Annotated in this window: 29 protein-coding genes, 1 tRNA gene and 3 pseudogenes (2 of these 33 running past the window's edge); 25 read left to right on the top strand and 8 right to left on the bottom strand. The window is 75.9% G+C overall.

Features of this window, described 5'->3' with window-relative positions; all coding sequences use genetic code 11:
- From AC07GB_RS15410 to AC07GB_RS15365, 10 genes and pseudogenes are all read left to right on the top strand, one after another.
- A protein-coding gene (locus tag AC07GB_RS15410; protein WP_478845481.1) for a type I polyketide synthase crosses the window boundary here: on the top strand, window positions 1-3,017 show its 3' portion. Its footprint begins 2,803 nt before the window's first position; only the last 3,017 of its 5,820 coding nucleotides appear in the window; the start codon falls outside the window, past its left edge; the stop codon is at window positions 3,015-3,017.
- Window positions 3,018-3,074: 57 nt separating this feature from the next.
- Window positions 3,075-5,168, top strand: a complete 2,094-nt coding sequence (pabB, locus tag AC07GB_RS15405) for an aminodeoxychorismate synthase component I (protein ID WP_478845479.1) — start codon at window positions 3,075-3,077, stop codon at window positions 5,166-5,168.
- On the top strand, window positions 5,165-6,067 hold the full coding sequence (locus AC07GB_RS15400; RefSeq protein WP_478845477.1) for an aminotransferase class IV: 903 nt from the start codon (window positions 5,165-5,167) through the stop codon (window positions 6,065-6,067). Before pabB ends, AC07GB_RS15400 begins: the two co-directional genes overlap by 4 nt.
- A 124-nt stretch (window positions 6,068-6,191) precedes the next feature.
- Window positions 6,192-7,421 carry a cytochrome P450 gene (locus AC07GB_RS15395; RefSeq protein ID WP_478845475.1) on the top strand — a complete coding sequence of 410 codons (1,230 nt, stop codon included), beginning with the start codon at window positions 6,192-6,194 and terminating at the stop codon, window positions 7,419-7,421.
- A 195-nt stretch (window positions 7,422-7,616) separates the two neighbouring features.
- Window positions 7,617-18,401, top strand: a complete 10,785-nt coding sequence (locus AC07GB_RS15390; protein ID WP_478845670.1) for a type I polyketide synthase — start codon at window positions 7,617-7,619, stop codon at window positions 18,399-18,401.
- Window positions 18,388-18,444, top strand: a pseudogene (locus tag AC07GB_RS15385) (hypothetical protein); the annotation flags it as partial. The gene AC07GB_RS15390 and the pseudogene AC07GB_RS15385, both read left to right, overlap by 14 nt.
- A pseudogene (locus tag AC07GB_RS15380) lies at window positions 18,427-24,963 on the top strand (type I polyketide synthase); the annotation flags it as partial. The pseudogenes AC07GB_RS15385 and AC07GB_RS15380, both read left to right, overlap by 18 nt.
- Before the next feature lie 116 nt (window positions 24,964-25,079).
- Window positions 25,080-31,745: pseudogene (locus tag AC07GB_RS15375) on the top strand (type I polyketide synthase); the annotation flags it as partial.
- A 68-nt stretch (window positions 31,746-31,813) separates the two neighbouring features.
- Window positions 31,814-32,515: a class I SAM-dependent methyltransferase gene (locus tag AC07GB_RS15370; protein ID WP_478845473.1), complete on the top strand. Its 702-nt coding sequence runs from the start codon at window positions 31,814-31,816 to the stop codon at window positions 32,513-32,515.
- Window positions 32,516-32,678: 163 nt separating this feature from the next.
- Window positions 32,679-33,878, top strand: a complete 1,200-nt coding sequence (locus AC07GB_RS15365; protein WP_478845471.1) for a thiolase family protein — start codon at window positions 32,679-32,681, stop codon at window positions 33,876-33,878.
- 400 nt (window positions 33,879-34,278) lie between these two features.
- Here AC07GB_RS15365 and AC07GB_RS15360 read toward each other — a convergent pair whose 3' ends face one another.
- The 3 genes from AC07GB_RS15360 to AC07GB_RS15350 form a co-directional block, all read right to left on the bottom strand.
- Complete coding sequence (locus tag AC07GB_RS15360) at window positions 34,279-36,357, bottom strand: MDR family MFS transporter (RefSeq protein ID WP_478845469.1); 2,079 nt, start codon at window positions 36,355-36,357, stop codon at window positions 34,279-34,281.
- A 66-nt stretch (window positions 36,358-36,423) separates the two neighbouring features.
- A complete protein-coding gene (cobF, locus tag AC07GB_RS15355) occupies window positions 36,424-37,200 on the bottom strand; it encodes a precorrin-6A synthase (deacetylating) (protein WP_478845467.1) in 777 nt (258 codons plus the stop codon).
- Between the two features lie 12 nt (window positions 37,201-37,212).
- On the bottom strand, window positions 37,213-37,743 hold the full coding sequence (locus tag AC07GB_RS15350) for a DUF309 domain-containing protein (protein WP_478845465.1): 531 nt from the start codon (window positions 37,741-37,743) through the stop codon (window positions 37,213-37,215).
- 136 nt (window positions 37,744-37,879) lie between these two features.
- Between AC07GB_RS15350 and AC07GB_RS15345 the strand changes: the two genes are divergently transcribed.
- From AC07GB_RS15345 to AC07GB_RS15315, 7 genes are all read left to right on the top strand, one after another.
- A tRNA-Pro gene (locus AC07GB_RS15345) sits at window positions 37,880-37,953 on the top strand.
- 142 nt (window positions 37,954-38,095) lie between these two features.
- On the top strand, window positions 38,096-39,199 hold the full coding sequence (locus AC07GB_RS15340) for a substrate-binding domain-containing protein (protein ID WP_478845463.1): 1,104 nt from the start codon (window positions 38,096-38,098) through the stop codon (window positions 39,197-39,199).
- Between the two features lie 252 nt (window positions 39,200-39,451).
- Window positions 39,452-40,783: an ABC transporter substrate-binding protein gene (locus AC07GB_RS15335; RefSeq protein ID WP_478845461.1), complete on the top strand. Its 1,332-nt coding sequence runs from the start codon at window positions 39,452-39,454 to the stop codon at window positions 40,781-40,783.
- Between the two features lie 31 nt (window positions 40,784-40,814).
- The gene (locus AC07GB_RS15330) at window positions 40,815-41,822 is read left to right on the top strand and encodes a carbohydrate ABC transporter permease (RefSeq protein WP_478845459.1); all 1,008 of its coding nucleotides are present in this window, start codon (window positions 40,815-40,817) and stop codon (window positions 41,820-41,822) included.
- A complete protein-coding gene (locus tag AC07GB_RS15325) occupies window positions 41,819-42,682 on the top strand; it encodes a carbohydrate ABC transporter permease (protein ID WP_478845457.1) in 864 nt (287 codons plus the stop codon). The genes AC07GB_RS15330 and AC07GB_RS15325 overlap by 4 nt, the downstream gene beginning before the upstream one ends.
- A gap of 23 nt (window positions 42,683-42,705) precedes the next feature.
- The gene (locus tag AC07GB_RS15320; RefSeq protein ID WP_478845668.1) at window positions 42,706-43,686 is read left to right on the top strand and encodes a hydroxyacid dehydrogenase; all 981 of its coding nucleotides are present in this window, start codon (window positions 42,706-42,708) and stop codon (window positions 43,684-43,686) included.
- Window positions 43,683-45,563, top strand: coding sequence for a DUF2264 domain-containing protein (locus AC07GB_RS15315; RefSeq protein ID WP_478845455.1), 1,881 nt, complete (start codon window positions 43,683-43,685; stop codon window positions 45,561-45,563). Before AC07GB_RS15320 ends, AC07GB_RS15315 begins: the two co-directional genes overlap by 4 nt.
- Before the next feature lie 20 nt (window positions 45,564-45,583).
- Here the strand turns inward: AC07GB_RS15315 and AC07GB_RS15310 are convergent, their stop codons facing one another.
- Complete coding sequence (locus tag AC07GB_RS15310; RefSeq protein WP_478845453.1) at window positions 45,584-46,465, bottom strand: alpha/beta fold hydrolase; 882 nt, start codon at window positions 46,463-46,465, stop codon at window positions 45,584-45,586.
- 495 nt (window positions 46,466-46,960) lie between these two features.
- On the opposite strand from AC07GB_RS15310, the gene AC07GB_RS15305 reads away from it, so the two are divergent.
- Genes AC07GB_RS15305 through AC07GB_RS15280 form a run of 6 tightly spaced genes read left to right on the top strand, consistent with a single transcriptional unit; the run spans window position 46,961 to window position 51,302 of the window.
- The gene (locus AC07GB_RS15305; protein WP_478845451.1) at window positions 46,961-47,542 is read left to right on the top strand and encodes a type 2 periplasmic-binding domain-containing protein; all 582 of its coding nucleotides are present in this window, start codon (window positions 46,961-46,963) and stop codon (window positions 47,540-47,542) included.
- Window positions 47,539-48,837 (top strand): DUF6421 family protein, encoded by a 1,299-nt coding sequence (locus AC07GB_RS15300; protein WP_478845449.1) that lies wholly within the window; start codon window positions 47,539-47,541, stop codon window positions 48,835-48,837. Before AC07GB_RS15305 ends, AC07GB_RS15300 begins: the two co-directional genes overlap by 4 nt.
- A 35-nt stretch (window positions 48,838-48,872) precedes the next feature.
- Window positions 48,873-49,307 carry a nuclear transport factor 2 family protein gene (locus tag AC07GB_RS15295; protein ID WP_478845447.1) on the top strand — a complete coding sequence of 145 codons (435 nt, stop codon included), beginning with the start codon at window positions 48,873-48,875 and terminating at the stop codon, window positions 49,305-49,307.
- Entirely contained in the window at window positions 49,304-50,245 is a 942-nt protein-coding gene (locus AC07GB_RS15290; protein ID WP_478845445.1) for a branched-chain amino acid transaminase, read from the top strand. The genes AC07GB_RS15295 and AC07GB_RS15290 overlap by 4 nt, the downstream gene beginning before the upstream one ends.
- On the top strand, window positions 50,242-50,988 hold the full coding sequence (locus AC07GB_RS15285; protein WP_478845443.1) for an AzlC family ABC transporter permease: 747 nt from the start codon (window positions 50,242-50,244) through the stop codon (window positions 50,986-50,988). Before AC07GB_RS15290 ends, AC07GB_RS15285 begins: the two co-directional genes overlap by 4 nt.
- Window positions 50,985-51,302: an AzlD domain-containing protein gene (locus AC07GB_RS15280; protein WP_478845441.1), complete on the top strand. Its 318-nt coding sequence runs from the start codon at window positions 50,985-50,987 to the stop codon at window positions 51,300-51,302. Before AC07GB_RS15285 ends, AC07GB_RS15280 begins: the two co-directional genes overlap by 4 nt.
- Before the next feature lie 29 nt (window positions 51,303-51,331).
- Here the strand turns inward: AC07GB_RS15280 and AC07GB_RS15275 are convergent, their stop codons facing one another.
- From AC07GB_RS15275 to AC07GB_RS15265, 3 genes are all read right to left on the bottom strand, one after another.
- A complete protein-coding gene (locus tag AC07GB_RS15275; RefSeq protein WP_478845439.1) occupies window positions 51,332-54,622 on the bottom strand; it encodes an AfsR/SARP family transcriptional regulator in 3,291 nt (1,096 codons plus the stop codon).
- A 96-nt stretch (window positions 54,623-54,718) separates the two neighbouring features.
- The gene (locus AC07GB_RS15270) at window positions 54,719-55,066 is read right to left on the bottom strand and encodes a nuclear transport factor 2 family protein (RefSeq protein ID WP_478845437.1); all 348 of its coding nucleotides are present in this window, start codon (window positions 55,064-55,066) and stop codon (window positions 54,719-54,721) included.
- Between the two features lie 109 nt (window positions 55,067-55,175).
- Window positions 55,176-55,601 carry a nuclear transport factor 2 family protein gene (locus tag AC07GB_RS15265; RefSeq protein WP_478845435.1) on the bottom strand — a complete coding sequence of 142 codons (426 nt, stop codon included), beginning with the start codon at window positions 55,599-55,601 and terminating at the stop codon, window positions 55,176-55,178.
- Window positions 55,602-56,023: 422 nt separating this feature from the next.
- Between AC07GB_RS15265 and AC07GB_RS15260 the strand changes: the two genes are divergently transcribed.
- Together AC07GB_RS15260 and AC07GB_RS15255 are read left to right on the top strand one after the other, a co-directional pair.
- A complete protein-coding gene (locus AC07GB_RS15260) occupies window positions 56,024-56,572 on the top strand; it encodes a heme-binding beta-barrel domain-containing protein (protein ID WP_478845433.1) in 549 nt (182 codons plus the stop codon).
- Between the two features lie 285 nt (window positions 56,573-56,857).
- Window positions 56,858-57,343 (top strand): phospholipase, encoded by a 486-nt coding sequence (locus AC07GB_RS15255; protein WP_478845431.1) that lies wholly within the window; start codon window positions 56,858-56,860, stop codon window positions 57,341-57,343.
- Window positions 57,344-57,399: 56 nt separating this feature from the next.
- On the opposite strand, the gene AC07GB_RS15250 is transcribed toward AC07GB_RS15255, so the two are convergent.
- Window positions 57,400-57,671: the 3' portion of an alpha/beta hydrolase family protein gene (locus AC07GB_RS15250; RefSeq protein WP_478845429.1), read on the bottom strand. The gene runs 871 nt beyond the window's last position; only the last 272 of its 1,143 coding nucleotides appear in the window; the start codon falls outside the window, past its right edge — the gene reads right to left on this strand; it ends in the stop codon at window positions 57,400-57,402.

Here is a 57,671-nt window from a genome sequence, read left to right as displayed (position 1 = left end):
ACGCGGGACACACCACGTACGTCGAGATGAGCCCGCACCCCGTGCTCACCATCGGCATCCAGGAGACCGCCGACGAGGCCGGCGCCCACGAGGCCCTGACCGTCGAGTCGCTGCGGCGCAACGAAGGCGGCCTCGCCCGGTTCCTGACCGCGGTCGCCGAGGCGCACGCGCACGGGGTCGCCGTCGACTGGACGGAGGCCTTCCGGCACACCGCGCCGCGCCTGACCGACGTACCGACGTACGCCTTCCAGCGGCGCCGCTACTGGCTGGAGGACGCGGCCCCGCCCGCCGCGGACGTGGCGGCGGCCGGGCTCGACGGCGTCGACCACCCGCTGCTCGGCGCCGCAGTGCCGCTCGCGGACGGCAGCGGCGGCACGCTCTTCACCGGGAGCGTGTCCGCGCGCACGCACCCGTGGCTCGCCGACCACGCCGTCGCGGACGTCGTCGTCGTACCGGGCACGGCGCTCGTGGAGGCCGCCCTGCACGCCGGCGCGCAGACGGGCTGCGACGCCCTGGAGGAACTGGTCCTCGAAGCCCCGCTGATCCTGCCCGAACAGGGCACCGTACGCGTCCAGTTGAGCCTCTCCGGGCCCGACGGGGCCGGGCGGCGCGCCGTCACCCTGCACTCCCGGGCCCACGACGCCGCCGCCGACGAACCCTGGACGCGGCACGCCGGCGGCACCCTGACGCGCGCCGCCCGCCCGGCCGCCGCGCCGCCCGCCCCCTGGCCGCCCGCGGGGGCCGAAGAGGCCGAACTCGGCGACTGCTACCGCGAGCTGGCCAAGACGGGGCTCCACTACGGCCCCGCCCTCCAGGGCCTGCGCCGCTGCTGGCGCCTCGACGACGAGCTGTACGTGGAGGCCGAACTCCCCGAGGCCGCCGGCGGCACCGACCGCTACGGCCTGCACCCCGCCCTGTTCGACGCCGCGCTGCACGCGGCGGCCCTGCCCGGCGGGCCCCTCGGCAGCGCCGCGACGCGGCTGCCGTTCTCCTGGACCGGTGTCACCCTGCACGCCACCGGCGCCACCCGGCTGCGGGCCCGCGTCCGGCGCACCGGCCCGGACACGCTGACCCTGACCGCCACCGACCCCGCCGGGCGCCCGGTCGTGAGCGTCGACGCCCTCGGGATGCGCCCGGTGACCGCCGAGGCCCTGCGCCGGGCCGCGGCCCTCTCCGACGCCACGCTGCTGCGCCTGGAGTGGCGGCCGGGGCCGCTGCCCGCGCCGCGCGATCCCGTCGCCACGCGCTGGGCCTGGATCGGGCCCTGCGACGCCGCCGTGGACGAGGCCCTCGCCGCGCGGGGCATCGCCCGCACCACCCACCCCGACGTCGCGGCCCTGCGCGCCGAGCCCGCCGCGGACGGCACCCCGCCCGACGTCCCCGACGTCATCGTTCTCGCGGAGCCCGCGACACCCCCGGGCACCGACCTGGCCACGGCCGCGCACCGGGCCGTCCACCGCGTCCTGGCCGCCGTGCGGGACTGGGCGGCCGACGACGCGCTCGCCCGCACGCGCCTGGTCGTGCTCACCCGGCACGCGGTCGCGGCCACCTCCGACGCGCCGCCCGACCCCGCCCTGGCCGCCGTCTGGGGCCTGGTACGGTCGGCGCAGTCGGAACACCCGGGCCGCGTCGCCCTGGTGGACCTCGACGGCACGGCCGCCTCCCTGGCCGCGCTGCCCGCCGCCGTGGACAGCGCCGAGCCCCAGCTCGCCGTGCGCGACGGCGCCCTGCTCACCCCGCGCCTCGCCCGCGTGCCCGCCCCTGCGCGCCCCGGCGAAGGACCGGCCTGGCGCGCCGACGGCACCGTCCTGGTCACGGGCGGCCTCGGGACGCTCGGCCGGCTCCTGCTCCGGCACCTGGTGGTCACGCACGGCGTGCGCCGCCTGACGGTGGTGGCGCGCTCCGGCGCGGCGGGCGCGGACGAGTTCCTGCGGGAGATGCGCGCCGCGGGCGCCGAGTTCCATGTGGTGACCGGCGACGCGGGGGACCGCGACGTCCTCGCGGGCGCCCTCGCCTCGATCCCCGACGACGCCCCGCTGAGGGCCGTCGTGCACCTGGCGGGCGTCCTGGACGACGGCGTCCTCGCCGCGCAGACGCCGGAGCGCGTCGACCGCGTGCTGCGGCCCAAGGCGGACGCGGCCTGGCACCTGCACGAGCTGACGGCCGGGTCCGGCGTGCCGCTGGTGGCGTTCTCGTCCGTGTCCAGCGCCCTCGGCCCGGCCGGGCAGGCCGGATACGCGGCGGCGAACGCCTTCGTGGACGCCCTGATCGCCCGGCGCCACGCCACGGGCGCGCCGGGACTCGCCCTCGGCTGGGGCCTGTGGGCCGCGCGCTCCGGCCTCACCGGCGACCTCACGGACACCGACGTACGCCGCATCGCCCGCTCCGGCGTCAAGCCGCTCTCCGGCGACCAGGGCCTGGCCCTGTTCGACCTGGCCCGCGCCACCGGCGAACCTGTCGTGTTCCCGCTGCGCCTGGACCCGGACGCGCTGGGCGGCGACACCGCCGACGAGGTGTCACCCCTGCTGCGCGGGCTCGCCCGCACCCCGGTGCGGCGCGCCACCGCCGACGCCGGGGACGCGCCCGGCGAGGACTCCCCGGCCGACCGGCTCGCCGGCCTCACCCCGCCCGAACAGGACGCGTTCCTGCTCGACCTCGTCCGCGGGCACGTCGCGGCCGTCCTCGGCTACGACGACCCGAGGACCGTCGGCGAGCGCCGCCCCTTCACCGACATCGGCTTCGACTCGCTGCGCGCGCTCCAGCTGCGCAACCGGCTCGGCGGCGCCACCGGCCTGCGCCTGCCCGCCACGCTCGTCTTCGACTACCCCACGCCGCTGGCGCTCGGGCAGCACCTGCGCACGCTGCTCGTACCGGACGCGGGGGACGAGCAGGCGCCCCCGCCGCGGCCCGCCCCCGGCAGCGGGCGCCCTGCCGCCGACGAGGCGGCCCTGGCCCAGCTCGGCTCGGCCACCAGGGAAGAGGTCTTCGACCTCATCGACGACATGCTCGCCGAGTAGGCCCCGGCGCCCCGCCCGCCACGATCCGGTCCCGCTGGAACCGGGGAAGGAAGCCCGATGCGCGCGCTGTTGATCGACAACTACGACTCCTACACCTACAACCTGTTCCAGCTCCTCGCCCAGGTGTACGGCAAGGAACCGACGGTCCTGGTCAACGACGACCCGGCGTGGGCGAGGCTCGACCCGGCGGCGTTCGACTGCGTCGTGATCTCACCGGGGCCCGGCCGCCCCCAGCGCCCCACCGACCTCGGCTGCTGCCAGGAGATCCTGGACCGCTGGGCGGACGTGCCGGTGCTCGGGGTGTGCCTGGGGCACCAGGCGATCGCCCACCACTACGGCGGCCGCGTCGAGCCCGGCACGCCCCGGCACGGCCATCTGACCCGGGTCCGGCACGGCGGCGAGGACCTGTTCGACGGCCTGCCCCAGCAGTTCACCGCGGTGCGCTACCACTCGCTGCGGGTCGTCGAGCCGCTGCCCGACGCGCTGCGGGCCACGGCCTGGGCGGAGGACGGCACCGTGATGGCGCTGCGCCACCGCGCCCTGCCGCGCTGGGGCCTCCAGTTCCACCCGGAGTCCGTCGCGAGCGAGTGGGGCGCCCAGCTCCTGCGCAACTTCGCGGAACTCATAGGCGGCCACTACGCCGCGGCCCCTCTGGAGCGCGCCCGCTGGTCCCCGCCCCTGGGCGGCGCCCCCAGCACCCAGCTGGAAGCCGTGGTCGAGGTCGTGGACCGGGCCGTCGACACCGAGGCGCTGTTCACCTCCCGGTACGCGGACAGCGCGTACGCCTTCTGGCTCGACAGCAGCGCGCCCGGCGTCGGTGCCGCCCGGTTCTCCTTCCTCGGCGACGACACGGGCCCGCTCGCCGAGACCCTCACCTACCGCACCGGCGACACCTCCGTGACGGTCCGCGACGCCACCGGCGAACGCGCCGAGCCCGGCACCATATTCGAGGTGCTCCAAGGCCGGCTGCGCACCCGCGGCCTCACCGCGCCGGACCTGCCCTTCGACCTCAACGGCGGCTACGTCGGCTACTTCGGCTACGAACTCAAGGGCGAGTGCGGCAGCCCGAACGTCCACAGCGCCGAGACCCCCGACGCCGCGTGGCTGTTCGCCGACCGCCTCGTCGCCGTGGACCACCTGGAGGACAGGACCTACGTCCTGGCCCTGAGCACCCCCGAGGCCGCCGCCCTCGACGCCGCCCGCGCCTGGGCGGCGCACACGGCGGGGGAGGTGCGGGCGCTGCCCGGCGCCGCGCCCGCCCCCGCCCCGGCCCCGGTGTCCGTGGTGCCGTCGGACCGGGCCGTCCTCAGCCGCGACCGCGCCGCGTACGTCGACGACATCGAGGACTGCCTCGACCAGCTGCGCGGCGGCGAGAGCTACGAGATCTGCCTGACCAACCGGGTCCGCCTGCCGCCCCTGAAGGACCCGCTCGCCTACCACGTGAAGCTCCGCGGCCTCAACCCCGCGCCCTACGCCGCCTATCTGCGCCTCGGCGACGTCAGCGTCGTCTGCTCCTCGCCCGAGCGGTTCCTGCGCGTCGAGCGCGACGGCACGGTGGAGAGCAAGCCCATCAAGGGCACGGCCCCCCGGGGCGCGGACCCGGCGAGCGACGAGGCGCTGCGCCGCTCCCTCGCCGCGTCGGCGAAGACCAGGGCCGAGAACCTCATGATCGTCGACCTGCTCCGCAACGACCTCGGCCGGGTCTGCGAGGTGGGCTCCGTCGGCGTCCCCGCGTACATGGTCACCGAGTCGTACGCGACGGTGCACCAGCTCGTCACGACCGTCCGCGGCCGCCTGCGGCGCGACGTGGACCCCGTCGCCTGCGTCCGGGCATGCTTCCCCGGCGGTTCGATGACCGGGGCCCCGAAGCTGCGGACCATGGCCATCATCGACCGCCTCGAACAGGAGGCCCGCGGCATCTACTCCGGCACCATCGGCTACTTCGGGCTCTGCGGCGGCGCCGACCTCAACATCGTGATCCGCACGGCGGTGACCTCGCACACCGGCACGGTCATCGGCGCGGGCGGCGCGATCGTCCTCGACTCGGACCCGCACGACGAGTTCGACGAGGTGCTCCTCAAGGGCCACGCCCTGGTGCGCGCGCACGCCCAGCTCGACGCGGCGGGCGACCCCGAGCGGAGCACCCCGTGACGGCCCCGCGCACCCCCGCCCCGGCCGCCGCGCACCGCGCCCCCGCGACCGTCACCCGCCTCGACGGGAGCCCGGCGACCCCCGGCGACCTGGCGGGCCTCGCCCTCTACAACTACGGCCACTTCACCACCCTGCGCGTCGAACGGGGCGGCGTCCGCGGGCTCGGCCTGCACCTGCGCCGCCTCGCCGACGACTGCCACACGCTCTTCGGCACGGACCCGGACACGGTCACCGGCCTCACCGACGGCGTCCGTGCCGCGCTGCGCCGCGTCGCCCGCGCCCACGAGGCACCCGTGACGGTCCGCGTGACCGTGTGCGCGCCGGACACGACCCTCGAAGGCCCCGGCACGGCCACCCCGACCGCGCTGCTCAGCACCCGGCCCGCGACCACCGCCCAGGCACCGCCGCTGCGGCTCGCGACCGCAACGTACGTACGGGACCTGCCGGAGGTGAAGCACACCGGACTGTTCGGCACGCTGCGCCTTCGCGCGGACGTCCGGCGGCGCGGCTTCGACGACGCCCTGCTGCTCGACCACGAAGGCCACGTCCTGGAGGGCACCACCTGGAACATCTGCTTCTGGGACGGGGCCCGGCTGCTGTGGCCCCGGGGGCGGTGCCTGCCCGGCGTGACCGCGCGCCTGCTGCGGGACGCGGCAGCGGCGGCCGGCGTGCCCGTCGTGGACGAGCCCGTCGCCCTGGCCGGACTCGGCTCGCTGCGCGCCGCGTTCGCGACCAACGCGGCCTTCGGGGTGCGGCCCGTCGCCTCCGTCGACGAGGTGACCTTCGCCACGGGCGCCCTGGAGGGCCCGGCCGCCCCGGACACCTCCGATCACGTGGTCGCCGACCTGACCGCCACGCTCACCGCCCTGTACGCCGACGTGCCCGCCGAACCCCTGTGACGCGCGCTTCTTCCAAGATCCAAGGTCGCTTCAAGAAGGCACCAAGAGCCCCTGAACACAATGCGGTGCGGCAGCGCGCCCGAGCACGCGCCTTGCTCCCCGAACCCCGAGAAGAGGACCGAGCATGACGACCGTCGAAGAGACCGAGACCGCCTGGGAGAACCTGCCGTTCCTGGACATCACCGACCCGGGGTTCGTGTGGGACTCCGCCGAGGTCGCCGAGGCCAGGGAGCGGTCCTGGATCGCGGGCACCCCCCTCGGCCTGCTCGTGCTGCGCTACGCCGAGGCCCACAGCCTGTCCCGTGACCCGCGCCTGGTCTCCGGCTTCCGTGAGGTCGTGGACCTCGTCGGGCCCGCCGAAGGGCTGGTGCGCGAGTTCATGCGCGACTTCATGCAGAGCCTGGAGGGGCCCGACCACCGCCGCCTGCGCGGCCTGGTCACGCACGGGTTCACCTCCCGCCGCATCAACGCCCTCAAGCCGTTCATCCGCGCCACCGCCGAGCGCCTCGCCGAGGACCTCGTGGCCGCCGGGGGCGCGTGCGAGTTCGTGGCCGCCTACGCCGACCCGCTGCCCGCCGCCGTGGTGTGCGAGATGCTCGGCTTCCCGCCGGAGGACCACGCCGTCGTCGGCCGCTGGTGCAAGAACACCAACCTGGTCCTCGCGCTCGGCCCCGACCAGAGCCGCGTCGGTGAGGTCGAGGAGGGCCTCGCGGGCATGTACGGCTACTTCGAGAAGGTCGTACAGAAGCTCAAGGAGAACCCCGGCGACGACCTGTTCTCCGACATCCTGCGCGCCCAGAAGGAGGACGACGCGCTCGACGACCGCGAGCTGCGCACCCTCATCGCGACCCTGCTGGTCGCCGGCTACCAGACCACGAGCCACCAGCTCGGCCACGCCATGGTGGCGTTCTCCCGGCACCCCGAGCAGTGGGCGCTGCTGCGCGAGCGGCCCGAACTAGCGCCCCAGGCCGTCGAGGAGGTGCTGCGCTGGTGCCCGACCACCACCGTGGTCGCCACCAAGGCGGCGGCCGAGACCTTCACCTTCAACGACCTGCTCATCCCGGCCGGGACCCCGGTGTGGCTGTGCGCGCACTCCGCGCAGCGCGACCCCCTGGTGTTCGAGGACGGCGACCGCTTCGACATCACGGTCGAGCGCAAGCAGGGCACCCTGGCCTTCGGCGGCGGCACGCACTTCTGCCTGGGCGCGGCCCTCGCCCGCCTCGAAATGGCCGAAGCGCTCGTGGCGCTGACGGCCCGCCTCGACGCGCCCCAGGTCACCGGGCCGATCACCTGGCGGCCCTCGACCGGCGTGTCCGGGCCCGACGCCCTGCCGCTGCGCTTCGGCGGGGCGTGAGGGGAGGGGCCCCGCGACGCACCACGCCGGGCCCCCGCCCACGAGGTCCGACATCTTCCCGGGAAGGGCAGCACGTTCGACATGACCGATGACGACAGGACGCTCGACTACCTCAAGCGCCTCACCGCCGAGCTGGGCCAGACCCGGGAGCGGCTGCGGGCCGTCCGCGAGGCGGGCCGGGAGCCGATCGCCGTCGTGTCGATGGCCTGCCGCTTCCCCGGCGGCGTGACCTCCCCCGAGGAGCTGTGGCGCCTCGTCGGCTCGGGCACGGACGGCGTCTCCACGCTGCCCACCGACCGGGGCTGGGACACCGAGGGCCTCTACGACCCCGACCCGGACCGGCCGGGCACCACCTACGCGCGCGAGGGCGGCTTCCTCGCCGACGTCACGTCCTTCGACGCGGGCCTGTTCGAGATCAGCCCGCGCGAGGCCCTCCTGATGGACCCGCAGCAGCGGCTGCTGCTCGAAGTCTCCTGGGAGGCCTTCGAGCGCGCCGGGCTCACGCCCGACGCGCTGCGCGGCAGCCGCACCGGGGTCTTCACCGGGATGATGGGCCAGGACTACACCGACCGGAAGCCCGGCACGCTCACCCGGTACGAGGGGCAGCTGGAGACCGGGCGCGCGGCGAGCGTGGCGTCCGGCCGCGTCGCCTACACCTTCGGCCTGGAAGGCCCGGCCGTCACCCTGGACACGGCCTGCTCCTCCTCGCTCGTGGCGCTGCACCTGGCGGTGCAGGCGCTGCGGAACACGGAGTGCGACCTCGCCCTGGCCGGGGGCGTCACGGTGATGTCGAGCCCGGCCACGCTCCTGGAGTTCAGCCGCCAGCGGGTGCTCGCCCCTGACGGCCGGTGCAAGGCCTTCGCCTCCGGCGCCGACGGCACGGGCCTCGCCGAGGGCGTCGGCGTCCTCCTGGTGGAGCGCCTGTCGGACGCGCGGCGGCACGGCCACCCCGTGCTCGCCGTCGTCACCGGCAGCGCCGTCAACCAGGACGGCGCGTCGAACGGACTCACCGCGCCCAACGGCCCGTCCCAGCAGCGGGTCATCCGCGCCGCCCTGGCGGCCGCAGGGCTCACCGGGGCCGACGTCGACGCGGTGGAGGCCCACGGCACCGGCACCACCCTCGGCGACCCCATCGAGGCACAGGCACTCCTCGCCACATACGGCCAACAGCGCGACGAGGAACGGCCGTTGTGGCTGGGGTCCCTGAAGTCGAACATCGGCCACTCCCAGGCCGCCGCGGGCGTCGCGGGCGTCATCAAGACGGTCATGGCGCTGCGCGCGAAGACGCTGCCGCGGACCCTGCACGCCGACGAGCCGAGCCCGCACGTGGACTGGTCCCTGGGCGCCGTACGCCTCCTGACCGAGGCCAGGCCGTGGCCCGGGGGCGACCGGCCGCGGCGGGCGGGCGTGTCCTCGTTCGGCATCAGCGGCACGAACGCCCACGTCATCGTCGAAGAGGCCGAAGCGGCCGAAGAGGCCGCGGACGAGCCCGCACCGGACGCACCGGACACACCGGACGCACCGGATGCAACGGGCGCACCGGACGCCGGGGACGGCGAAGACGCCGGGAGCCCCGCCCCGCCCCCCGTCCCCTGGGTGCTCTCCGCCCGGACCCCCGACGCGCTGCGCGCCCAGGCGGCCCGGCTGCGCGACCACGTGGCGGCCCGCCCCGGCCTGCGCCCGCTCGACGTGGCCTACTCGCTGGCGACCACGCGCGCGGCCCTCGCCCACCGGGCCGTCGTGGTGGGCCGCCGCACCGGGGAACTGCTGCGCGGCGTCACCGCCCTCGCCGCGGGGGAGCCCGGCGCGGACCTGACCGAGTCCGTGGCGCGCGACCTCGGCAAGGCCGTCTTCGTCTTTCCCGGCCAGGGCTCGCAGTGGCCGGGCATGGCCGTGGAGCTGATGGACACCTCCGCCGTCTTCCGCGAGCGGATGCTCGACTGCGCGACCGCGCTGGAACCGTACGTCGACTGGTCGCTGCGCGAGATGGTGTCCGGCACGCCCGACGCCGAGGTCTCCGCCCGCGTCGACGTGGTCCAACCGGTCCTGTGGGCCGTCCTCGTGTCCCTGGCCGAGCTGTGGCGCTCCCACGGCGTGGAGCCCGCCGCCGTGGTGGGGCACTCCCAGGGCGAGATCGCGGCGGCCTGCGTGGCAGGCGCGCTCTCGCTCGACGACGGCGCCCGCGTCGTGGCCCTGCGCTCCCGGCTCATCGCCCGCAAGCTCGCCGGGGCGGGCGGCATGGTCTCGGTCGCGGCCTCGGCCGCCGACGCCCGGGCCCGCCTGGAGCGGTGGGGCGACCGCGTCGCCCTCGCCGCCGTCAACGGCCCCACGTCCGTGGTCGTCTCCGGCGACCCTGCGGCACTCGACGAGCTGATGGCCGACTGCGAGCGCGACGGCGTCCGCACCCGGCGCGTCGCGGTGGACTACGCGTCGCACTCCCCGCAGGTCGAGCTGTTGCGCGCGGACCTGCTCGCCGACCTCGCGACGCTGCGCCCGCGCGCGGGGAAGCTCCCCCTGTACTCCACCGTCACCGGCGACGTCCTGGCGGGCGACGAGCTGACCGCCGACCACTGGTTCCGCAATCTGCGCGGGACCGTGCGGCTCTCCGACGCCGTCGAGCGCCTCGCCGCCACCGGGCACGGGGCGTTCATCGAGTGCAGCCCCCACCCCGTCCTCGCCCTCGGCCTCACCGAGACGCTCGGCGACCTCGGCCAGGACGCCCTCGTCACGGGCACCCTCCAGCGGGACGACGGCGGCCTCGGCCGCTTCCTGCGCTCCCTCGGCGCCGTGCACGCCGGCGGGCGCTCGCCCGACTGGGAGCACCTCTTCGCCGGGACCGGCGCCCGCCGCGTGGACCTGCCGACGTACGCCTTCGACCGGCAGCGCCTCTGGCTCGACGCCGCCCCCGCGACCGGGGACGTCACGGCCGTCGGACTGAGCCCGCTCGCCCACCCGTGGTGGGGCGCGGCCACCGAACTGCCCGACTCCGGCGCCACCTTGCTCACCGGGCGCCTCTCCCGCGACACCGCGCCCTGGCTCGGCGACCACGCGGTCGGCGAGACCGTGCTGCTGCCCGGCACGGCGTTCCTGGAACTGGCCGTCCGCGCCGCCGAGCAGACCGGCTGCGACCGAGTGGCGGAACTGACCCTGCACGCGCCGCTGGTGCTCCCGCGGCGCGGCGGGATCCAGCTGCGCGCCGTCGTCGGCCCCGCCGACGCCCGCGGCGGCCGAGCGCTCACCCTGCACGCACGCCCCGAAGACACCCCGGACGCGCCGTGGACCTGCCACGCCGGCGGCTCCCTCGCCCCCGCCGAACGGCGCGGTGACCGGGCCCCGGAGGCCTGGCCGCCGCCCGGCGCCGCACCCGTGGCGGTCGAGCGGGCCTACGCCGACCTCGCGGACCTCTCCCTGCACTACGGCCCGGCGTTCCAGGGCCTGCGGGCCGCCTGGCGCCTCGGGGACGAGCTGTTCGCCGAGGTCGCGCTCGCCGACGACGCGGACCCGGAGGGCTTCGCGGTCCACCCGGCGCTGCTCGACGCCGCGCTGCACGCGGTGGCCCTCGACGACACCGGGGCACGCGCGGACACGGGCCCGCGCCTGCCGTTCTCCTGGTCCGGGGTCGAGGTCCACGCGGTCGCCGCCACCCGGCTTCGCGTGCGGATCAGCCGGCTGGGCCCGGACGCCGTCGCCCTGGAGGCGGCCGACGTCACCGGCGCCCCCGTCGTGTCCGTGGCGGAACTGGCCGTACGGCCCGTGCCCCTGGACGAGCTGCGCCCGGCCGCGGGGGACCCGGCGGACGCGCTGTTCGCCGTGGGCTGGACCCCGGCACCGGCCACCGCGTCGGCGCCGCCCGGGTCGTGGGCGGTCCTCGACGGCCTCGACGCGCTCGCCCCGGCCCTGGAAGCCACCGGCGCGGCCGTGCTCAGGGCGGCGGACCTCACGGCCGTGACCGGCTCGGACGGCATCCCGGACGTGGTGCTCGCCCCGCTGCGGCCCCGCACCGGCGACCTGCCCACGGCCACCCGGGAGACCGTCGGCGCGACCCTGACGCTCCTTCAGGAGTGGCTCGGCGACGACCGGTTCGCCTCCGCCCGGCTTGTCCTGGTGAGCAGGGGAGCCGTCGCCGCGTCCGACGACGAGGCGGCCGACCCCGCCCTCGCGGCGGCCTGGGGCCTGGCGCGCTCGGCGCAGGCCGAGCACCCGGACCGGCTCGTCCTCGTCGACTGGGACGGCCGGGAGCCGTCGGCCGAGGCGCTGCCCGCCGCCCTGTGCGGCGACGAGCCGCACCTGGCCCTGCGGGCGGGGGAGGCGTTCGTCCCCAGGCTCCGCAGGGTGCCCGCGGACCCGCCCGGCCCCGAGGCGCCCGGCGGCTTCGACGGCCACGGCACGGTCCTGGTCACCGGCGCATCGGGCGTACTGGGCCGGGTCCTGGCGCAGCACCTCGTCGCCGCGCACGGCGTACGGCATCTGCTCCTGGTGAGCCGCCGCGGCGCCGCCGCGCCCGAGGCCGCCGAACTGACCGCGCGGCTCACGGAGTCGGGCGCCTGTGTGCGCTGGGCCGCCTGCGACCTCGCCGACCGCGCGGCCCTCGCCGCCGTCCTCGCCGGCGTACCGGACGACCAACCCCTGCGCGGCGTCGTCCACGCGGGCGGCGTACTCGACGACGGCGTGGTCTCGTCCCTGACGGCGCCGCGGCTCGACACCGTGTTCCGGCCCAAGGTCGACGCGGTGGTCCACCTGCACGAACTGACCGAGGACGCGGACCTGTCGGCGTTCGTCGTGTGCTCGTCGGCGGCCGGTACGTTCGCCACCGCGGGCCAGGGCGGCTACGCGGCCGCCAACGCCTTCCTCGACGCGTTCGCCCGCGCGCGGCGGGCGAAGGGCCTACCCGCGCTCTCCCTCGCCTGGGGCCTGTGGGAGCGGACCAGCGCCATGACGGCCCGCATGTCGGACACCGACCGCGACCGGATGCGCCGCTCCGGCGTCACGGGCCTGACCGCCGAGGACGGCGTCGCCCTGTTCGACGCGGGCCTCGCCGCCCAGCTCCCCGTCGTCGTCCCCACCCGCCTCGACCTGTCCGCCGTCCGCGCCCGGGCCGCCACCGACGGCGTGCCCGCGCTGCTGCGCGGCCTGGTGCGGCCACCGGCCCGGCGCGCCGCCACCGGCACCGGCGACGACTCCGCCCTGGCGCGCGACCTCGCCACGCTCGCGCCGGGGGACCGGGCCGCGAAGGTCGTCGACGCCGTCCGCGCCCAGGTCGCGGCCGTCCTCGGCTACGCGGGCCCCGCCGCCGTCGAGCCGGGGCTCGCCTTCAAGGAACTGGGCTTCGACTCGCTCACCGCGGTCGAGCTGCGCAACCGCCTCAGCCGGGTGACGGGCCTGCGCCTGCCCGCCACGCTCGTCTTCGACCGGCCGACCCCGCAGGCCCTCGCCGAGCACCTCCTCGACCGGCTGAGCGGGCGACAGGCGCCGGTACGGACACCGGCGCGCGGCCCGGCCGCGGCCGGGGCCGACGAGCCGATCGCCGTCGTCGGCATGGCCTGCCGGTTCCCGGGGGGCGTCGCATCGCCGGAGGACCTGTGGCACCTCCTGGACCGGGGCGGCGACGCCATCTCCGCCTTCCCCACCGACCGCGGCTGGGACCCCGGCTCCACCCCGCACACCGCGGAGGGCGGATTCCTGCGCGACGCAGCGGGCTTCGACCCCGAGTTCTTCGGCATCAGCCCGCGCGAGGCGGTGGCGATGGACCCGCAGCAGCGCCTCCTCCTGGAGGTCTCCTGGGAGGCCCTGGAGCGCGCGGGGCTCGACCCCGCCGCCCTCAAGGGCAGCCGCACCGGCGTGTTCGCGGGCCTGATGTACCACGACTACACGAGCAGGCACGCGGGCGTCCCGGACGACGCGGGCGGCTACCTCGGCACGGGCGGGTCCGGCAGCGTCGCCACCGGCCGGATCGCGTACACCTTCGGCTTCGAGGGCCCGGCCGTCACGGTGGACACGGCCTGCTCGTCGTCCCTCGTGGCGCTGCACCTGGCCGTGCAGGCGGTGCGCGGCGGCGACTGCGACCGCGCCCTCGCGGGCGGGGTCACCGTGATGTGCACACCGCACGCCTTCACCGAGTTCAGCAGGCAGGGCGCGCTCGCCGCCGACGCCCGCTGCAAGCCGTTCGCGGCCGCCGCCGACGGCACGGTGTGGGGCGAGGGCGCCGGTGTCCTCCTCGTCGAGCGCCTGTCGGACGCGGTCCGCGCCGGGCGCCGCGTCCTCGCGGTGGTCCGCGGCTCCGCCGTCAACCAGGACGGCGCGAGCAACGGCCTGACCGCGCCGAACGGCCCCTCCCAGGAGCGCGTGATCCGCCAGGCCCTGGCCGCCGCCCGGCTCGCGCCCGCCGACGTGGACGCCGTCGAGGCGCACGGCACCGGCACCACCCTCGGCGACCCGATCGAGGCCCAGGCGCTCCTCGCGACGTACGGCCAACAGCGGCCCGAGGACCGGCCGCTGTGGCTCGGGTCTGTCAAGTCGAACCTGGGGCACCCGCAGGCGGCCGCGGGCGTCGCCGGGGTCATCAAGATGGTCATGGCGCTGCGGCGGGGCGTGCTGCCCCGCACCCTGCACGTGGACGCGCCGTCCCCGCACGTCGACTGGTCGTCGGGCGCCGTGGAACTCCTCGCCGATGCCCGCCCCTGGCCCGACGCGGGCCGCCCGCGCCGGGCCGGGGTCTCCTCGTTCGGCATCAGCGGCACCAACGCGCACGTCGTACTGGAGCAGGCACCCCCGGAGGCGGACGGCGACGGCGGACCCGCCGCGCCTCCCGCGGGCCCCGTCCCGCTGGCCGTGTCCGCCCGCAGCGAGCCCGCGCTGCGCGCCCAGGCGGCCCGGCTGCGCGAGCGCCTCGCCGCCGATCCCGCGCTCGACGCCGTCGACGTGGCGCACTCCCTGCTGACGACCCGGGCCGCCCACGCCCACCGGGCCGTCGTCCTCGGCGGCGACCGGGACGCACTCCTCGCGGGCCTCGCCGCCGTGGCGGAGGGCCGCGAGACGCCCGGCGCCGTCGAGGGGCACGCCGGTGACCCGGGCAGGACGGTGTTCGTCTTCCCCGGCCAGGGCGCGCAGTGGCCGGGCATGGCCGCAGCACTGTGGGAGAGCGCGCCGGTCTTCCGCGAGCGCCTGACCGCGTGCGCCGACGCGCTCGCCCCGTACACCGACTGGTCCCTCGTGGACGTCGTACGCGGCACGCCGTCCGGGGTCGACCCGGACCGCGTCGACGTGGTCCAGCCCGCGCTGTGGGCGGTCATGGTGTCCCTCGCCGCGCTGTGGCGCTCCTACGGCGTGGAACCCGCCGCCGTGGTGGGCCACTCCCAGGGCGAGATCGCCGCCGCCTGCGTCGCGGGCGGCCTCTGTCTCGACGACGGGGCGCGCGTGGTCGCCCTGCGCAGCCGCGCCCTGACCGCCGTCGCCGGGCGCGGCGGCATGGTCTCCCTCGCCCTGTCCGCCGCCGAGGCCGAGAAGCTCGTCGCCGCGGGCGACGGCCGCCTCGCGCTCGCGGCGGTCAACGGCCCCGCGTCGGTGGTGGTCTCCGGCGACACGGCCGCCGTGGACGACCTCCTCGCCCACTGCGCGGAGACCGGAGCCTGGGCACGCCGGATCCCCGTGGACTACGCCTCGCACTCGCCCCACGTCGAGGCGGTGCGCGAGCGGATCGCCCGCGACCTGGCCGGGCTTCGCCCGCGCACGGGCGACGTCGCCTTCTTCTCCACGGTGACCGGGGACTTCCACGACACCGCCGGGCTCGACGGCGCCTACTGGTACCGCAATCTGCGCGAGCCGGTGCGGTTCGAGCCGGCCGTGCGGGAGCTGTTCGCCCGCGGCCACGGCGCCTTCGTCGAGACGAGCCCCCACCCCATGCTCACCGTGGGCGTGGCCGAGACCCTGGCGGAGCAGCCCGGGCGGACGGGCGTGGCCGTGGGCTCCCTGCGGCGCGAACAGGGCGGCCTCGAGCGCTTCTCGGCCTCCGTCGCCGAGGCGTACACCCGCGGCGTCGCCGTCGACTGGGCGGCCGCGTGGGCGGGCCGCGCGCCGCGTGCCGTGGACCTGCCGACGTACGCGTTCCAGCGGCGCCGGTTCTGGCTGGACACGCCCGCGGGCTCCGGCGACGTCACTGCGGCGGGCCTGGGCAGCGCCGAGCACCCGTTGCTCGGCGCCCGCGTCGAACTCGCGGGCTCGGCGGAGACCGTCCTCACCGCGCGCTGGTCCCTGGACACCCACCCGTGGCTCGCCGACCACGCCCTCGGCGACACCGTGGTCGTGCCGGGCACCGCCTTCCTCGAACTGGCCGCCCTGGCCGGGTCGGGGACCGGCTGCCCGCACATCGCCGAACTCCTCCAGGAGGCCCCGTTGGTCCTCGGCGAACGCGGCGCGGCACGGATCCAGGTCAGGGTCGAGGCCCCCGACGACGACGGCACGCGGGCCCTCGGCGTGTACGCGCGCCCCGAGGACGCGCCTGCGGACGCCCCCTGGACGCGCCACGCCCGCGGCGTGCTCACCGAGGAGACCGCCGAGGCCACGGCCGCCCTCGACGGCGCCTGGCCGCCCCCGGGAGCCGTGCCCGTCGACCTCACGGAGTTCTACGACCGGATGGACGACGTCGGCCTCTCGTACGGGCCCGCGTTCCGCGGCCTGCACACCGCCTGGCGCCTGGGCGACGAGATCCTCGCCGAGGCGGCCCTGCCCGCCGACGACCACGCCGGGGCGGACCGCTACCGCGCCCATCCGGCGCTCCTCGACGCGGGCCTCCACGCCTGCCTGCTGCGCACCCCGGACACCGGCGCGGCCATGCCGTTCGCCTGGAACGACGTGGACGTGCACGGGCCGTGCGGACCCGCCGTGCGCGTACGCGTCTCGCCCGGCGCGGCCCAGGACGTGTCCGTCCTGGTGACGGACGCCGAGGGCACGCCCGCGGTGACCGTGCGGTCCCTGGCCGCGCGCCCCGTCCCGGCCGAGCAGCTGCGGGCCGCGGGCGGCGCGGGCGACTCGCTGTACCGGCTTGCGTGGGTGGAGGCGCCCGCCCCTGCGCCCGCCGCACCCGGCACGTGGGCCGTGCTCGGCGACGAGGCCCTACATCTACCGGCCGGAGGCGGGCAGTTCGCGGACCTGGCCGCGTACCGCACGGCGATCGAAGCCGGCGCGTCCGTCCCCGACGTGGTGCTCGCGCCCCTGGGCGCGGACGCCGGGCCGGACGACGCCACCCGGGCCCGCGCCCTGACCTGCCGGGCCCTCGACCTGCTGCGCGGCTGGCTCGCCGAGGACACGGCAGGGGAGCGGGCCGTCGCCGAAGGCCCGTCCGGCGCGCGGGCCGAGCGGGGCTCCGCGGCCCGGCTCGTCCTCGTCACGCGCGGAGCCCAGGCCGCGCCCGACGACGCGGGCCCGGTGGACCCCGCCGCCGCGGCCGTCTGGGGCCTGGTGCGCGCGGCCCAGGCGGAGCACCCCGGCCGGTTCGTGCTCCTGGACCTGGACGACGACCCCGCGTCCACCGCCGCCCTCGCCGCCGCCGTGGCCACGGATGAGCCCCAACTGGCGCTGCGCGCGGGCCATGTCCTCGTACCCCGGATCGAACGCGCCCCCGCCGCGCACGGCGGCGACGCCCCCTGGGGCGCCGGCGGCACCGTGCTCGTGACCGGCGCGTCCGGCACCCTGGGCCGCGCCGTCGCCCGGCACCTCGTCACCGCGCACGGCGTGCGGCACCTGCTCCTGGTGAGCCGTCGCGGCGGCGATGCCGACGGGGCCGTGCCGCTCACCGCCGAACTGGCCGCCCACGGCGCCCAGGTGACCTGGGCGGCCTGCGACGTCGCCGACCGGGACGCGCTCGCCGCGGTACTCGGCGCGGGGCCCGCGACGCACCCCCTGACCGCCGTCGTGCACGCGGCGGGCGTCCTGGACGACGGCGTGCTCCCGGCGCTGACCCCGGAGCGCGTCGACCGGGTGTTCCGGCCCAAGGCGGACGCCGCGCTCCACCTCGACGAGCTGACCCGGGCGGCGGGGCCCGCCGCGCTCGTCCTGTTCTCCTCCGCCGCCGCCACTCTGGGCAGCGCGGGCCAGGGCAACTACGCGGCGGCCAACGCCTTCCTCGACGCCCTCGTCCTGCGCCGCCGCCACCAGGGCCTGCCCGCCTGGTCGCTCGGCTGGGGCCTGTGGGCCGACACCAGCGCCATGACGGCCGGGCTCGACCGGGCCGACCGGGCCCGGATGGCGCGCTCGGGCCTGCGGGAGCTGACCACCGACGAGGGCCTGGCCCTCCTCGACGCGGCCCTGGCAGGACCCGACCCGCTGCCGCTGCCCATGCGGCTCGACACGGCCGTGCTGCGGGCCCGCGGCGAGGCCCTGCCGCAGGTCCTGCGCGGCCTCGTCCGGGCCCGGCGCGGCGCGCCCCGGGCCGCGGGGGCCGCGGCACTGCGCCGCCGCCTGGCCGCGCTGCCCCCGGCGGAGCGCGACCTGCACCTGCTCGACCTGGTGCGGGCGGAGACCGCCACCGTACTCGGCCACCCGTCGCCGGATGCGGTGGGGCGCGACCGCGCCTTCAAGGACCTCGGCTTCGACTCGCTGACCGCCGTGGAGCTGCGCAACCGGCTCACCGCCGCGACCGGCCTGCGCCTGCCCGCCACGCTCGTCTTCGACCACCCCACGCCCGCCGCGCTCGCCGCCCGCCTCGCCGCGGACCTCGCGCCGCGGGACGAGGCCGACGACGCCCGGCGCGACACCGAGGCCACGGTGCGCGCGGCCCTCACGGCGATCCCCCTGCCCCGGCTCCGGGACGCGGGCCTCCTCGAAGCGCTCCTGGAACTCGCGGGCCGCCCGGCCGCACAGGAGCCACCACCGCCGGACGGGGACGAGCCCGGCTCGATCGACCACCTGGACCCGGAGGGGCTGCTCGCCATGGCCCTCGACAACGGAGCGCACGCGGACACGGAGGACCACGATGCCCCCTGGTGACGAGAGGTTCGTCGAGGCGCTGCGGGCCTCCCTCAAAGAGGTCGAGACGCTGCGCGCCCGGAACCGCGAACTGACCGCGGCGGCCCGGGAGCCCATCGCCGTCGTGGCGATGGGCTGCCGCTACCCGGGCGGCGTCCGGTCCCCCGAGGACCTGTGGCGCCTGGTGGAGAGCGGCACCGACGCGATGTCGCCCTTCCCCGCCGACCGGGGCTGGGACCCCGACGCGCTGTACGACCCCGACCCCGACCGGCCGGGCCGTACGTACACCCTCGAAGGCGGCTTCGTCGACGGCGCGGGGGACTTCGACGCCGACCTGTTCGGGATCAGCCCGCGCGAGGCCGCAGCCATGGACCCGCAGCAGCGCCTCCTCCTGGAGACCGCGTGGGAGACCTTCGAGCGGGCGGGCGTGAACCCGGCGGCGCTGCGCGGCGAGCCCGTCGGGACCTTCGTCGGCTCGGTCCTCATGACCGTCGGCAACGCCGCCCCCGCGACCGAGGGCAGCGAGGGGCACCAGGTCACGGGCGGCGCCGCCAGCGTCCTGTCCGGGCGCCTGGCGTACACCTTCGGCCTCGAAGGCCCCGCGATGACCGTGGACACCGCGTGCTCGGCCTCGCTCGCGGCCGTCCACCTGGCTGCGCAGTCGCTGCGCCAGCGCGAGTGCCACCTGGCCCTGGCCGGGGGCGCCGCCGTGATGACAACGCCGGGCATCTTCGTGGAGTTCAGCAGGCAGCGGGGGCTCGCGCCCGACGGCCGGTGCAAGGCGTTCGCGGCGGCGGCCGACGGGACCGGCTGGGGCGAGGGTGTGGGCCTCGTCCTGCTGGAGCGGTTGTCGGACGCGCGGCGCAACGGTCACCCGGTCCTGGCTGTCGTACGCGGTTCCGCCGTGAACCAGGACGGCGCCTCCAACGGCCTGACCGCGCCCAACGGCCCCTCCCAGCAACGCGTCATCCGGGCCGCCCTCGCCAACGCCCGCCTCTCGGCCGACTTCGTGGACGCCGTGGAGGCGCACGGCACCGGCACCACCCTCGGCGACCCCATCGAGGCCCAGTCCCTCATCGCCACCTACGGGCAGGAGCGCGAGGACGGGCGGCCCCTGTGGCTGGGGTCCGTCAAGTCGAACCTGGGCCACACCCAGGGCGCGGCGGGCATCGCCGGGCTGATCAAGACGGTCATGGCCCTGCGGCACGGCGTCCTGCCCAGGACCCTGCACGTCGACGAGCCGACCCCGCACGTCGACTGGTCGTCGGGCACGGTACGGCTGCTCACCGAGAACCGCCCCTGGCCCGAGACCGGGCGCCCGCGCCGCGCGGGCGTCTCCTCCTTCGGCATCAGCGGCACCAACGCGCACGTCATCCTGGAACAGGCACCCGACGACGCCGCCGCACCGGAGCCCACGCCGACCGAGTCCCCCGAGGCCACCGCGGCCACGGCCCCCGGCGGACGCGTACCGCTGGTGGTCTCGGCCCGGGGCGAGCAGGCCCTGCGCGACCAGGCCGGGCGCCTCGCCGCGCACGTCCGCGACCGGCCCGGCATCCGGCCCGCGGACGCCGGCCTGACCCTGGCGACCGCCCGCGCCGCCCTCGACCAGCGGGCCGTGGTGTGGGCAGCCGACCACGACGAACTGCTCGCCGGGCTCACCGCGCTGGCCGGCGACCGGCCCGCCCCGGGCCTGGTCCGGGGCACCGCCGCCGACGGCGGCCTCGCGTTCCTCTTCGCCGGGCAGGGCAGCCAGCGCCCGGGCATGGGCCGCGAACTGGCCGCCGCTTTCCCGGAGTTCGCCCAGGCGCTCGACACCGTGGCCGAGCACCTGGACCCGCACCTCGAACGGCCGCTGCGGGACGTCCTGTGGGCCGCCGCCGACGCACCGACGGCCGCGCTCCTCGCCCAGACCGCGTACACCCAGCCCGCCCTCTTTGCGTACGAGGTGGCGCTCCACCGGCTGCTCACGCACTGGGGGCTCACCCCCGGCCTGCTGCTCGGCCACTCCGTCGGCGAGCTGGCCGCCGCGCACGTCGCGGGCGTCCTCTCCCTGGAGGACGCCTGCGCCCTCGTCGCCGCGCGCGGCCGGCTGATGCAGGACGTGCCCGGCACCGGCGCGATGGTCGCGGTCCGGGCCACCGAGGCGGAGATCGAGCCGTGGCTCGCCGACCACGCCGACGACGTCGCCCTCGCCGCCGTCAACGGGCCGTCGTCGGTCGTCGTGTCCGGCGCCGAGAGCGCCGTGCTCGCCATCGCCGGGCACTTCGCGGACGAGGGCCGCAGAACGCGGCGGCTGCGCGTCAGCCACGCCTTCCACTCGCCCCAGATGGCCGCGATGCTCGACGAGTTCGGCCGCATCGCGCGGAAGCTGACCTACCACCCGCCGGCCGTCCCGATCGTCTCGGACGTCACCGGCGACCTCGCGGGCGCCGACCAGCTCTGCTCGCCCGCGTACTGGGTGCGCCACGCCCAGGCCACCGTGCGCTTCCACGACGGGATGCGCCGGCTCGTGGCGGCCGGCGTCCGCACCTTCGTGGAGGTGGGCCCCTCCGGGACGCTCACCGCCATGGCCCAGGACTGCCTCGCCGGAGAACCGGAGGGGGCCGGCGCCGTGGTGGTCCCGGCGGCGCGCTCCGGCAGGCCCGAGGCCGACACCGCGCTCACGGCGCTCTCCACGGCCTTCGTCCACGGCGCCGGTGCCGACTGGACCCGGTTCCTCACCGGGGCCCGCGCGGTGGACCTGCCGACCTACCCCTTCCAGCGCCGAAGCTTCCCCTGGACCGGGTCCCGCGCCGGCGCAGACGTGCGGGCCGCCGGGCTCGCCGGATTCGAACACCCGCTGCTCGGCGCCTCCTTGGAGCTGGCCGACGCCCAAGGCCTCGTCCTGACCGGCACGCTGTCCCGGCGCACGGAGCCCTGGCTCGCGGACCACGTCATGCTGGGCTCCGTGCTCGTCCCGGGCACCGCCGTCGTGGAGATGGCCCTCCGCGCCGGCGCCGAGGCCGGCTGCCACCGCCTGGCGGAGCTGACGCAGGAGGCCCCGCTGGTCCTGCCCGAGCGGGGCGCCGTCCACCTCCAGGTGCGCGTCGGCGCGGAGGGCGAGCGGGGCAGGCGCGCGCTCGGCGTGTACTCACGGGCCGAGGACGCCGCGCCGGACGAACCCTGGGTGTGCCACGCGCGCGGCGACCTCGCCCCCGACGCCGCCCCCGTGCCGCCCGGGACGGGACCGGCCTGGCCGCCCGCCGGGGCCGAACCCGTCGCGCTCGACGGCTTCTACGACGGCCTGGCCGACGCGGGCTTCGCGTACGGCCCCGCCTTCCGCGGCCTCGCGCGGGCCTGGCGGAAGGACGAAGACCTGTACGCGGAGATCGCGCTCCCCGTCGGCCCGCGGTCCGCCACGGGCGGGTACGGCCTCCACCCGGCCCGGCTCGACGCCGCCCTCCACGCGGCGCTCCTCGGCGACGGCGCGGCGGGGCACGAGGGCCGCGTCCGGGTGCCGTTCTCCTGGCGGGAGGTGTCCTTCCACGGCCCCGGCACCCCGACCCTGCGGGCGCGCCTGACCCCCGCCGGCGCGGACGCGGTGAGCCTGTCCCTGTGGGACGAGCGGGGTGCTCCGGTGGCGTCGGTCGGCGCGCTGGTCACCCGGACCGTCTCCGCCGAGCAGCTGCGCGCGACCCGCACCCACGACACCCTCTTCCACGTCGACTGGCTGGAGGCGCCCGCCGCCACGGCCGAACCGGCCCCGCACTGCGTCGTCCTGGGCGACGCCCGCCTCGCCGCGGACCTCGGCGTGCCCGTCCACGCCGGCGCCGACGCGCTGCTCGCCGCGCTCGACTCCGGCGCGCCGGCCCCGGACCTGGTGCTCCTGCCGGGCCACGGCCGGACCGCCGGTGCCGGTGAGGACCCCGCGGGCGCCGCCCGCGCCCTCGCCTCGTCCGTCCTCGCCGTGCTCCGCACATGGACGGCCGAACCCCGCCTCGCGTCCGCCCGCCTCGCCGTGGTGACCCGCGGCGCCGTGGCGGCCGCACCCGACGAGCGGATCACCGACCTGGCCGCCGCCGCGCTCGGGGGCCTGCTGCGCTCCGCGCGGTCGGAGCACCCGGGACGGTTCGCCCTCGCGGACTTGGACGCGGACCCCGCGTCGGCCGCCGCGCTGCGCGCCGCGCTCGCCGGGGACGAGCCCCACATCGCCCTCCGGGCGGGCAGGACCCTGGTGCCGCGCCTCGCGCGCGGCCTGCCGGCCGGCGCCCTCGTGCCCCCGGCCGGCGTACGGGAGTGGCGCGTCGACCTCACCGACGGCGGCGCGGCCGACGGCCTGGCCCTCGCCCCGAGCCCGGAGGCCGCGGCCCCCCTCGCGCCCGGCCAGGTGCGGGTCGCGGTGCGCGCGGCCGGGCTCAACTTCCGCGACGTCGTCATGGCCCTGGGCATGGTCGCCGACCAGCGGGCCCTGGGCGGCGAGATCGCGGGCGTCGTCAGCGAAGCGGGCCCCGGCGTCACGGGCCTCGCCCCCGGCGACGCGGTGTTCGGCCTCGCCACCGGCTGCCTCGGGCCCGTGGCGGTCGCCGACCACCGCCTGCTCGCCCGGATGCCCCGCGGCTGGTCCTTCACCGAGGCCGCGTCCGTGCCCGTCGCCTTCCTCACCGCGTACGAGGGCCTGGTGGACCTGGCCGACGTACGGCCGGGGGAGAAGGTGCTCGTGCACGCCGCGGCGGGCGGCGTCGGCATGGCCGCCGTGCAACTCGCCCGGCACCTCGGGGCCGAGGTGTACGCCACGGCGAGCCCCGCCAAATGGGACGCCGTACGCGCCCTCGGCGTCGACGACGCCCACCTGGCCTCGTCCCGCACCGACGCGTTCGAGGCACGCTTCGCCGCGACGAGCGGCGGCGGCGTGGACGTCGTCCTGAACTCCCTGGCGCGCGACCTCCTCGACGCGTCGCTGCGCCTGGTGCGGCCCGGCGGCCGGTTCGTCGAGATGGGCAAGACCGACGTCCGCGACCCCGCCGAGGTGGCGGACCGCCACGCGGGCGTCACCTACCGCGCGTTCGACCTGATGGACGCCGGGATCGAGCGGGTCGGCGCGATGCTCGCCGAGGTCGTGGAGCTGTTCGAGGACGGCAGCCTGCGCCGTCCCCCGGTGACCACCTGGGACGTACGGCAGGCGCCCGCGGCCTTCCGCTTCCTCGCCCAGGCCCGGCACGTGGGCAAGATCGTCCTCACCGTGCCCGCCGCGTGGGACCCCGAGGGCACCGTCCTGGTCACCGGCGCGTCCGGCGCGCTCGGCGGCGAGGTGGCCCGCCACCTGGTCCGCGCCCACGGCGTACGGCACCTGCTGCTCGCCAGCCGCAAGGGAGCCGAGGCGGACGGCATGGCGGACCTCGTGGCCGAGCTGACCGGCCTGGCCGCTGCGGGCGCGACGACCGTGCGGGCCGTCGCGTGCGACGTGGCCGACCGGGACGCGGTGGCGCGGCTGCTCGCCACGGTGCCGGAGGCGCATCCGCTGACCGCCGTGGTGCACGCCGCCGGGGTGGTGGACGACGGCGTCCTGGAGTCGCTGACGCCCGAGCGGATGGGCACGGTGTTCGCGCCCAAGGCCGACGGCGCCTGGCACCTGCACGAGCTGACGCGCGACGAGGACCTGGCCGCGTTCGTCGTGTTCTCCTCCGCGGCGGCCACCGTCGGCGCCCGCGGCCAGGCCAACTACGCCGCCGCCAACGCCTTCCTCGACGCCCTCGCCCGGCACCGCCACGACATGGGCCTGCCGGGGACCTCCCTGGCCTGGGGCCCCTGGGCCGGCGGCGGCATGGCGGCGGCGCTGGGGCAGGCGGACCGCGACCGCGTGGGCCGCTCCGGCGTCGGCGCCCTGTCCGCCGAGGACGGCCTCGCGCTGCTCGACCTGGCGCTCGCCGCAGGGCCCGCGGACCTCGTGCCGGTGCGCCTCGACACGGCGGCCCTGGGCGCGGCCGCCGCGGCCGGAGACCTGCCCGCACCGCTGCGCGCCCTGGTCAGGGCCCCCGCCGTGACGGCGGGCCCCGGCACCGGGGACGCGCTGCGGGAGCGCCTCGGCCCGCTCGCGCCCGACGAGCGGAGCGCGGCCGTGCTCGACCTGGTGCGCGGTCAGATCGCCCTGGTCCTCGGGCACCTGACGCCCGGGAGCGTGGCTCCGCAGCGCCCCTTCCAGGACCTCGGGTTCGACTCGCTCACCGCCGTGGAGCTGCGCAACCGCCTGGGCGCCGCCACCGGCCTGACCCTGCCCACCACGCTCGTCTTCGACCACCCGACCCCGGCGGCCCTGAGCGAGCACATCGAGGCCGAGCTGCTGCCGGGCCTCGGCTCGCGCGCCGACTCCTTCCTGTCCCGGCTCGACGACTTGGCCGCCTCCTTCGACGGCGACGGGCTCGACGACCTCGACGACGACGAGCGGGAGCGGGTCGCGGCACGGCTGCGGGCACTGGCCCGGCGGTGGGGCGAGAACACGCGCGGCCGGGCCGAGGAGCCCGGACGTACGGCTGTCGCGGACGAGTTGGACCTGGCGAGCGACGACGAGGTCATCGACTTCATCAGCAACGAACTCGGCATCTCCTGACGGCGGGCGCGGCCCGGCGACGGGGGCGGCCCGACGGCGGACGCGGCCCGGCGGACACCGCGTCGCGGCCCGTACGCGAGCGGACATCGGTGACGTCTCGACGAGGTGGATTTCAGATGGTGACGGAAGACAAGATTCGCTACTACCTCAAGCGGGTGACCGCCGATCTGCACGAGACGCGGGAGCGCCTGCGCGACGTCGAGGAGGCGGCGGGGGAGCCCGTCGCGGTGGTCGCGATGGGCTGCCGCTACCCGGGCGGCGTCCGCTCCCCGGAGGACCTGTGGGACCTGGTCGCCTCGGGCCGGGACGCGGTCGCGCCCTTCCCGGTCGACCGCGGCTGGGACGTCGAGGGGCTCTACGACCCCGACCCGGACCGGCTCGGCACGAGCATCGCGCGGGAGGGCGGCTTCCTCGACGACGTGGCGTCCTTCGACGCGGGCCTGTTCGGCGTGACCCCGCGCGAGGCGCTGACCCTCGACCCCCAGCAGCGCCTCCTCCTGGAGGTGGCCTGGGAGACCTTCGAACGCGCGGGCCTCCCGCCGGCCGCGCTGCGGGGCAGCAGGACCGGCGTCTTCGTCGGCACCAGCAGCCAGGAGTACGCGATGCTGCTCCAGGGCGCCCGGGAGAACTTCGAGGGCTACTCCACGGGGTTCCTCGCCAGCGTCCTCTCCGGGCGCCTGGCCTACACCTTCGGCCTCGAAGGCCCGGCGCTCACCGTGGACACCGCGTGCTCGGCCTCGCTGGTGGCCCTGCACCTGGCGGTGCAGTCGCTGCGGCAGCGCGAGTGCGCCACCGCCCTGGTGGGCGGCGCGTCGGTGATGCCGACCCCGAGCATGTTCGTGGAGTTCAGCAGGCAGCGGGGGCTCGCGCCGGACGGCCGGTGCAAGGCGTTCGCGGCGGCGGCCGACGGGACCGGCTGGGGCGAGGGCGTGGGCCTCGTCCTGCTGGAGCGGTTGTCGGACGCGCGGCGCAACGGTCACCCGGTCCTGGCTGTCGTACGCGGTTCCGCCGTGAACCAGGACGGCGCCTCCAACGGCCTGACCGCGCCCAACGGCCCCTCCCAGCAACGCGTCATCCGGGCCGCCCTCGCCAACGCGCGGCTCGCCCTGTCCGACGTGGACGCCGTGGAGGCACACGGCACCGGCACCGCCCTCGGCGACCCCATCGAGGCCCAGGCGCTCCTCGCCACCTACGGGCGGGAGCGCGAGGACGGGCGGCCCCTGTGGCTGGGGTCGCTGAAGTCGAACATCGGCCACACGCAGGCCGCCGCGGGCGTCGGCGGCGTCATCAAGACGGTGATGGCGCTGCGCCGGGGCGTCCTGCCGCCCACCCTGCACGTCGACGAGCCGACCCCGCACGTCGACTGGTCCCCGGGCACGGTACGGGTCCTCACCGAGGGCCGCGCCTGGCCCGAGACCGGGCGTCCGCGCCGCGCGGGCGTCTCCTCCTTCGGCATCAGCGGCACCAACGCGCACGTCGTCCTGGAGCAGACGGACGACGACGGCTTCCCTGCCCCGGCCGCGCAACCCGCGGATCCGGTGCCGCGGGGCCACACCGCCGCAGCCGCCGGACCCCTGCCCTGGCTGGTCAGCGCGCGCGGCGACCGGGGCCTTCGCGAGCAGGCGGCCCGGCTGCGCGACCACGTGCGGGAGCGCCCCGGCCTGTCCCCGGCCGACGTCGGACACGCCCTCCTTGCCTCGCGCACCGCCTTCGACCACCGCGCGATCGTCCTGGCCGAGGACCACGAGGGCTACCTCGCCGGGCTCGACGCCGTCGCGGAGGGCAGGAGCGCGCCCGGCGTGGTGGAGGGCGTCGCCCGGGAGCCGGGGAAACCGGTGTTCGTCTTCCCCGGCCAGGGCGCCCAGTGGGAGGGCATGGCCGCGGACCTGTACCGCGAATCCGCGGTCTTCCGCGACCGGCTGCGCGCCTGCGCCGCCGCCGTCACACCCCACGTCGACTTCTCGCTCGTCGACGTCGTGTGCGGGGCCGAGGGCGCGGCCCCGCTCGACCGCGTCGACGTGGTGCAGCCCGCGCTGTGGGCCATGATGATCTCCCTCGCCGAGCTGTGGCGCTCCTACGGCGTCGAGCCGGGCGCGGTGGTGGGCCACTCGCAGGGCGAGATCGCCGCCGCGTGCGTGGCGGGCGCGCTGTCCCTTGAGGACGGCGCCCGGATCGTCGCGCTGCGCTCCCGCCTCGTGGCCGAACGCCTGGCGGGCAGCGGGGGCATGGCGTTCCTCGCGCTGCCGCTGGAGCGGGCGCGCGAGCGGCTCACCGCGTGGGGCACGCGCCTCGCCGTCGCCGCGGCCAACAGCCCGTCCTCCGTGGTGGTCTCGGGCGACGCCGAGGCCCTCGGCGAACTCCTGGAGGCCGCCGAGCGGGAAGGCGTACGGGCGATCCGCGTCGCCGTGGACTACGCCTCGCACTCGGCCCAGGTCGAGACCCTGGAGGCCGAACTCCACGCCGTGCTTGCCGATCTGACGCCCCGTCCGGCCACGATCCCGTTCTTCTCGACGGTCACCGGCGGCCTCCTCGGCACCGAGGGGCTCGACGCCGCCTACTGGTACCGGAACCTGCGGCGAACGGTCCGCTTCGACCCCACCGTGCGCGCCCTCCTCACAGCCGGGCACCGCACCTTCGTGGAGGTGAGCCCGCACCCCGTGCTCGCGGTGTCCGTGCACGAGATCCTCGACAGCGCCGCCACCGAGGGCACCGTCCTCACCTCCCTGCGGCGGGGCGAAGGCGACGCCCGGCGCGTGAGCACCTCCCTGGCCGAGGCACACGTCCGGGGCGTACGCGTGGACTGGTCGGGCCGCTTCGGGCCGCGGGCGCGCCTGGTGGACCTGCCGACCCATGCCTTCCAGCGCAGCCGCTACTGGCCGGACGGGGCGCAGGCCGCGGTGCGGGACCGGGAGGGCGACGACAGCGCGGCCGCCCGGTTCCGGCAGCGGCTCGCGGAGCTGCCCGGGAGCGCGGGGGAGCGCCTCGTCCTGGAGACGGTGTGCGAGCACGCCGCCGCCGTCCTCCACCAGGACCCGGCGGGCCTCGACGCCACCCGGGCCTTCACCGACCTCGGCTTCGTCTCGATGACGGCGATGGAGCTGCGCAACCGCCTCGCCACCGCGACCGGCGTCCGCGTCTCCCCGGCGGCCGTCTTCGACCACCCCACGGCCGAGCGCCTCGCCGCCCACCTCCGCACGCTCCTGACAGGTCATCAAGAAGCTTCTTCCGCACCGGTGATGACCGCTGCGGTCACCGACGAGCCGGTCGCGATCGTCGCGATGGGCTGCCGCTTCCCCGGCGACGTGGCGTCGCCGGAGCAGCTGTGGGACCTGGTCTCCTCGGGCCGGGACGCGACCTCCTCGTTCCCCGCCACCCGCGGCTGGGACGTAGCCGACCTGTACGACCCGACTCCGGGCACTCCGGGACGCACGTACGTGCGCCGCGGCGGGTTCCTGCACGACGCCGACCGGTTCGACCCGCTCCTGTTCGGGATCAGCCCCCGCGAGGCCCTCGCCATGGATCCGCAGCAGCGTCTTCTCCTGGAGGTGGCCTGGGAGACGTTCGAGCGGGCGAAGCTGGCGCCCGACGCGGTGCGCGGCAGCCGCACCGGCGTGTTCGTGGGCCTCAGCGGACAGGACTACCTGTCGCTCCTGACCGCCGACCCCGACGAGAACGCGGGGCACCTGATGACCGGTACGTCCACGAGCGTCGCGTCGGGGCGGCTGGCCTACACCTTCGGGCTCGAAGGGCCCGCCGTGACCGTGGACACCGCGTGCTCGTCGTCCCTGGTCGCCCTCCATCTGGCGGTGCAGGCCCTGCGGCAGGGCGACTGCACGGCCGCCCTGGTGGCGGGCGTCACGGTCCTGTCGACGCCGGGCGCGTTCGTGGAGTTCAGCGCACAGGGCGCCCTCGCCCCGGACGGCCGGTGCAAGGCGTTCGCCGCGGCGGCCGACGGCACCGGCTGGGGCGAGGGCGTCGGCGTGCTCCTGGTGGAGCCGCTGTCGAAGGCCCGGCGCGAGGGCCACGACGTCCTCGCCGTGATCCGCGGCTCCGCGATCAACCAGGACGGGGCCAGCAACGGCCTGTCCGCGCCCAACGGTCTCGCCCAGCAGCGCGTGATCCGCCAGGCCCTGGCCCAGGCGGGGCTCGACCCCCGGGACGTCGACGCCGTCGAGGCCCACGGGACCGGCACCACCCTCGGCGACCCCATCGAGGCGGAGGCCCTCCTGGCCACGTACGGCCAGGGCCGGCCCGCCCTCTCGCCCCTGTGGCTGGGGTCCTTGAAGTCCAACATCGGTCACACGGCGGGCGCGGCCGGCGTGGGCGGCGTCATCAAGACGGTGCTCGCGCTGCGCGAGGGCGTCCTGCCGCCCACCCTGCACGTGGACGACCCCACCCGGCACGTGGACTGGTCCTCGGGCGCGGTGGAACTGCTCACCGAGGCCAGGCCGTGGCCGGACACCGGCCGGGCGCGGCGCGCGGGCGTCTCCTCGTTCGGGATCAGCGGCACGAACGCGCACGTGATCCTGGAGCAGGCCCCCGCCGAGCCGCCCGCCGCCCCCGCGGAGGCGAGCCCGCTGCCCGCCGTGGCCTGGGTCCTGTCCGGCAGGACGGAGCAGGCCCTGCGCCAACAGGCCCAGCGGCTGCGGCAGTTCACGGCCGAGCGCCCCGACCTGGCCCCGGCCGACGTCGCGCGCTCCCTGGCCGGCACCCGGGCCGCCCTGGAACACCGGGCCGTCGTCATCGGCGAGGACCGGGAGTCGCTGCGCGCGGGCCTCGCGCTGATCGCGGAGCCCGGGGAGCCCGGAGAGTCCGGGGAGTCCGCGGAGCCAGGGCTGGGAGTCCCTCAGGTCCTCAGGGGCGCGGCCCGCGCCCGCGGCAGGCTGGCCCTCCACTTCCCCGGCGGGAACGCCGCACCGGCCGACCCCGCCGACCCCGCGTACGCCCTGCTCCCGGTCCACGCCGCCGCCACGGCGGAGGTCGCCGCCGCGTGCGCCGCGCATCCGGACGCGCCCGCGCCCGGCGCGCCCGGCGCCCTGGCCCGCTTCACCGCGGACGTCGCGCTGTTCCGGCTCCTGGAGCACTGGGGCGTCACCCCCGACCACCTCCTCGGCCACGCGGTCGGCGAGGTGGCCGCCGCGCACTGCGCGGGCGCCCTGTCCCTGGCCGACGCGGTGGCGCTCGCCGTCGCCCTCGACCGGGACGCGGACGGGGTCCACCGCGTCACCAAGGAGCTGACGTTCCGCCCGCCGGTGCTCCCCCTCGTCTCCGGCACGACCGGCCGCCCGGTGTCGTACGAGGAACTCTCCGCCCCGGAGCACTGGTCCCGCGTCGCCCGGGAGACCGGCACGCCCGACGAGGCGGTGCGGTGGCTCGACTCCCAAGGCGTGCGCGACCACCTGGAGTCGCACCGGGACGGTGCCACGGTGAGCGTGCTCCTGGCCGCCCTGGCCCGGCTGCACGTCGGCGGCGTGGCCGTGGGCTTGGACACGATGCTCGCCGACGCGGGCGCCCGCCTCGTGGAGCTGCCCACGTACGCGTTCCAGCACGAGCGCTACTGGCCCGAGCCGGCCGGCTCGCCGCTCGGCGCCACCGGGGCCGGGCGCGAGCGCGGCTCGGCACGCGCGGAGCAGGGGCGGGAGTTCCGCGCGCGCCTGGCCGCCGCGGCCGACCCGGACGAGCGGCGGGAGATCATCGCCGCGCTCGTGCGCACCCAGGTCGCGGCCGTGCTCAAGCTGGCCGACGCGGCCGCGGTCGCCGACGACCGGAACCTGCCGGAGCTGGGCTTCGACTCGCTGACCGCGGTGGACCTGCGCAACCGGCTCGGCGCGGCCACCGGGCTCCGCCTCCCGCCGGCCCTCGTCTTCCAGCACCCGACCGTCACCGACGTGGCCCGGTTCCTGGCGGACCAGGGGGAGGCGGCGGACCCCGATGGCGCGGCCGCCGCGGCCGCCGCGGCGCCCTCGGCCGGGGCGCGGTTCACCCTGGGGCCGCTGCTCGCCCGCGCCGGCGAACTGGGCCGCACCGACGAGTTCCACGCACTGGTGCGCGGCGTCGCCCGGTTCCGCCCCACCTTCGACGCGCCCGACGAGCGGCTGCGCCCGGCGCGCGTCCGCCTCGCGCGCGGCTCCGCTTCCGCGGGGCCGGACCTGGTCTGCTTCCCGACGTTCGCCGTCAGCGCGGGCGCGCCCCAGTACGCGCGCCTGGCCGCCGCGGCCGGGGGCGAGCACGACGTGTGGGCCCAGCCGGTGCCGGGCTTCACCTGGCAGGAGCCGCTGCCCGCGTCCGTGGACGCCCTCGCGCGGCTCCTGGCCGACGGCGTGGAGGCCCGCGCCGACGGCGGCCCCGCCGTCCTGCTCGGGTACTCGGCGGGCGGCTGGATCGCCCACGCCACCGCGGCCGTCCTCGAAGAGCGCGGGGCGGGCCCCGCCGCCGTGGTCCTCCTGGACAGCTACTGGCCCGGCAGCGCGATGATCCCGCGGCTGCACGCCCGGATCGACCGGGCCCGCGCCATCGGCTCGCCGGACGTGCTGTGGACGGAGGACACCGGGGACGACGCCCACCTCACCGCCCTCGCGCACTACTCCCAGCTCTTCGAGACGTGGAGCCCGCGCGAGATCGCCGCGCCCACCCTCCTGGTCCGCGCCACGGAACCGGCCTTCGACGAGCCCGCCCCCGACGACGACTGGCGGCCCCGCTGGCAGCTGCCGCACACCGCCGTCGACACGGAGGGCACCCACTTCTCGATCATCCGCGAGCACAGCGAGCCCGCCGTGCGCGCGGTGCGGGACTGGCTCGGCGGCCTTCACTGAGGACACGGCACCCGGCCCCCACCCGACCCCCTAGGAGCATGATGACGTCCGACGGCACCAGCGGCAGCAAGCCCCTCGACCACCTCGATCAGGCCGTCATCGACGGGCAGGCGGGGTACTCGAAGCCGTTCCTCAACCTCTACGACCTCATGGTCTACCGCGGCACCGCGCCCCTCCTCTGGAAGTGCCCGCCCGCCGTCTCCCGCAGGTTGTACGACACCGAGGTCGGCGCCCGCCACATGGACATCGGCGTGGGCAGCGGCTACCTGCTGCACCACGCCGGGTTCCCCGTGCCCGACCCGCGGATCACCCTGGTCGACCTCAACCCCAACTCCCTGGCGCACACGGCCCACCGGCTGCGGCGCTACGAGGTCGCCACGGTCCGCGCCAACATCCTGGAGCCGCTGCCCGTGCCGGAGCGGTCGCACGACTCGGTCGGCATGAGCTACCTGCTGCACTGCGTCCCGGGGAGCCTGCGCGAGAAGGGCATCGCCCTCGCGCACGCCGCGGCCGTCGTCCGCCCCGGCGGCGTCGTCTTCGGCACCACCGTCCTCACGGGCGGCGTCCCGGTGACCCGCGCCGCCCGCCGGGCGCTGCGGTCGCTGAACAAGCGGGGCGCCTTCCACAACGAGGACGACCACCTCGACGACCTGCGCGCCCAGCTCGACCAGCACTTCGAACGCCACGACCTGACCGTGCGGGGGTGCGTCGGCATCTTCCGCGGCTGGCCCTCCTCCTGAGACCGCCGCGCGGGGACGGCTTGCCCGGGGCCCCGCGCGGCCCCGGGCGAACGGCCGTGCCGGGGCGGCCGTTCGCGCTTCCCCCGGGACCGGGCGCCACGTACACTCCGAAACTAGCAGCGCTAATTAACCGCTTGTCGGCCGTACACGCTCCGGAGTCGCCGTGCGCACCGTCCACTTCGCCGCCGCCCGCCGCACCCCCATCGGGAGGCTCCGCGGCGCCCTGTCCTCCGTCCGCCCCGACGACCTCGCCGCCGCCGTCGTGCGCGGGCTTCTCGACGACGTGCCCGACCTCGACCCGGCCCGCGTCGACGACGTCTACTGGGGCGCCGCCAACCAGGCGGGCGAGGACAACCGCAACGTGGCCCGCATGGCCGCCCTGCTCGCGGGCCTGCCGGAGTCCGTGCCCGGGGCCACCGTGAACCGGCTGTGCGCGTCGGGCCTCGAAGCCGTCACCACGGCGGCCCGCGCCATCGCCGCGGGCGAGGCCGACATCGTCGTGGCGGGCGGCTCGGAGTCCATGAGCCGCGCCCCGTTCGTCCTGCCACGGCCGGACGAGGCACTGCCGCACCGCGTGGAGACCGTCGACACCCGCCTCGGCTGGCGCCTGGTGAACCCGCGGATGAAGGAGCTGCACGGCCTGCTGTCCATGGGGGAGACCGCGGAGGAGGTCGCCGAGCGCCACGGCGTCTCCCGCGAGCGCCAGGACGCCTTCGCGCTGCGCAGCCACCAGCGCGCCGCCGCCGCCCGCAGACACGGCCACTTCGACGCCGAGCTGCTGCCCGTCACCACCCCGGACGGCACGCTCGTCGACGCCGACGAGGGCATCCGCGAGGACACCTCGTACGAGAAGCTCAGCAAGCTGCGCCCGGTCTTCCGCGAGGGCGGCAGCGTCACCGCGGGCAACGCCTCGCCGATGAACGACGGCGCCGCGGGCCTGCTGCTCGTCAGCGAGGAGGCGCTGCGCGACCTCGGCCTCGCGTCCCTCGGGAGGTACGCGGCCGGGGCCAGCGCCGGTGTCCACCCGGACGTGATGGGCATCGGCCCCGTGCCCGCGACGCGCAAGGCCCTGGCCCGGCTCGGCTGGTCTATCGCGGACGTGCAGGAGGTCGAGGTCAACGAGGCCTTCGCCGCCCAGGCCATCGCCAGCGCGGACACCCTCGGCATCGACCCGGACCTGGTCAACCCGGACGGCGGAGCCATCGCCCTGGGCCACCCCCTGGGCTGCTCCGGCGCCCGGATCCTCACCACGCTCCTGCACCGCATGCGCCGCACCGGGGCCACCCGCGGCCTCGCCACGATGTGCGTCGGCGTGGGCCAGGGCAGCGCCCTGCTCGTCGAGCGCGAACGACCCGCTACGTGAGCGTGACGGCCACGGCGAGCGCCAGCGCCAGGCAGGCGAGCCCCACCGCCGTCACGCCCCACGGCCGGGCGGGCCGCTCCGGGGTGCAACAACAGCACCGCGGGTGCTGGAGGTAGGGGGAGTCGAGCCAGTACGCCCCGACGAGCCGGGCGTGTACCTGGTCCATTGCGCCGTCGCTCTCCATGCCCACACAACGCCGTGGCCCACGGCCGGGCCACGGCAGGGTCAACCATTCCGCCCCAGTACCACGGATAAGGGCGCATTCCTCCCGCGCGGACGTTTGGCGCCGGGATTCCAGGAAAGAAGAACGCGCTTACGGCCGGCTTGCCCGCGCCGCGACCGTGTTCCGCGGCCCGTGGCGGGCCCGTGACGGGTCCTCTCGGCCCTCCCGGCGCGGTGCTCAGCGCGCGTCGACGAGCCCCTGCGCCAGGTCCTCCGCCAGCAGCCGCTTCGCGATCGCGTCGACCGCCGCCGTCAGCCGGCCGTCGTCCTGGACCGCGCCGCCCTCGGGGCGCCGGCCGTCCTTCTCCAGCTCCTCGCCGAGCCAGCGCGTCCACTCCTTGCCGATGACCTCGGCCTCCCGCTCGCCCGCCGGGGTGTGCTGGAAGAGGGTGCCGCTGCGGCTGAGGTAGCCCTCGTCGACCATGCGCTGGAACACCGGCACCAGGACCTCGGGCGGAAGCTGCCGCCGGGCCGCGATGAGGTTCAGGTTCGCGTGGCCGACCAGGCGGGTGAAGAGCGCCACCTGCATCACCGCCCAGGCCCCCGCCAGGTCCAGGCGCGTGTCGGACCGGGTGATGACGGTGCGCGCGGTGCCGAGGCCCTTGCGGCGCAGGATGTTCCCGACGGCCAGCTCCAGGAGCCGGGCCGAGTCGCCCGCCGACGACGGCGAGGCGAAGCCCTCACCCATGTCGTTGGAACTCATCCGTGCGCTGTCGCGCAGCTCCACCTGCTTGAGGAAGAGCGCCACCACGAATCCGATCAGGGCGACCGGCACCGTCCACAGGAACACCGTCTGGAGGGTGTCCGCGTACGCCTCGACGAGGGGCGCAGCCGCCGCGTCCGGCAGCTCGTGCAGCCCCTCCGGGCTCTGCGAGGCCCTCGCGAGCGCGTCCTGCGGCGCGGCACCGGTCCGCGCCGCCTCGGCGATGCCGTCGCGCAGGTTCGGGGCCAGCGTGTTGGCGTAGATCGTGCCGAACACCGCCGTGCCGAACGCGCTGCCGAGGGTGCGGAAGAACGTGACGCCGGAGGTCGCGGTGCCCAGGTCCGCGTACGCGACGGTATTCTGCACGGCGATCGTGAGGACCTGCATGCACAGGCCGATGCCGACGCCGAGCACGAACATGTACAGCGACTCGAGCCACGCGCTGGTCGCGCTGCCCATCAGGGACATCAGGAACAGGCCGAGCGCCATCACCAGCGCGCCCACGATCGGGAAGATCCGGTATGTGCCGGTCCTGCTGACCACGTTGCCGCTGAAGATCGACGCGATGAGGAGCCCGACGACCATCGGAAGGGTCCGCACCCCGGAGATCGTGGCCGAGTCCCCGTCGACGTACTGGAGGTACGTCGGCAGGAACGTCATCGCGCCGAGCATCGCGAAGCCCACGATGAAGCTGAGGACCGAGCAGACCGTGAACACGGGGTTCGCGAACAGGCGCATGGGCAGCATCGGCTCCGCCGCGCGCGTCTCCGCCCAGCAGAAGCCCGCGAGCGCGGCGAGCCCGCCCGCGAACAGACCGATGACGACGCCCGAGCCCCACGCGTACTCGTTGCCGCCCCAGCTCGTCGCGAGGATCAGCGCGCTGGAGCCGATCGCGACGAGCGCGATGCCCAGGTAGTCGATGACGGGCCGCGCCGCCGACCGCACCGACGGGATGGTGCGGGCGGCGGCCACGACGACCAGGATCGCGATGGGCACGTTCACGTAGAACGCCCAGCGCCAGCTCAGATGGTCGGTGAACAGACCGCCCAGCAGCGGTCCGATGACCGTGGACACGCCGAAGACGGCGCCGATCGCGCCCTGGTACTTGCCGCGCTCCCGCAGCGGGATCACATCGGCGATCAGCGCCATCGCCGTGACCATCAGGCCGCCCGCGCCGATGCCCTGCATCGCCCGCCAGGCGATGAGCAGCGACATGTTCGTGGCGAGGCCGCACAGGAAGGAGCCGGTGATGAAGACGACCGCCGACACCTGGAAGACGACCTTGCGGCCGAACAGGTCACCGAACTTGCCGACGAGGACCGTCGCCACCGTCTCCGCCAGCAGGTACGACGTCACCACCCACGACATGTGCGCGGCGCCGCCCAGGTCCGAGACGATCGTGGGCAGGGCCGTGCCGACGATCGTCTGGTCGAGCGCGGCGAGCAGGACGCCCAGCATGATCGTGACGAAGACGACATTGCGGCGGCGCCGGTCCAGGACCGGCGGGCCCTGCACCGGCGCGGGCGCGGCCTCGGCGTGCTCGGTGACGGTCACAGGCACACCCTCACACCGCTGCCGGGCGTGTGCATGCCGGGCCGTCCGGTCCGGTGAAGGACCGGCTCAGTCGCGCGGGCGCCGCCGCAGCAGATAGGTGTCCATGATCCAGCCCTTGCGCGCGCGGGCCTCGGCCCGCAGCCGGGCGATGCGCTCGGCCACCTCGGGCAGCGCCCCGGAGACGAGGACCTCGTCGGGCGTGCCGAGGTAGGCGCCCCAGTAGATGTCGAGGTCGTCCCGGTCGGCGTACCGCTGGAAGGCCTGCCGCGCGTCCAGCATCACCACCACGTCGTCCACGCCCTCGGGGAAGCCCTCGTCGCTCAGGCGGCGGCCCGTGGTGACCTGGAAGGGGCGCCCCACGCGGTTCAGGCCCACGCGGTGCCGGGCCGCCAGCGCGGACACGCTGCTGACCCCGGGCACGACGTCGTGGACGAAGGTGACGGACCCGCGGCCCAGGACGTCCTCCAGGATCGCGAGCGTGCTGTCGTACAGGGCGGGATCGCCCCACACCAGGAACGCGCCGGTGCCCTCCGCGTCCAGCTCGTCGGCGATCATCCGCTCGTACAGGTCGGCGCGGCGGGCGCGCCAGTCGTCGACCGCGCCGGCGTAGGCGACGCGGTCCGCCTCCTGCGCGCGCCGCGGGTCGCGGGCCTCCACGACGCGGTACGCCCCGTCCGGGCGGTGGGCGTCGAGCATGCCCCGGCGCAGCGCGACCAGGTCCTCTTTCTCCGCGCCCTTGTCGAGGACGAAGAACACGTCGGTGTCCCTCATCGCCTTGACCGCTTGCAGGGTCAGCTGGTCGGGGTCGCCCGCGCCGATCCCGATGACATGAATCCTTCGCACGTCAGGAGTGTGTCACCCGTCCGTACGCGCCGCGCCGGGGGCCAGTACCGGCGCGACCGCCGCCGCGTCCAGGGGCACATCGCCCCGCTCCACCCGCGCGGCCAACCCTCGCGCCCACGCGGTCAGTTCCGGCACGCCGATCCCGTAGGGGCGCTCGCGCCCGGGCGCCGCCGCGCTCCACGCCGCGACGGCGCCCGCACCCCTGAGCAGCAGCCGCGCCCCGCCCTTCGCGTTGCCGCGCGCCGCGTGCGTCAGGCCGACGGCGAGCTGCGCGAGCCCCTGCCACAGGCCGCGCTCCTCGGCGGGCCCCGACTTCCAGGCGTCCTCGAAGACCTCGTGCGCGTGGAAGGGCCGCCCGGCGTCGAGGAGCGCCTGGGCCTCCGCGAGGGTCCCGGCCGGAGTGCGGGTCACGCCCTCCGGCTGCCGCTCGACGCCGTCGGCCCCGTACGGCAGCGGCCGCCCGAGCCCGTCGCGCGGCCGCGCGCTGCGCGCCCGGCCCTCCGTGTCCCGGTCCCGGCCGCCTGGTCCAAGTGCGCTCGTCATACGGCGATTCTCCCGCCGCGGGCCCCCACCCCGCCGCCGGGCGGTGACCTGCGGCGGGGGCGGCTGAACCACCCCCGCACGTGGGGTAGAGTTCTACCTGCGTGATCACGCGGAACACACCGCGAGGAAAACGCACCGGGACGTGGCGCAGCTTGGTAGCGCACTTGACTGGGGGTCAAGGGGTCGCAGGTTCAAATCCTGTCGTCCCGACTTTGCGAAGTCGCGAGTCGAGGGGCCGTTTCAGAGAGATCTGAAACGGCCCCTCGGTCGTTCCCGACCGCTGGCTATGCTGCCGCCGTGCGAAGCGCTCAGGGAAGCGCTCAAACGAACAGCGGCGCGAGGGGGCAGCAGCATGCGCGAACCGGTGGACCTCAGGCGGCAGCGGATCCTCGCCGCGGTGCGGTCGCGCGGCGCGACCCGGGTCAGCGATCTCGCGGCGGAACTCGCGGTCTCCGTGGTCACGCTCCGGCGCGACGTGGAGGAGCTGGCCCGCGAGGGCAAGCTGCGCCGCGGCCACGGGGTGGCCCGGCCGGTCACGGACGAGACCGAGCGCCCCGCGCCCCTCGCGCCCGGGCCCGCGGCGGCCGACGGTGGGCCGGTCGCCGTCGTCGTGCCGGAGCGCCACTCGTATCTGTACGAGACGCTGCACGGGGCCCGCTCCGCCTTCGAGGAGGCGGGGGTCCGCATCGCCCTGCACATCGCCCCGGCCGCGCCGGGCGCGGAACGGCCCCTGGTGGAGCGGGCGTTGGCGGACGGCGCGCGGGGCCTGCTCATCGCGCCGCGCTGGCGCAGCCGCGCCACCGAGGAGGCCGACTACGCCTGGCTCGCGCGCGTGGAGGTGCCCACGGTCGTGATGGAGCGCAGGCCCCGTCGCGGCGGCGCGCTGCACGCCGTCGACGCGGTGTGCACGGACCACTGGTACGGCGTCCACCTCGCCGTCGAGCACCTCACGGGCCTCGGGCACCGGCGCCTCGTGCTCGCCGCGCGCGACGACAGCCCGACGGCGCGCGCCCTGCGCGCGGCGTTCACCGAGATCGCGGCGGGCCACCCCGGCGTGGACGAGTGGGCGCTCGCCCTCAGCTCCGCCGGGGCCGTTCCCGACCCGGCGGCGCAGGCCGCCGAGCAGCCGGTCGACCTGCCGTCGCTGCTCGCCGACACGGGTGCGACGGCCGCCGTCCTGCACGGCGACGTGGACGCGCTGATGCTGGTGCAGGCGTTGCGCGACAGCGGGGTGCGGGTCCCCGAGGACTGCTCTGTGATCGCGTACGACGACGTGGTCGCGGGGCTCGGCAGCACCCCGCTGACGGCCGTGTCCCCGCCCAAGGCCGACATCGGCCGGGCGGCGGCCGAGCTGCTGCTGCGACGGCTCGCGCTGGGCGCGGGGCCTGTGCGGCGCCTTGAGCTGCTGCCCGAGCTGAAGGTCCGCGGCTCCACCCGACCGCTGCGCGGGGCTTGAGCCGTATGGAGGCTGCCGCGCCGGTCGTCCTTCGTCTGCGGGCCGCCAGGGGCTGGTCGCGCCCGCGCGGCGGAGCCGCAGATGAGCACAGCCCCGCGCCCCTTCGGGGCGCTGCTGGATGCCCGGCCTCAACTGCGCCACCGCGATGAGCGTTTGATCGGTTTAGCTTCTTCTGAGCGTTCTATTGACCAGGTCCGCTCAGCCGATCAGTATTCCCGTGACTCGGACACGCAGGAGCCCCGGGAGGCGCCCATGCCTGGTCGACACAGCCGCCCCAGCCGTCGAGGAGTACTCGCCGCGCTGCCGCTCGCAGGTGCTCTCGCCGCTTGCGGCGGGGCCGAGAGGGGCACCAGGCGCACCAAAGGCACCACCACCCTCACCTTCTGGTCCGCGCTGCGCGGCAGCCAGGAGGTCGTGGACGCGTTCAACCGCACGCACGACCACATCCAGGTCGACTTCCAGCAGGTGCCGTCCGGCAACCACGGCGGCTACGCGAAGCTCAGCAACGCGGCCCGCGCGGGCAACGCCCCCGACGTCGCCACGATCGAGTACCCCCAGGTGCCGGGCTTCGCCATAGACGGGGTCGCCCGCGACATCACACCGCTGCTGGGCGATGCGCTGCGGGCCAAGCTGCTGCCCCAGGCGCTCGGCCTGACCACCTTCGAGAAGCGCACGTACAGCGTGCCGCTCGACGTGGAGCCGATGGTGCTGCACTACCGCCAGGACCTCTTCGAGCGGTACGGCTTCGACGTCCCCGCCACCTGGGACGAGTTCGCCGACCTTGCCCGCGAGGTGCCGGACCGGCTCGGCGGGGGCCGCAAGCTGGCGGTCTTCCCCACGGACGGCGCGTCGCACTTCGCCGCCTGGGCCTGGCAGGCGGGCGCCCAGTGGTTCGACACCTCCAAGGGCGCCTGGAACGTGTCCCTCGCGGACGCCCCGACCCGGCGCGTGGCGGCGTACTGGCAGCGCCTGATCGACGAGGACCTCGTCCACGTCAACGCCGTCGAGAGCCGCCTGGCCGACGCCCAGATCGCGGGCGGGCTCGTCCTGACCCGGCTGAGCGGCGCCTGGGAGGCGGGCGCGCAGATGAACGCGCGGCCGGGCCAGAAGGGCCGCTGGCGGATCGCGCCGCTGCCGCAGTGGGACCCGGACCGGCCCGCCGTCGGCACGCACGGCGGCTCCACCTTCGCCGTGACGAAGGACAGCAGGCACCCCGAGGCCGCCATGGAGTTCATCGCATGGCAGGTCTCCCACCCCGACGCCCTCAAGGCGCGCCTCTCCAGCGGCGCGAGCAGCCAGTACCCGGCAGCCCGAGAGCTGGTGGCCGTCGGCCGCGCGGCCTTCGACCGCGGCTACTACGGCGGGCAGGACATCTACGCGCTCTTCGACGACGAGGCCCGCAAGATCCGCGACGGCTGGGTGTGGGGCCCCCGGATGACCGCCACCGGCAAGGTCATGCAGGACGCCTTCGCCCGCGCGGGCGGCGGCTCCGGCACCGTCCTGTCCGCCGTGCGCGCCGCGCAGGACGGCACGATGCCCGACCTCAAGGCGCTGGGCCTGGCCACCACCCAGCACTCCACCTGAACGCCCGCACCCCGAAAGGCAGGTGACCCCCATGACCGCGACAGCCCACGCCCCCGCGGCACCCGCGCCGCGGCGGACCGCCGACGCGCCCGGGCGCTCGGCCAAGCGCGTGGCCGAGCGCCGCGGACGCACCGCGGCGGGCGTCCTGATGGCCCCGTTCTTCCTCCTCCTCGCCGCCGTCTTCCTCGTCCCCGTCGGCACCGCGGTGTGGCTGAGCCTCTTCAGCGACGACCAGCCGGGCCTCGGCTTCGGCCCCGAGCGCACCGTCTTCGTCGGCGCCCGCTCCTACGCCGCGGTGCTCAGCGACCCGACCTTCCTGTCCGGGCTCGGCACGGTCGCCCTGTACTGCCTGCTCTACGTCCCGCTGCTGGTGCTCGGCTCCCTCGCCCTCGCGCTGCTCCTCGACTCCGGCGTCGTACGGCTGCGCGCCTGGGCCCAGCTCGGCCTGTTCCTGCCGCACGCGGTGCCCGGCATCATCGCCGCCCTGATCTGGCTCTACCTGTACACACCCGGCATCAGCCCGGTCGTCGACGCCCTCGGCAAGGCCGACGTCACCGTGGACTTCCTCGGCCTGCACACCACGCTGCCGTCCCTCGTGAACATCGCCCTGTGGAGCAACCTCGGCTACAACATGGTCGTCTTCTACGCCGCCCTCCAGGCGGTCCCGCGCGAGGTCGTCGAGGCGGCGGTCGTGGACGGGGCCGGGCCGGTGCGCACCGCGCTCCAGGTGAAGACGCCGCTCGTGCGCTCCTCGGTCGTGGTGGTCGCGATGTTCACCCTGATCTGGGCGCTCCAGCTGTTCACCGAGCCGATGCTGCTCAGCCAGTCCTCGCAGATGATCAACTCCCGTTTCTCGCCCAGCATGTACATCTACGACGCCGCCTTCACCCGCAACAACTACTCCCTCGCGGCCGCCGCTTCGGTGATCCTCCTCGCCCTCACCATCGCCGTCTCCTACGGTGTCACCCGCTGGACGAGCCGCGCGGACCGGACCGACCGTACAGACCGGGCCGACCGGACCGAGGGGGCCACCCGATGAGCGCCCCCGGGCCCGGCCTGCCGCGCCCCCGCCTGCTCGGCCGGGCCACCGCCAACGCGGTCGTCGCGCTCGTCGTCCTCTACACGCTCCTGCCGGTCCTGTGGCTGGTGCTCGCCGCGACGAAGACCCGCGACGCCCTGTTCAGCAGCAGCCTGCTGTCCTTCGGCGACTTCTCCCTGGTCCAGAACGTCGAGGACGTCTTCGCCATGGACGGCGGCCTCTACGGCCGCTGGTACGGCAACAGCCTGCTCTACGCCGTCCTGGGCGCGGCCCTCGGCGCGCTGATCAGCGTCGCCTGCGGCTACGCCTTCGACAAGTACCGCTTCCGGCACAAGGAGAAGCTGTTCGGCCTGGTGCTCGCCGCCGTCATGGTGCCGCAGACGGTCCTCGCCCTGCCGCTGTACCTGCTGGCCTCCGAGGCCGGCCTGGTGAACACCTTCTGGGCGGTCTTCGTCCCGGTCCTCTTCAACCCGTTCGGCGTGTACCTGGGCCGGATCTTCAGCCAGGGCTACGTGCCCGACGAGGTCCTGGAGGCGGCCCGCGTCGACGGCGCGGGCGAGCTGACGACGTACGTCCGGGTCTCCCTGCGGATGCTCGGCCCCGGCCTGGTCACGGTGTTCCTCTTCCAGCTCACCGCGATCTGGAACAACTTCTTCCTGCCGATGGTGATGCTCTCCGACCAGGACCTGTACCCGGTGAGCCTCGGCCTCTACCAGTGGAACAGCCAGGCGACCGTCTCGCCCGAGTACTACCCGGTGGTGATCACCGGATCGCTGCTCGCCGTCGTCCCGCTCATACTCGCCTTCGCCCTCCTCCAGCGGTTCTGGCGCTCCGGGCTCACGGCGGGGGCGGTCAAGTGACCCCGCCCCGCGCCGCGCTCGCCATGTCGTCGCGGGCCGCGGCGGCCGTCTTCGCGCCGCGCTCGCTCGCCGCGCTCGCCGAGGTGTGCGACCTGGCGCCGCCGCCCGCGCTCGACGACCTGACGACCGCCCGCGCCCGGGAGGTGCTCGCCGGCGTCGAGGTCCTCGTGACGGGCTGGGGCTGCCCGCCGCTCGACGCCGGCGTGCTCGCGGCGGCGCCCCGCCTCAAGGCGGTGGTGCACGCGGCCGGTTCGGTGCGCGGCCACGTCACCGACGCCTGCTGGGAACGGGGCGTCGCGGTGTCGTCGGCCGCCGCCGCCAACGCGCTGCCGGTCGCCGAGTACACCCTCGCGATGATCCTGCTGCACGGCAAGCACGTCCTGGAGCGGGCCCGCGCCTACCGCAGGGACCGCGAGCGCGCCGACTGGCTGCGCACCCCCCGCGAGGTGGGCAACTACCGCCGCACCGTGGGCATCCTCTCCGCGTCCCTGATCGGCCGCCGGGTCATCGAGCTGCTGCGCCCCTTCGACTTCGATGTGCTCCTTCACGACCCGTACGTCACCGGGGCGGAGGCCGCGGCACTCGGCGCGGAGCCGGTGGACCTGCCCGGGCTCTTCGCCCGCGGCGACCTCGTGAGCGTGCACACGCCGCTCCTGCCCGCAACGCGCGGCCTGGTCGGCCGGGACCTGCTCGCCTCGATGCGGCCGGGAGCCACCCTGATCAACACCTCGCGCGGCGCCGTCGTCGACCAGGACGCCCTCACCGACGTGGTGCGGGCGGGCCGGATCCGGGCGGTGCTCGACGTGACGGACCCCGAGGTCCTGCCCGCCGCCCACCCGCTGTGGGACTGCCCGAACGCCCTGATCACCCCGCACCTCGCGGGCTCGCAGGGCAACGAGTGGCAGCGCCTCGCCGACACGGCCGTCGCCGAGGTGGCCCGCTGGGCCGCGGGCGAGGGCCTCGCCCATCCCGTACGACGCGAAAGGCTGGCGTACCTGGCATGAGCCTCCCCTTCGACCTGCCCGCGCAGGACCGGGACCTGAGCCCGCACACCGGGTACACCCGCGCCCACTGGGAAGCCGTCGCCGACGGGCTCCTCGGCGCCGCGTGGCGCTGGGCCACGCCCGAAGGCGCCCTGCTCGGCCTGCCGGGCCGCCCGTCGGCGTCCGGCGCCCGCTCGGACGGACTCGAAGGCTACGCCCGTACGTTCCTCGCGGCGGGCTTCCGCGTCGCGGGCGCGGGCGGCGCCGACCCGCGCGGCTGGCTCGAACGGTACGCGCGGGGCCTCGCCGCGGGCACCCGCGCCCCCGGCCGCGACGACACCGAGTCGTGGCCGCTGATCCTCGACCACCATGTGCGGGGCCAGCCGATGGTCGAGTCGGCGTCCGTCGCGCTCGGCCTCGCGCTGACCCGGCCGTGGCTGTGGGACCGCCTCGAAGGCGATGTACAGGACCGCGCCGAGCACTGGCTGCGCGGCGCGCTCACGCATGTGCCCGCGCCCAACAACTGGTACCTGTTCCCCTTCATGGTGGCGTCCTTCCTGGAGTCCGTCGGCCGGGGCGACGCGGCCACCGCCCGCGCAGGGGAACGCGCGCTCGGCCTCCTGGAGACGTGGTACCGGGGCGACGGCTGGTACGCCGACGGCGACGGGCGGGCCTTCGACCACTACAACGGCTGGGCCCTGCACTTCTATCCGCTGCTGCACGCCCACCTGACGGGCGACACGGCCCTCGCCGACCGGCTCGGGCCGCGCCTGCGCACGTACCTGGAGGGCTACGCGCTCCTCTTCGGCGGGGACGGCGCGCCCGTCCACTTCGGGCGCTCGCTCACCTACCGCTTCGCGGCCGCGGCGGCCGTCGGCGTGGGCGCGGTCACCGGCCACACCCCGCTCGCGCCCGGCACCTCCCGCCGTATAGCCAGCGGGGCCCTGCGGCACTTCCTCGACCGCGGCGCGCTCACCCCCGACGGGCTGCTGAGCCTCGGCTGGCACGGGCCGCACCCGGCCACGCTCCAGCCCTACTCGGGCCCCGCGTCCCCGTACTGGGCGGCGAAGGCCTTCGTGGCGCTGCTCGCCCCCGCGCGCGACCCGCTGTGGACGGCGCCCGAGGATCCGGCCCCGAGCGAGACCGCGGACCGGGTGCTCGCGCTGCCCGCGCCGGGCCTCCTCATACAGGCGACACGCGCGGACGGGATCGTACGGCTGCACAACCACGGCAGCGACCACGTCCGGCCGCACGAGGGCGAGGCGGCGGACCAGGACGACCCGCACTACGGGCGGCTCGCCTACTCCACGCACACCGGCCCCACCTCGCCCGCCGACGCGGCGGACAACCACCTGTCGGTGGTGGTCGACGGGGTCGCGAGCGTGCGCCGCCGCATCCGTCCGCTCGGCGCGGGGCACGGTGACGGATGGGGCTGGGCCGCCTCCTGGCACCGGCCGGTGTTCGCGTCCGGTCCTCCCATGGTCCCCGGCCTGCGCGTGGAGAGCGTGACCGTCGCGCGCGGCCGCTACGAGGTGCGGGTCCACCGGGTCGTGGGCGCTCCGCCCGGCGCGCGGGTGACGCTCACCGGTTGGCCCACGCGGGCGCTCCGCTCGGACCTCTCCGGCTTGTACGGCTGGGACGGGCGGGACGAGGTGCGGGCCCCCGAGGGCACGGCGTACGAGCCGTGGGCGCGGCTGCCCCGGCTCACGGCCACCGCCGAGGGCACCGGGGTGTTCGTGGCCCTGGCCTCGCTGAGCGGGGCCGGGCCGGCGGCCGGTGCGGCCGAGCCGGTCCGCGAGGTCACCCTGTCCGGCGGGGAGGTGCGGGTGCGCTGGACGGACGGCTCCCGCACGGCCGTCACCTTCGAGCCGCTGACGGTCCACCACGTCCCCGGCTGAGCCCGGGCCATCGCCCGGCGTCAGGCGGCGTCGAGCACCTCGCGGAGCTTCGCGGCGAACGGCTCCGGCTCGCCGTGCTGGCCGTACTCGCCGCCGAGGAAGCCTCCGTGGTGGCTGGGGAAGACCTCCGCGGGCGTGCCGAGGCGCTCGGCGATCGCGAGGCCCGAACGGGCCGCCAGCTCGGTCCGGGACTCTGCGCCGACCGCGATGACGATCCGCGTCGAGGCGGCGGACAGGGCGTCGAAGTCGGGCCGGTAGCCGCAGCAGCCGCGGAGGTTCTGCGCGAGGAGCACGTCGTCGCGGGAGCCGTCGTCCTCGGTGGGAAGGCCGAAGTCGGCCGGGTTCGGCGCGGGAGCGTCGGCGTACGTGTCCGGCAGCGGTCCCTTCTGCATCGTCAGCGTGATGAACTTGGCCATCGCGGGCCCCATGCCCTCGCGCTCGTACGTCCGGTGGATGTCCTCGACGGCGGCCCACGCCTGCTCGTGGTCCGCCACCATCCGCACCGCGGGGGGCTCGTGCGCCACCAGGGTGCGCACCAGGCCGGGGTGGCGCGCGACGAGCGCGAGGCCGTTCACCGCGCCGCCGCTGCTGGCGAAGACGTCCACCGGCCCGACGCCGAGGGCCTCGATCAGCCGCCGCACGTCGTCGGCGTGCTCCTCCGGCGTCAGCTCCCCCTTGCCGTCGGTGCGGACGCTGCGCCCGGTCCCGCGCGGGTCGTAGGTGACGACGACCCGGTCGGTGAGGTACGAGGCGAGCGTCGTGAACCCGACGGCGTCCATGGGCGATCCGATGAGGAGCAGCGCGGGGCGGTCCGCGCCCGCGTCCCGCAGCTCACCCCGGACGTCGTACGTGAGCGTCGCCCCGGACGTGTCCAGGGTGTGGGTCTCGGGCTTCGTGGTCATGATGTCTCCTCGGCTCTTCGCGGAGCGGCGCGACCGCTCTCACGTATAGGACGGCCGGGCCCGCCGAAAGTCATCGCCGTCGCGGCGGAAACGTGACGTCATGGGGGAGCGCCCGCGCGGCGAACGGGCCCGCCGACGCGCTCCGGCATGACGCGATGCGTACGCCTCCACGCCGTCGTGTCGATGAAAGCAGGCGGCGCGTGACCCTCAACAGCGCTGTTTTTCGCTGGATTTCCGGACAGCTGAACGGGCTGATACGGCCAGGGTGTGGAAAACCCGCCGGTGCGCCACCGGCTCGCTGGCCGCCGCGGGCCGGGCCTGCTTAGGATCGCCGACGCGGGCCCAGTGGGCGCGGTACGCGCACCGCGTGCCGCGCCCGGCGCCGGAGGGGAATGCCGGCACCACCGATATGCGTGACCGATACCCGTGACCGGTAGGCGCGCGCTACGCGCGGCCGGTACGCGCGGGGGACTTCAGGAAACTCAGGAGAGTGGAATGATGACGGGGGAACAAACATGCGTCGACACGCTGTCGTCGGCGTCGATCGGCGACATTCGCTATCTGCACACCCTCGGCCCGACCGGCACCAACCTGGAGTCGGCGGCCCATCTCTGGTTCCAGCGGCGCGGACTTGAGGGCGAGGGGCAGGTCGTCCTGCACACCTGCCTGGAGGACGCCATGGCGAGCGTGCCGAGGACCGGCGCCCACGCCCTGGTGGCCTGCGCCGTCTACCCCGAGCTGCACACGCTCGTCTTCGGCAACCTCCTCACCTGCCGCATGGTCGACTGCTTCCTGTGGCCCACCTACGAGATGGTCCTCGCCGCCGCGCCCGGCACCAGCGGCGAGCCGCGCACCGTGGCCACCCACCCCGCCCCGGCCGGCCTCGTGGCCTCCACCAGCGAACGGCAGGTGGTGACCAGCAACGCGCAGGCGGCCATCGACTGCGCCGACGGCAAGGCCGAGGGGTGCGTCACCACCGTCGTCGCGGCGCGCGCCCACGGCCTGCGGATCGTCCGCAGCTTCGGCGAGGTCCCCATGGTCTACACCGTCCACCAGGTGCGGGAGCCCGCCCGGTGAGCAGCACGACGGACCGCGTGCCCGGCCCGGCGAGCGGCACCCACCGCCTCCACGACTCCCTGCTCGGCGAGGCGGCCCTGCTCGGCCGCGGCCTCCTGCCGCGCGTCAACGCCTTCCGCGACCGCCAGCGCGAAGACGGCACCGTGCCCGCCCCGGACGCCGCGGACCGCCGCGCCCTGCTCGCCGTCCGGGACGCGGCCACCCGCTGGTTCACCGGGCACGGCAGGGCCGCGCAGGCCGACGCGCTGGCTGCCGACATCGACGGCTGGCTGGCCGCGGGGCTCGACACCCCGCCGCACTTCGCCCGCAGCCGCGACGCGCTCACCGCCCCCGCCGACGGGGACTGGGCGGCCTTCCTCGCCCCCGTCCAGACCACCAACAGCGTGCCGCCCGTCGGCAAGCGCCTGGAGTTCTTCCTGGTCCGCCGCAAAGAGCCGGACGCGCTCCCCGGCCTCGCCGAGCGCTATCCGCATCCGAAGAACAACTGCCAGGCCACCGTGCTCGTCGCGGGCAGCCACGGAGTGGCCGACGGCAACTGCATCGTCTTCTTCCCGGAGAACGTCGCGGCCCACGACAAGGTCGCCGAACAGGCCTACGCGATCTTCTTCTTCAGCAAATTCCGCAGGATTCACGAAACGTACGCCGTGCCCTCCGCACGCGCCGTCCTCACCCCCGGATCCGTGCCCCGCGCCTCCACCGGAATGGACCCCGAAGCCTGCTACCAGGCCCGGGCCGTCTGGGGATATCTGCACGACTACTTCCACCACCAGGGGCGGTGGCCGCTCGACCAGCACATCAAGCTCAAGATGAACTGGTTCATCGGCCTCCTCGAAGAGCTGAAGGTCGACGCCAGGACCGCGCTCGCCTGCCACGCCGACCCCGCGATGCCGTACGCCGACGAGCAGATCGCCATGATCCTCCTGGAGCGGATGTTCCGGTACCCGCTGGACGCCCACGCCGTGCGCAACTTCGACGCGGGCACCGGCGTGTTCCTCTACTCCTGGCTGCGCGAGCGCCGCGCCCTCGCCCCCGACCGGGCGGGCCTCCTGCGCCTGGACCACGATCGGGTGATCGAGGGGCTGCGGGAGTTGGCCGACACCATCGAGGGTATGGAAGCGGCCGTCAGCACTCCCGCGGAGTACCGCGCGGCCGCCAAGGCGCTCGTACGGACCCAGCTGCGCGAGGGCGCCGAAGGCGACCGGTACGCCTTCACCGACGACCAGCGGGTGCTCGTCCGGGCGCGGGAGCGGCTCGCCGCCCTGCCGCCGCTGAGCTTCGCACCGGCCGAGTTGTGAACGGGACGAGCCGAGCCACGAAAGGGCGTACCGCCATGGGGAACCTGGACCGGGCCGCGATGGAGGCCGCGGTGCGGCAGTACTTCGAGGCGTGCAACAAGGTCGACCGCGACCTGTTCGCGGCGTGCCTCTCCGAAGAGGTCGTGCACTACCTGGCCCACGGCATGGCGGGCCCCGTGCACGGCATCGACCCGATCGTGGAGCGCTGGGGCGCCGACGTACGGGCCAACGACTCCCACTGGGCCGTCGACGCCGTCTACGCCGACGAGCACACCCGCACCGCCGTCTGCGAGTGGACCGCCTTCAAGCCACGCCTCGGCAAGGTCCTGCGCGGCGCGGAGGTCTACCGCTTCGCCGCTTCCGGCCTGATCGACGAGGTCCGCATCTACTACGCGTCCCAGCGCGACGACACCCGCGCCGCGAACGAGCTGGAAGGGTTCCCCTACGCCGACCGGGGGTTCGCCACATGACCGGCGCCGCCCCGCCGCTCTCCGACCGGGACGGCGTCATCTGGGTCGACGGCGCCCTCGTGCCCTGGCGCTCGGCCCGCCTGCACGTCCTCAGCCACGGCCTGCACTACGGCGGCGGCGTGTTCGAGGGCGAACGGGTCTACGACGGCCGGGTCTTCGCGCTCGGCGAGCACAGCGCCCGGCTCGTCGCCTCGGCCCGGCACATGGGTTACGCGCTGCCGTGGACGGCCGACGAGGTGGACGCCGTCACGCGTGAGGTCGTCGCCGCGGCCGGGCTCACCGACGGCTATGTGCGCCCCGTCGCCTGGCGGGGCGGCGACACCCTGCGCCTGGTGGCACCGGAGGACAGCCGTGTCCACCTCGCCGTCGCCGCCTGGCCCTGGCCGCGGATCTTCACCGACGGGCCGCGCGGCATCCGCCTTCGCACCTCGCGCTGGCGGCGTCCCGCGCCCGACACCGCCCCGATCCGCGCCAAGGCGGCCGCCCTGTACGCCATCGGAGCCCTCGCCGGGCAGGAGGCGGAGGCGGCCGGCTTCGACGACGCGCTGCTCCTCGACCACCGGGGCCGCATCGCCGAGGCCACCGGCGCCAACGTCTTCCTGGTGATCGGCGGGGAGCTGCACACCCCGCCGCCCGAGTGCGTCCTGGACGGGATCACCCGGCGCACCGTCATCGGCCTCGCGCGGGGCCTCGGCCTCCCGGTCGTCGAGCGCCATCTCGCCCCGGCCGAACTCGACCGCGCCACCGAGGTGTTCCTGACCGGCACGGCGTACGAGGTACAGCCGGTCACCGGCGTCGACAGCAGGAGCTTCCCGCTCGGCGAGGTCGGCGCGGCCCTGGCCGAGGCGTACGCGCGCGCCGTGCGGGCCCCGGGCGGCGACCGCGCGGAGCACCGGGCGCGCCCGGCCCCGGCGGCCGCGTCGAGCGAGACGGGATGACCGGCACCGGGTCCTCCGGCCCCACCGGGTCCTCCGGCCCCACCGGGCCCGCTCGCGGCCCCGCCCCGCACGGCGGGCAGCGGGCCGCCTGGGTGGCGGGGGCGCGCGCCGCCGTGCCCTTCACCGTCGCGATCTTCGCCTTCGGCGTGTCCTTCGGTGTCCTCGCCAAGGGCGCGGGCTTCACCGCGCTCGCCGCGACCTCGATGTCCGGCCTGGTCTTCGTGGGCTCCTCGCAGTTCGCCGCGGTCTCCGTGATCGTCAACGGCGGCGGCTGGGCCGCCGCGGCCGTGGCGGGGACGCTCCTGAACCTGCGGTACCTGGTGATGGGCTTCGCCATTTTGCCCGCCCTGCGCGGCGGTCGGGCGCGTCGCGCCGTCGAGTCGCAGCTGGTGATCGAGGAGTCCTGGGCCATCGCGAGCGACGCCGACGGGCGGTTCGACCGGGTGCGGCTGCTCTCCTCCGGCGTGGTGCTCTGGCTCGGCTGGGTCCTGGGCACCCTGGCGGGGGCCATCGGCCCGTTCCGGGCCGTGGACATCCTCACCTACGGCCTGGACGCGGTCTCCCCGGTGCTCTTCTTCCTGCTGCTCGCCCCCCATCTGGGCACCGCCCGCAAGCGGTCGGCCGCCGCCACGGCGGGGGCCGGGGCCGCCGTCCTCACCGCCGTCGCGGTGCCCGACTCCGCCATCGCCGTGGCCTGTCTCATCGCCGTCGCGTGGACCTGGTGGGCCGGGAGGAAGCCATGAGCAGCGACCCGTGGATCGTCGTCGGGGCCCTGGTGGTGACCACGTTCCTCATCAAGGGGGCCGGCTCCCTGGTGATGGGCGACCGTGAACTGCCCGCCTGGTTCCCGCGGTTCGTGGAGTATCTGACGCCCGCGCTCCTCGCCGTCCTGGTCGTCACGCAGCTCGTGGGCTCGGCGGGCGCGCACGGCATGACCTTCGACGCCCGGGTCGCGGGCTTCGCCGGGGCCCTGGTGGCCTGGCGGCTCAAGGCGCCCGTGCCGCTCGTCGTCCTGGTGGCCGCGGCGGTCACGGCGGGCGTACGCGCGCTCGGCTGACGCCGGCCGGGCGCCCGGGCCGGAGGTGCTCAGGTCGCGCCGGTGGTCTCCGGGGGCCCGGCCGCGGTCGCCCCGGCGCGCTCCACGGCCGCGGCGACCTCCAGGGCCTCGGTGAGGCCCGGCCGGTGGCCGGTGGCCCGGTGCAGGCGCAGGGACCGCTCGGCGGCCCGGGCCGCCTTGACGGGCTGGCCGAGGGCCAGGTGGACCCGCGCGAGTTCGGTCAGGGCCGCGCCCTCGACGAGCCCGAGGCCCGCCTGCCGGGCCGTGGTCAGGGCCCGTCTGGTGCAGGCCAGGGCCTCGCGGTTCTCACCGAGCTGCCGGTGGGCGGCGGCGAGGCCGAGGCACGCCTCGGCCTCGGACCCGCGGCAGCACGCCGCGCGGGCCGCCTCCAGGGCGCGCCGGTGGTGGTCGAGCGCGCCGGGCACGTCGTCCAGGCGCAGCAGCACCGTACCGATGGTGTTGAGGGCGTCCGGCTCGACCAGGCGGCGGCGGGTGCGGTGGGTGACCCCGAGCGCGTCGACGGCGTACTTGAGCGCGAGGCGCGGGTCGCCGAGGTCGCGGCAGACCACCGCGAGCGCGTTGAGGGCGCCCTCCGCCGCGTAGGTGGCGAGGAGCCTGCCGTCCACCGCGAGCGCCCGGGTGAGCAGGCGCTGGGCCTCCTCCAGGGCGCCGAGCGCGTGCTGCGCCATCGCGCGGCCCCACAGCGAGAGCATCACCGTGTGCTGGTCGGCCGAGACCTCGGCGCGCGCCCCGGCATCGTCGAAATGCCCGCGCGCGGCGTCCAGGCGGCCCTGGTCGAGCCGGGAGCGGCCGAGCAGGAACAGGGCCCAGGTCTCCCCGGCGGGCTGCTCGCCCTCGCGGTAGAGGGCCAGGGCCCGTTCGGCGTCGTGGGCCGCCTGCTCCAGGGCGCCGCGCTCGCGGTGCGATGCGGCGAGCCCGAGCACCGCGCCGGCCCGCTCCACCGGCGTGCCGGCCCGAGCGAACAGCTCGTCGGCGCGGGCGCTGTGCTCCAGCGCCTCCTCGTGCCGGGCCAGCTCCCACAGGACGTAGCACAGGCTCCAGTGCATCACCGCCCGCGCGTGGTCGTCGTGTTCGGCCTCGGCGGCCTTGAGGCCCGCGTGCGCGGCCCGCAGCCAGTCGGTGCGTCTGCCGTGCTCCATCAGGTGCCCGTGGACGGCGAGGGCGGACTTCCAGGCGAACGGGCGCGGCCCGTGGCGCACCGCGTGCTGCGCGCAGGCGAGCAGCGCGGGCCGCTCGTCGTCGAGCCAGGCCAGGGCGGCGGTGTCGCGCTTGAAGGTCAGGGGTGCGGTGGGGGAGCCGTCCGGCTCCGGCGGCCGGGCGGCGTACCAGGAGTAGAAGGTGCCGTAGAGGCGGCAGGCGGCCTGCTCGGCGGTGCCCAGGTACCAGGTGAGCAGGCGGCCGACGGCTTCGTCGCGCACGGCGGGGGCGTCCTCCGCCGCGGCCCGCTCCCGGGCGAACAGGCGGACGAGGGCGTGCAGATGGAACCGCCCAGGGCGGTGGGACTCCAGCAGGCTGCGGGCGGCCAGCTGGTCCAGGAGGCGGGTCGTGGCGGGCACCGCGGCGCCGGTCAGGGCGGCGGCGGCAGGGACGGACACCTCGGGGCCCGGGGCGAGCGCGAGCAGCCGCAGCGCCTCCCGCTCCGGGGCGGGCAGGGAGCGGTAGGACAGGGCGAGGACGCCGCGCACGCCGGTGTGCCGCTCCTGGTCGAGGGCGAGTTCGCCCAGGAGGTCGGCGCGCAGCTGGCCGACGATCCGCGCGATCGGCAGGTGCCGGTCGCCGATGAGGTGGGCCGCGACGATCCGTACGGCGAGCGGCAGCAGGCCGCAGAGCCGCACGGCCTCGGCGGCGGCCTCCGGTTCGCCCCGCACCCGGTCCGCGCCGATGACGCGGCCGAGCAGGGCGAGCGCCTCGTCCTCGGCGAAGACCGCGAGGCTCACCCGGTGGGCGTCGTGGAAGGCGGTCAGGCCCCGCAGGTCGGTGCGGCTGGTGACGACGACGAAGCAGGTAGGGGAGCCGGGAAGCAGCGGCCGCACCTGTTCGAGCCCGGCCGCGTCGTCGAGCAGGATCAGGACGCGCTTGCCCGCCAGGAGCGAGCGGTAGAGGGCGGCCTTCTCGTCGGTGCTCTCCGGCAGGTGCCCGGTGCCGACGCCGAGGGCCCGCAGGAGCTGCCCGAGGGCTTCGTCGGCCGTGGTCGGGGCCTCGGCGGCATGGCCGCGCAGGTTCGCGTACAGCTGGCCGTCGGGGAAGCGGTCGGCCACCCGGTGCATCCAGTGCACGGCGAGGGCGGTCTTGCCGACGCCCGCCATGCCGGAGACGGAGGAGATCACCAGGGTCTGCCCCGGGCCCGTGTCGTAGCGGGAGAGCAGTGTGTCGAGTTCCCGGAGCTGGTCGGCGCGGCCGGTGAAGCTGGCGACGTCGGGCGGGAGCTGACGGGGGACCGGGCGTGCGACCGGCGGGGCCGCGGGGGCCGGGGACCGTTCGGGGGCGAGCGCGGGGTCGCCGACGAGGACGCGCTGGTGCAGCTCCTTGAGCTGGCGGCCCGGTTCGATGCCCACCTCGTCGTCGAGGAGCTGGTAGAACTCCCGGTACACGGCGAGGGCGTCGGCCTGGCGGCCCGCGCGGTACAGGGCCAGCATCAGCTGGCGGCGCAGCCGCTCCCGCAGCGGGAACTCGCGTACGAGCGGGGTGAGTTCGGCCATCGCGGCCTCGTAGCGGCCGAGTTCGACGAGCGCGTCGACGCGGTCCTCGCGGGCCACCAGGCGCAGCTCTTCGAGGCGGTCGGTCTCGGCGAGGGCGAAGCTGCGGTCGCTGACCCCTTCGAGCGCGGGCCCCGTCCACAGGGCCAGGGCCTCGTCGAGGAGGGCGACGACAGCGTGGGCGTCGCCGTCGGCGGCGGCCTTGCGGGCCTGGTCGGTGAGGTGGACGAAGCGCAGGGCGTCGACCTGCTCGTCGGCCACCTGGAGGGTGTAGCTGGTGTTGCTGCGGGCGCCCTCGCTGACCAGGACCTCGAAGCCGGAGGTCGCCCGGCTGCCGGGCTCCAGGATGCGGCGCAGGTGCAGGACGTGGGTGCGCAGCGAACTGACGGCGCCGTCCGGGATCTCGCCCTCCCACAGCAGCTCGGCCAGGCGCGAGGTGCTGACCGGGCCGCGGGCGAGCGCCAGGGCCGCGAGGAGCGCGCGCTGCTGTGGTCCGAGGCCCACGTGGCGGCCCTGGACCTCCACGCTCACCGGGCCCAGGAGCCGGATGCGCACCGACTCCTTCGACGCCTGCGCCTCCTGGGGCTCCGAGATGCGGCTCACTCGACTCCCTCTGTTTCCCGGTTGGCGGTCCCTGCTCTTCTAGTCGCTGTTCCGCCCCCGTCCGGTTGCCCGCTTCGGCGCCGATCGGGTCCGGGATCAACCTGATCCGGCGGGCCCGGTCTCGTCGGGTCCCGTGACGAATCCCCGGATGACGCCGTCCGACACCGTGAACTGCCAGGCGGTGTCGATGTCGTTCCAGATGTCGTTGTGGAAGCGGGCGCTCACGGACAGGCCGTCGGGTGACTCGCGCACCACCTCCATGCGCGCGTGCGAGGAGAACAGCTCCCGCTCCACCCACGCGTGCAGGTCGCGCTCGGTGCCGACGTCGATCACGGTGGCGTCCTCGGCGAGGACGGCCCAGAGGGCCTGCTGGTCCTGGGCGTTGACCGCGTCGACGAAGGCGCGTACCGCCGGGTGGGAAGGGCTGCCGCTGGAGGAGGTCATCTCCGGTGCTCTCCTGGTGGTTCAGGGTGGCTCAGGGTGTTTCGCGGTGGTACGTGGTGGATCCTGATCCCCGGCCGGTGCCCGGCCGAGGTGTCGCCGGGGCGGGCGGTCAGCTGTCGGTGACGGCCCGGTGCAGGGCGTGGGTGTCCTCGAACAGGTGGTAGCGCGCGACCCGGCCGTCGACGACCGTGAGGTGCGCGGCGAACGGCGTGGTGAGCGGCTTGCCCGTGGCTTTGACGGTGTCCCGCAGATGGCCGATGATCACCCCCTGCTCACCGTCGACGACGATGTGCGTGACGGTGAACTCCTCGGGCTGCAAATATTCGTGGAGCGTGGTGAAGAACTCCTTCACGCCCTTGTGCCCGGCGTGGTTCCCCGACCACGGCACCGCGGGGGAGCCGGGGGCGAGGAACTCCACCGACTCGGAGAACAGCCGTACCGCACCGTCCAGGTCCCGGTCCGCGAGCCGGGCCAGATAGGCGTCGATCACTTCCCTGGTGGCCCGCGCGGCTGTGTCGGGGGAGTGCGTGGACATCTCACCAACTCCTCGTCTGTCGCTGACGGCAGGACCGGCCGCGCGGCCGGCCCGCTGGTCGTGGAGTCCCAGTGTGGTGCGCCTGTGGCGGGGAGCGTAAGGCAGTCGCCGGTTTCGCGCCACGAGTTGGCGGTGCGTGGTGGTCGGGCGGGCGTGTCGGCAGGTGGGGGAGGGGCACGGCGGGACACGGCGGAAGGGGGGCACCCCCGAACGGGGGTGCGCCGCACGGGACTCCGGACGTGCTCTCCCCGGGCGGCGGACGCACCGCCGCTTCCCGTACGTCGGCCTGCGCCCGGGGGTGGCCGCGACAGGCAACACGGCAGCCGGGCGGCGGACCGGCGGACCGGCTCACCGGGATCGGAGCGGGCACGTCCTAGCCTGTGGGTCTTGCCCTCGTCGCCGACCCTGGAGCGCACCCTGCCATGCAGCCCGTACCGGACCTTCCGTTTCCCGACGCCCACGACGTGGACGACCTTCCCGCCCCGCACGCGCTGCTCGCCCCCGTGAGGGGCCTGATCGGCACCTGGCACGGCCTGGGTGACGGGGGATACCCCACGCTCGACGGGGACTTCGCGTACGCCCAGGAGGTCGTCTTCCGCCACGACGGGCGGCCCTTCCTGCGGTACGAGGCGCGGGCCTGGATCCTCGGGGACGACGGCGGGCCGCTGCGCCCGGCGGCCCGGGAGAGCGGCTGGTGGCGGCTCCAGGCGGACGGACACGTGGAGGTCGTCATCTCCCAGCCCACCGGCATCGTGGAGATCGCTACGGGGGTCGCGGCGGACAACACCGTCGACGTCTCCACGCACCAGGTGGGCCTCACGCCCACCGCCAAACGCGTCGACGCCACGCGCCGCCGCTACACCCTGGCCGACGACGGCACGCTCACGTTCACCCACGACCTCGCGGCGGTCGGCGAGCCGTTGCAGCACCACCTTTCGGCCACGCTGCGCCGCGCGCCCCGGGCGTCGTAGCTGTCCAGGCCGACGAGACGCCGCGCGGCGCGCATGTAGGGGCGCACAGGGGTGGTGTCGCGCGCGGTCGGTTTGTAGGTTTCAAGCCAACTCCTGTGGCACATAGCTCAGGTGTCGGCGCGGCCGTTCGGCCATCAGGCCGACAGGTCCGCGCGGTGCGCACGTCCACCGGCCGTCAGGTCGGTGGTGAGCAATGAACACGGCGGCACCGCGCGCTCGGGGCACGGTGCCGTGGCACGCCCCCACACGAGGCCCGTGACGGGCCCGCACAGAGAAGGAACCCTCATGCGTCGACGACTTGCCACCCTGGCCGTGAGCACAGCGGCCCTCACCCTCGGGGCGGGGCTCGCCGCCGCTCCGGCCTCGGCCGTGCCCGCGGACAAGGCGCAGGTGCTCAGCCGCTGGACGCAGACCGACGCGGGCAGCTACAACGCCTGGGCCGCGGCCCGGGCCAACCAGGGGCAGTGGAGCGCGTACCAGTTCAACTGGACCACGGACTACTGCTCCTCGTCCCCGGACAACCCCTTCGGCTTCCCCTTCCAGACGGCCTGCGCCCGGCACGACTTCGGCTACCGCAACTACAAGGAGATGGGCGCCTTCAGCGCCAACAAGGCGCGCGTCGACAGCGCCTTCTACGCCGACCTGAAGAGAGTCTGCGCGACCTACAGCGGCGCGAAGAAGACCACGTGCGACGCGACGGCCTGGACGTACTACCAGGCCGTCGACAAGCTCGGCAGCGTCGCGCCCACGTACACCAAGTCGGCGGCCTGACCGCCCGGTGAGGAGCGGGGCCACCACCCGGCCCCGCCCCTCACCGCCGTCTGTCCCTAGGGCCGGTGGAACCGCACCTCGGGGAAGCGGGCCGAAGGGCCGGCGAGCAAGGGCGCCTCCCGCCCTCGCAGCTGGGCGTCGACGAACGCGGTGACGTACGCGCGCGTGACGGCATCGGCGCGCTCGCCGTCGAGGCGCTGCTGCGGCAGGCCGAGCCGCTCGCCCAGCGGGGCCAGGTCGGTGAACGAGGTGTGCTCGGTGTCGTTCACGCTCAACCAGCGCTTGAAGCCGGTGAGTTGCTTCCAGGTCCTGTCCCAGCTGGCGTCCG

The sequence above is a fragment of the Streptomyces sp. NPDC045778 genome (assembly GCF_056431945.1).
Note: the sequence above shows the minus strand (reverse complement) of the source record. Positions and strands in the feature narration are given on the sequence as shown.

Coding starts and splice junctions, on each gene's coding strand:
- AC07GB_RS15395 (WP_478845475.1), top strand. CDS start 6,192: ATGACGACCGTCGAAGAGACCGAGACCGCCTGGGAGAACCTGCCGTTC.
- pabB (WP_478845479.1), top strand. CDS start 3,075: ATGCGCGCGCTGTTGATCGACAACTACGACTCCTACACCTACAACCTG.
- AC07GB_RS15280 (WP_478845441.1), top strand. CDS start 50,985: ATGAGCAGCGACCCGTGGATCGTCGTCGGGGCCCTGGTGGTGACCACG.
- AC07GB_RS15270 (WP_478845437.1), bottom strand. CDS start 55,066: ATGACCTCCTCCAGCGGCAGCCCTTCCCACCCGGCGGTACGCGCCTTC.
- AC07GB_RS15285 (WP_478845443.1), top strand. CDS start 50,242: ATGACCGGCACCGGGTCCTCCGGCCCCACCGGGTCCTCCGGCCCCACC.
- AC07GB_RS15370 (WP_478845473.1), top strand. CDS start 31,814: ATGATGACGTCCGACGGCACCAGCGGCAGCAAGCCCCTCGACCACCTC.
- AC07GB_RS15320 (WP_478845668.1), top strand. CDS start 42,706: ATGTCGTCGCGGGCCGCGGCGGCCGTCTTCGCGCCGCGCTCGCTCGCC.
- AC07GB_RS15295 (WP_478845447.1), top strand. CDS start 48,873: ATGGGGAACCTGGACCGGGCCGCGATGGAGGCCGCGGTGCGGCAGTAC.
- AC07GB_RS15325 (WP_478845457.1), top strand. CDS start 41,819: ATGAGCGCCCCCGGGCCCGGCCTGCCGCGCCCCCGCCTGCTCGGCCGG.
- AC07GB_RS15265 (WP_478845435.1), bottom strand. CDS start 55,601: ATGTCCACGCACTCCCCCGACACAGCCGCGCGGGCCACCAGGGAAGTG.
- AC07GB_RS15315 (WP_478845455.1), top strand. CDS start 43,683: ATGAGCCTCCCCTTCGACCTGCCCGCGCAGGACCGGGACCTGAGCCCG.
- AC07GB_RS15290 (WP_478845445.1), top strand. CDS start 49,304: ATGACCGGCGCCGCCCCGCCGCTCTCCGACCGGGACGGCGTCATCTGG.
- AC07GB_RS15330 (WP_478845459.1), top strand. CDS start 40,815: ATGACCGCGACAGCCCACGCCCCCGCGGCACCCGCGCCGCGGCGGACC.
- AC07GB_RS15350 (WP_478845465.1), bottom strand. CDS start 37,743: ATGACGAGCGCACTTGGACCAGGCGGCCGGGACCGGGACACGGAGGGC.
- AC07GB_RS15335 (WP_478845461.1), top strand. CDS start 39,452: ATGCCTGGTCGACACAGCCGCCCCAGCCGTCGAGGAGTACTCGCCGCG.
- AC07GB_RS15340 (WP_478845463.1), top strand. CDS start 38,096: ATGCGCGAACCGGTGGACCTCAGGCGGCAGCGGATCCTCGCCGCGGTG.
- AC07GB_RS15305 (WP_478845451.1), top strand. CDS start 46,961: ATGATGACGGGGGAACAAACATGCGTCGACACGCTGTCGTCGGCGTCG.
- AC07GB_RS15310 (WP_478845453.1), bottom strand. CDS start 46,465: ATGACCACGAAGCCCGAGACCCACACCCTGGACACGTCCGGGGCGACG.
- AC07GB_RS15255 (WP_478845431.1), top strand. CDS start 56,858: ATGCGTCGACGACTTGCCACCCTGGCCGTGAGCACAGCGGCCCTCACC.
- AC07GB_RS15260 (WP_478845433.1), top strand. CDS start 56,024: ATGCAGCCCGTACCGGACCTTCCGTTTCCCGACGCCCACGACGTGGAC.